Genomic DNA, 47373 nt, shown 5'->3' with positions numbered 1-47373 from the left:
GGCATCGTCGCCTGGGCGCAGACCCGTCAGACCAACGGCTTCCTTGAAGCCATCAATGGCCTGTTCCAGTCCGCCAAGCGCAGAGCTCGCGGCTTCAAACGCCTGTCCACCATCAAGACCGTCATCTTCCTGATTGCCGGCAAGCTGGACTTCCAAACGTTCAACCCGCATGCCCGGCAACCCACTTGAAATTCAAGAGAGCCGCTTTTACCAATCCCACATCGCAAATCAGCTCTGCGAAGCACCGAGCCGCAGCTCCGCTTTTACGAATCCCAAATCCCGAATCACGCCTCCCCGCCCCATTGCTTAAACGGATGCGAGGCCAGCGCCAGGTTGTAATAACGCACGTCGTCGGTGACCTCGGTCCCGATCCACTCGGGCATAGCAAACGTTTCGTCAGCGTGTTCGAGTTCGATCTCAGCGACCACCAGCCCGGCGTTGTCACCGAGGAATTCATCCACTTCCCATACGTGGCCTTGGTAGGCAACCAGGTGCCGGCGTTTGTCGATCAAACCGCCTACGCACAGCGCCAGCAATGCGCGGGCATCGGCAAGCGGAATCGGATATTCGAACTCCTGCCGCGTACGTCCTATCTCGCGCGATTTCAGATTGAGAAATGCGCTTTCGCCCTGAATCCGCACCCGCACCGATGCATTCTGCGTGCCATTGCGCAGTGCCGCCTGGTCATTGATGTAGCCTTGCGCCATCGGCACCACTGCATGCGCGGCGTTGCGCCAACCGTCGCCGGCGACCAGGAATTTGCGTTCGATTTCTGTGGGCATGGGATTCGCGATTCGGCGTGGGGATTTGTTGAAGCGGAGCTACTGGCGGATGACGTCAACACGTCTCAATCCACGGAGCGCGTTTTGAAGTCGGATTCAAGAACGCGCGTCGCGACAGCGGCGATTGGAAGGCAACGGGTGCGCTCTTGCGAATCCCCAATACCGAAACCCCAATCACCGCCTCTCGAACACCGCAATGCTTTCCACGTGGGCGGTATGCGGGAACATGTCCATCGCGCCAGCCGAGACCAGCGTGAAGCCTTGCTCGTTGACCAGGTAGCCGGCGTCGCGCGCGAGCGAGCCTGGATGGCAGCTTACGTAGACGATGCGCTCGAACGTCTTCAGCGGTAACTGCTGCAGCACTTCCAGGGCGCCGGAGCGTGGCGGGTCCAGCAACAGCTTGTCGAAGCCCTGGCGCATCCAGGCGGCGTTGCGCTGATCCTGGGTCAGGTCGGCGGCGTAGAACTGCGCATTGTCCAGACCATTGCGCTGGGCATTGTCTTTGGCCCGCGCCACCAGCCCGGCATCGCCTTCCACGCCCACGACCTCGCGCACCACGCGCGCCAACGGCAGGGTGAAATTGCCCAGGCCACAGAACAGGTCAAGCACACGGTCGTCGGGCTTGGCATCCAGCAGCGCCAGCGCGTGCACGATCATCTTTTGATTGAGCGAGGCGTTGACCTGGATGAAGTCCAGCGGCCGGAACGCCAGGTCCACATCCCATTGCGGCAAACGGAACGACAAAGGCACTTCCTGCGGCCACAGCGGATGCACGCTGTCCACGCCGCCAGGCTGCAGGAAGATCGCAAACCCGTGCTCCTGCGCAAATGCGATCCAGGCCTGTTGGTCGCGCGCGCTGAGCGGCTGCATATGCCGAATGGTCAATGCCACCGCATCGTCGCCGGCAATGAATTCGATCTGCGGAATGTCGCGCTTGCCGTCCATGCCTTCGACCAGCGCGGCCAGCAACGGGATATTCTCGCCGATCTGCGGGATCACCGTGTAGCAGACGGACAAATCGGCCACGAACCGCGGGTCGAGCTCGCGAAAGCCAACCAGGGTCTTGGCCTTCTTCTCCACGCGGCGCACCGAGAACCGGCCCTTGCGCCGATAGCCCCAGTTGTCGCCGCTCAGCGCAGGCAGCACGGCCTGCGGGGTGACATGACCGATGCGCTCAAGGTTATCCATCAGCACGCGCTGCTTGGCCACGATCTGCTGCGATTCCTCAAGATGCTGCAACACGCAACCGGCGCAAACGCCGAAATGCGGACAGCGCGGGGCGACGCGCTGCGGGGATGCCTCCAGCACCTCCACTGTCTTGGCCTCATCGAAATGGCGACTGCGGGCGGTGGGTTCGGCACGCACCAACTCGCCCGGCAAGGCGCCGCTGATGAAGGTGACCTTGCCGCCCTCGCCGTCGCGACGCGCCACTCCGCGGCCGTCATGGCTCAGGTCGGTGATCGCGGTCTGGAAGGGGGTACGGTCGAAACGGTTTCTGGTTCTGGCCACGTGGCGACAAGCTGCGGGCAAAAAGGGGGGGTATTGTCGCAGATGCGATCGACGGAGGCCGCGCTGGGCAGCGCAACAATTGTCGCGCCTAGCAAACCCAGGCAAACTGCCGCTGGAGGCGGCGAATCAGGACGCGGCATCGCTGACAAGGAGGCAGCATGAACATGGCCACATGCCCGGAATCCCATCCACGTCTATTGCTGGTGGAAGACGACCCGATCAGCCGCGGATTCTTGCAGGCTGTGTTGGAAGGTCTCCCGGCCACGGTGGACTGTGCTGACTCCCTTTCTTCTGCCCTCGACTGCGCACGCGAACGTCGCCACGATCTCTGGTTGATCGACGTCAATCTTCCCGATGGCACCGGCAGCGGGCTGCTGTGTGCGTTGCGCCTGCTGCACCCGGACGTGCCGGCACTGGCGCACACCGCCGACACCAGCACGGCGATGCAGAGCGGCCTGCAGTCCGACGGGTTTCTGGAAATGCTGATCAAACCGCTGACCTCCGAACGCCTGTTGCAGGCCGTGCGACGTGGCCTGGCCCGCGGCCGCTACGGCGTGGCCCCGGTGGGCGTGCTGGACATCGCCGCCAGCGACTGGGACGAAGCGGCGGCGCTCAGTGCGCTCAACGGCCAGCAACATCATCTCAATGCCCTGCGCGAGCTATTCCTGGCCGAATTGCCGGGCACTCGGGATGCGGTGGATTCGGCCCTGCAGATCAGCGACGAACAGGCATTACGCAACCATCTGCATCGGCTACAGGCCAGCTGCGGTTTTGTCGGCGCAGCGCGGCTTGCCGGTGCTGTGCGCCTGCTAAGCGGCGACCCGCAATCGCGGAGCGCGCGGACCCAATTCCATGCGGCGGTGGCTGCGTTGCTGCATTGAGAGCGCGTGCGAGGCCGATCTGCTTTCAAGCTCGGCGCAGCGTTCGATGTAGTGCAGCCTTCCGGATTGAGATGCGCGCGGCTAGTAGCGCTGAAAGCACTGCCGCACTGACTGCTGCAGGAGCGCGCACACACCAGGGCTGGCCCGATCAACGACGCCGTGCCAGATCCTCAAGCATTTCCCAGGATTTCAAGCCGCGCCCACCCAGATGATGCAGCAGCACACTGCGCATGCTGCGCCGCAGACCAGGCATATCCTCTGCGGCTGGCATGACGTCCTCACCCAGTGCCAGCAGCGCCGCACCGGTGACGGTTTCGCGGCGATCCTGCGCCAGCCGCTCGCTTAACACACGCAAGGCGCCTTCCTCCGGATCCAGCCGATACCGCGCTGCCGGGTCGATCGGTTGCCCGTCGCTGTCGTGCTGCAGATCGAAGGCAAACCCCAGCCCTTCCAGCACGTCGCGCTCGAACCGACGCAACCCCCATGCCAATGGAAGATCGGCTGCCAGGTGCGTCCGCGCCTGCGTATAACAGGCATAGAGTTCGGGCACCGGATCGTTGCGCGGTGCCAAGCGCAGCAACAATTCGCTGATATAGAAACCGGCCAGCATGGTGTCGCCGACTAGCCGAGGCGCAGTATCCAGCGCTTCAGCCTGACGCAGTTGTGCCAGCTCGCCGCGCTGCACGGCGCTGAACTGAATCAACTGCAATGGCTGCAAGGCAGCACGCAAGGCCTGCTTGCGCGGCCCATGGACTCCGCGCGCCAACAGCCCCACCCGCCCGTGCTGCTCGGTCAATACCTCCACCAGCAGGCTGGTCTCGCGCCAGGCCCGCACGTGCAGGACGAACCCGCGTTCGTGCTCGATCAGCATGCGCGGAGAAGGTGAGATTGGGGATCAGAGACCGGAAACCCTTGAAAATAGAAGGATCGGCCGCCAAATGGCGACGCGGCACGGCAACGGGGAGCCGAGCCGATACCGTCATCGCAACATGCAGATGGGGCGAATGCAGGAAAACGCCTCTTCGGCAGCGCACCGGTCGAATGCTTGACCTGGCTTTTCCCGGGTCCCGGGTCCCCGGTTCCCGATCCTGGCGTCATTCGTAGCCGAACGCCTTCAGCGCAGCCTCGTCGTCCGACCAGCCCTCGCGCACGCGTACCCAGGTTTCGAGGAAGACCTTGGCACCGAACAGGCGCTCCATTTGCAGACGCGCCTTGCCGCCGATTTCCTTCAGGCGGGTGCCGCCCTTGCCAATCACGATCGCCTTCTGGCCTTCGCGTTCGACCCAGATGACCGCTCCGATCCGCAGCAGCGCGCCATCTTCGGCGAAGCGCTCGATCTCAACGGTGGTGGCATACGGCAGTTCTTCGCCGAGCTGACGCATCAGCTGCTCGCGCACCAACTCGCCGGCCAGGAAGCGCTGGCTGCGATCGGTGATCTCGTCTTCGCCAAACATGGCCTCGGCTTCGGGTACCAGCTTGAGCAGATCGCCGACCAACGCTTCCAGGCCCTTGCGCTTGAGGGCGGATACCGGATGCACGGCCGCGAAGGTACGTCCCTCGCTGACCTGGGCCAGGAACGGCAACAGCGCGGTCTTGTCCTTGAGGCGGTCAACCTTGTTGACCACCAGCACCACCGGCACCTCGGCGTCGCTGAGCACGCGAAACGCCAGGGTATCTTCCTCGTCCCAGCGGCCGGCTTCGATCACCAGCACTGCCGCGTCCACGCCTTCGAGCGAGCCACGCGCAGCGCGATTCATCACCCGGTTCATTGCGCGCTTCTGCTCGCGGTGCAGGCCTGGGGTATCGACCAGCACCAATTGCCCTTCCGGGAAGGTCGCGATGCCCAGCAACCGATGGCGCGTGGTCTGGGGCCGGTTGGAGACGATGCTGACCTTCGCGCCGACCAGGGCATTGGTCAGGGTGGACTTGCCGACGTTGGGCCGGCCGATCACGGCAACGCTACCGCTGCGGTGGGGGGACGAGGTTACGCTCACATTCTTGAATCCAGTTGTGCGATGACAAGAGTCGCCGCCTGTTGCTCGGCAAGACGACGCGAGGTGCCCTGGCCCTCGGCGCGGGCGACGGGCTGCTCCAGAATGCAGGCGACATGGAACTGCTTGGCATGCTCATCGCCGCTCTCACTGATCAGAGCGTAATTGGGCAGCGGCAGCTGGCGCGCCTGCAGCCATTCCTGCAGCCGGGTCTTGGGATCTTTTTCTGCCTTGCCAACCGGCAATGCCGCCAGCGAGGCTTCGAACCACGGCAGCACCACCGCACGGCAACGCTCGAAACCGCAGTCCAGGTAGATGGCCGCGACAATCGCTTCGACAGCATCGGCCAGGATCGAATCGCGCCGATGACCACCGGACTTCAACTCACCTGGACCCAGCGTGAGGCGCTCGCCGAGGTTCAACGTACGTCCGATCACTGCCAGCGCGCCTTCGCGTACGAGTTCGGCCCGCGCGCGGGTCAATGCGCCTTCATCGGCCTTGGGCCAACGTTGATACAGCGCCTCGGCGACCAGCAGATTGACGATGCCGTCGCCGAGAAATTCCAGCCGCTCGTTGTGCGGCGTCCCGGCGCTGCGATGCCGCAGCGCCTGGGCGAGCAGATCCGGATCGGCAAATGCATGCCCGATCGGATCACCGCGTTGGAAGATTCTATTCGACACCGCGCTTCGTCAAATCCTGTGCCGTATCGAACTTGCCAACCACATCCAGATTGCCAACCAGCTCGCGGCGGACTTCGTAGTTGACTTTCATCCGCCAGCCGCTTTCGATCCGCTCGAACTTGACGTCTCCTTTTTTGACGTTTTCTGAGTAGTTAATGTACAGGCGACGAAAGAACAGGTCCTGCAACTTGGACGGATCCATGTTGGCACTCCCCGGCTCATTGGCTAGGCCCTTCATCGCCGCGCGCACGGAGTAATACTCCTGATACATCGGAAACAGCTTCATCCCGATGTACAGACCGAACCCCACCACCGCCACCACCACCACGAACGACATCAACGTCATACCGCTTTGCTTGCGCTTCATTGTGCTTCCCCTGGCACGCCGTGCCTACATTTACTGGATTCCAGTCCCGATCCGCGATGGATCGAAACTCCCCTTGCAGAACCACCCTTCGCAATTGAGCCAGATCAGGAACGCCTTGCCGCGCAGATTGGCTTCCGGCAGAAAGTGCGTCTGGGTCCAAAACCGACTGTCCTCGCTGTTGTCGCGATTATCCCCCATCACGAAATAGCTGTCCGCCGGCACGGTCCAGTCGCCCTGCCCGGCCGGCATATTGCGGTCCAGCCACTCCAGCACGGTATGCGTGCGGCCCGGTAGATACTCGACCAGCAGCGTGGTGCCGGTCATTTCAGCGCCCTTGCCATTGCCGATGTACTCGCCTTTGACCGTGTAATGCATCGGCTTGTCGTTGATGTACAGGGTATCGCCATGGAAGCCGATCTTGTCGCCCGGCAGGCCCACCACGCGCTTGATCCAGTTCTGGTCCGGCGCATGCGGCGGCTTGAACACCACCACATCGCCACGCTTTGGCTCGCCGGTGGGAATGAACTTGGTATTGGTGATCGGCAGACGGAAACCGTAGGCGAACTTGTTGACCAGGATGAAATCGCCGATCAATAGATTGGGCATCATCGAACTGGACGGAATCTTGTACGGCTCGGCCACGAAGCTGCGCAGGATCAGCACCACCGCCAGCACGGGAAAAAAGGCGCGCGAGTAATCGATGATCGCCGGCTCGCTGTCCAGCAGACCAGCACGCGCGGCACGGTGCTTGGCCAAAAACAGCTTGTCCAGCAGCCAGATGAAGCCACTGCCGAGCGTTAGGACAACCAGGATGATTTCAAACCATTTCATTGATGCTCCTTCGGAACGGGATTCGAAATTTGAGATTCGGGATTAGTTAAGAGCAAGAGGATGGGCAAGCCGTTGCCAATCACGAATGACGAATCCCGAATCCCTGCTACTTGTCCATCTGCAAGACAGCCAGGAAGGCTTCCTGCGGAATCTCCACGCGACCGACCTGCTTCATGCGCTTCTTGCCTTCTTTCTGCTTTTCCAGCAGCTTTTTCTTGCGCGAAACGTCGCCACCATAGCACTTGGCCAACACGTTCTTGCGCATCGCCTTGACCGTGGAGCGCGAGATGATTTGCGAGCCGACCGCGGCCTGGATCGCCACGTCGAACATCTGCCGTGGAATCAGGTCTTTCATCTTTTCGCACAACTCGCGGCCACGGCGGTCGGCGTAGCTGCGGTGCACGATGATGCTCAGCGCATCGACCTTGTCGCCGTTGATCAGCGTGTCCACGCGCACGAACGGGCCCGGGTCGAAACGCAGGAAGTGATAGTCCAGCGAGGCGTAACCGCGCGAGACCGACTTGAGCTTGTCGAAGAAATCCAGCACTACTTCGGCCATCGGCAATTCGTAGCTGATCTGCACCTGACTGCCCAGGTAGTTGATGCCGATCTGGCTGCCGCGCTTTTCTTCGCACAAGGTGATGATGTTGCCGACGTAATCGGGCGGCGTGAGGATATTGGCGCGAATGATCGGTTCGCGGATTTCTTCGACGTTGTTGAGCGGCGGCAGCTTGGACGGGTTGTCCATCGGGATCACGCTGCCGTCGGTCTTGAGCACCTCGTAAACCACCGTGGGCGCGGTCGAGATCAGGTTGAGGTTGTACTCGCGCTCCAGGCGTTCCTGCACGATTTCCATGTGCAGCATGCCGAGGAAGCCGCAGCGGAAGCCGAAACCCATCGCTTCGGAGCTTTCCGGCTCGAAGCGCAGTGCGGCATCGTTCAAACGCAGCTTGTCCAGCGCTTCGCGCAGGTCCGGGTAATCCTCGGCATCGACCGGAAACAGGCCGGCGAACACACGCGGCTGCATTTCCTGGAAACCGGGCAATGCGTGCGGCGCCGGGTCGGCCGCCAGGGTCAGCGTGTCGCCGACCGGTGCGCCGTGCACGTCCTTGATCGAGGCGTTGATCCAGCCCACCTCGCCAGCGCCCAGCGCAGACAGCTCCTTGCGCTTGGGCGTGAACACGCCGACCTTGTCGACCAGATGCGTGCGGCCGGTGGACATCACCAGGATTTTGCTGCCCGGCTTGATCTCGCCTTGCATCACGCGTACCAGCGAGACCACGCCCAGGTAGTTGTCGAACCAGGAATCGATGATCAGCGCCTGCAGCTTGTCGGTGTCGCGCGGGGCCGGCGGCGGGATGCGATGCACGATCGCCTCCAGCACCAGATCGATGTTCAACCCGGTCTTGGCGCTCACCGCCACCGCATCTTCGGCATCGATGCCGATCACCGCTTCGATCTCGGCCTTGGCGCGGTCGACATCGGCGGTGGGCAGGTCGATCTTGTTGAGCACCGGCACCACTTCCAGGCCCTGCTCCACTGCCGTGTAGCAGTTGGCCACCGACTGCGCTTCCACGCCCTGCGCCGCATCCACCACCAGCAGCGCGCCCTCGCAGGCGGCCAGCGAGCGGCTGACTTCGTAGGAGAAGTCGACGTGCCCGGGGGTGTCGATGAAGTTCAGATGGTAGACCTGCCCATCCTTTGCCGTGTAAGGCAAGGACACCGACTGCGCCTTGATGGTGATGCCGCGTTCGCGCTCGATCGGGTTGGAGTCGAGCACCTGGGCCTCCATCTCGCGCGCCTGCAGGCCGCCGCACAGCTGGATGATCCGGTCGGCAAGGGTGGATTTGCCGTGGTCGACGTGGGCAATGATGGAAAAATTGCGGATATTCCGCATTGAATCAGAGGACATTGAGGTGGGCGCCGGCGGTGCCGTCGTCAGGGTAACGCAGCATTATCGCATGCTGACGCAGGGGTCAGGGAGTCGGGATTGGGGATTCGAAACGGCAGCGCAAAGGCAGACACCCGCGAGCGGAGCCTGCCCTTGCCAATCCCGAATCACCAATCCCGGCTTTCCTCAGCCGCCGGCCTTCAAGGCCACGTAGCTGGTTGCCTTGCCGTCGGTGACCAGCAGCATGACCACATCTCCCTTTTTGTAGCTGGACAGGGCGCGGTTGAGCTCGGCGACGCTACCGACCTTGGTGCGGCCGACGCGGGCGATGATCAGGCCCGGCGACAGCGGCGGCTGGGTGCTGCGCGCCGCCGCGCCAGTGACCGAGGCGATGCGCACGCCCTCCCCCGCCTCCAGACCCAGACGACTGCGTTCGGCAGCGGTCAGATCGGCGACCTGCAGGCCGAGCAATTCCACGCTGGCCGGGGCGCTGGGCTTGGCCTCATCGGCCGCGGTGCGCGGCGCGGCGTTCTCGCTGCCACCCTGGAGCGGTGCGAGGGTGACCGTCACCTTGCGCGGTTTGCCGTCGCGCAAGACATCAAGAGTGACCTTGGAACCCGGCGCCATCAGCCCGATCATCGGCGGCAGATCGCTGGCGACGTCGATCGGCTTGCCGTTGACCGCGCGGATCACATCGCCCACTTCGACACCGGCCTTGCCCGCCGGGCTGCCGGCCGGAATATCGTTCACCAAGGCACCACGGCTGTCCGGCAAGCCCAGGCCCTGGGCCTTGAGCGAGTCGATCGGGCCGACCTGCACACCCAGCATGCCGCGACTCACATGGCCAGTGGCCTTGATCTGCTCGGCGGCACTGAAGGCCAGGTCGATCGGGATCGCAAAGCTAATGCCCATGTAGCCGCCCGACGCGGAGAAGATCTGCGAGTTGATGCCGACCACTTCGCCGCGCGTATTGAGCAGCGGGCCGCCGGAATTACCCTGGTTGATCGCCACGTCGGTCTGGATGAAGGGCACGTAGCGCTGATCCGCATACGGATTGCTGCGGCCGGTGGCACTGACGATGCCGGCGGTGACCGAGTGGTCCAGGCCGAACGGCGAGCCGATCGCCACCACCCACTGGCCCGGCTTGAGCGTATTGGAATCGCCCAGGCGCACGGTCGGCAGGCCCTTGGCCTCGATCTTCAGCAGCGCCACGTCGTATTGCTCATCGCTCCCCACCACCTTGGCCTTGAACTCGCGGCGGTCGGTGAGCTTGACGGTGACTTCGCTGGCGCCATCGACCACGTGATGATTGGTCAGCACATAGCCATCGGCGGAAATGATGAAGCCTGAGCCCATCGACTTGCCGGCAATACCGCCGTCGTCATCGCCCTGCCCCGGACCACCCGGCCCCTGGCGTGGCCCACCCGGCATCTGGAAATCCGGACCGAAGAAGCGGCGGAAGAATTCCGGCATCTGATCGTCATCGGGCATTGCGCCACCGCCGCGACCACCCGGGCCACTGCGCTGCTGACGCGCCATGGCGTCCTTGCGGGTGATGGTGGTTTCGACATTGACCACGCCCGGGCCGACCTGCTCGACCAGATTGGTGAAGTCCGGCAGCCCCGCCACCAGCTGTGGCGCTGGCGTGGCACTGCGGTTGGCGGCAATCGGTGCGACGTCCTTGGCAGCGGGCGCGGGCTGCTGCGCGCAGGCGGCCAGCGGCAGGGTCATGGCGATCAGGCCGAACATCTGGGTGCGGATGCGATGGTTCATCAGGTTGCCTCCGATGGCAGGGCGACAAGGGGCCAAACCCGCGTAGCAACACGGGTCCAGCACGATAACGGGAAAGGAGAAGGCCGACAGATGAAGGCCGACGACCGAATCAGTTCTGCGGGAGCTGCACCGGCAATGGCCGGTTCGGCGCTGGGCTGGCGACCGTCTGTGGCGCCGGCTCAAACGGATAGAACGCCGTGCCGGGGCTGCTCTGGCGAAAACTGGCATTCAGCGGACTCTCGCTCGCCCCGGACAAGGCCGCGCGCGGCCACGGGCGTGCCTGCAGCGTAGCGTCCGGATGCGTGAACGGGTTGGACGGCGCAGCCGCAACGGCGGATGACGCGGCCACTGGTGCCGGTACCGGTGCTGCCGCAGCCACCATGCGCGTCGGCACCTGCTGCTGACGCGCAGCCGCACTGCGTGCGACCTGCTGATTGCGCGTGGCTGCACCGCGGCGAGTGGATGCCAGCGCAGCGGCAGGCACGGCCGCAGCGAGCGCACCCACTTCGTCGGGCGTTTCCGGAACCGACGCCGCCGGCGCCTTCGGTGCCACGGGTACCTGCGGCGTCCGCGATGCGGGCGGAAGCTGCGCCGCGCTGGCGTACACAGGTGTTTGGGCTCCGCGCGCTGCCGTTTCGGGCAGGCGCTCGCGCGCCATGAACAAGGCAATCGCCGCGACCGATGCCGCAATCGCCGCGCCGCCCCTCCACCGCCAGCGTGCGCCCGAGCGGGCCGCAGGCTGCGCTCGCGGTGCCGGCTCCTCCGCAATGGCACTGCGCACACGCGCCGCGAAATCCAGCGGTGCCGGCGCACTGGCAGCACCGCGCAGCACATCGCCGCACAACTGCCAGCGTTCGTGGCAGCCGGCTAATTCTTCGTCGTGGGCCAGACGGCGCAGCAGGAAGCGCGACGCGTCGGCACTCAATTCGCCGTCGACCAACGCAGACAGCTGCTGGCGATAGTGAAGCTCGAACTTGTCGGTGGTGGACATGTCGGTGTTATGGCTCATACACGGTATCGCTCACGGGTAGCGCTCTCGGTCTCCAGCAGAGGCCGCAGCTTGATGTCGATGGCCTCACGCGCCCGGAAGATGCGCGAGCGCACCGTTCCGATCGGGCAATCCATCTTTCGCGCGATGTCCTCATAGCTCAGCCCTTCCACCTCGCGCAGGGTGATGGCCGATCGAAGTTCTTCCGGCAGTGCTTGGACCGCGCGCATCACCGTTTGTTCCAGCTCCTGTCGCATCAATTCGCGCTCCGGGGTGTCGGTGTCGCGCAACCGGGTCGCTCCATCGAAGTGTTCGGCATCGCTGATCTCGATGTCGTCGCTGGGCGGGCGGTGGTTATGCGCAACCAGATGGTTCTTGGCAGTGTTGACGGCAATGCGGTGCAGCCACGTATAGAACTGGGCGTCGCCACGAAAACTGTTGATCGCGCGGTACGCCCGCACAAACGTGTCCTGGGCAACGTCCTGGCATTCGCTCCAGTCGGCGATGTAGCGCCCGATCAACGCAACGATCCGATGCTGGTATTTGCGCACCAGCACATCGAACGCCGCGCTTTCGCCGCGCTGCACGCGCCGGACCAGTTCCAGGTCCAGCTCCTGAGGTGTATCGACTTCGGCCATGTCGGGCCGCACTCCTGTCAGCCCACCGAAGTCGGGCAATGAGACCGCCATTGAAAAGAAAAGTTCATACCGATCCGTACGACCGTCACGCATCAGGGTAGCGGCCCCGATGCACCGCTGGCGACGCTGCACGCAAAGCCCGCATCTGCCCGGTCGACAGATATAGGTATTTGACGTGAAGGAAACAGCCTCTGGATGATAACGATTTTTCCATCTATTGCCGGACGGCCAGACGCATGCTTCCAGGTTTCGACGGGCTCCGATTCAGCCATTGGCAGGCCGAGCTGCGCGAGGACGGCGTGGTCGTGCTCAGCCTCGATCGCCAGGACGCACCGGTCAACGCATTTTCCCAGGAGGTGCTGCTGGAGTTGGGCGCACTGGTCGAGCGCCTGGCACTGGAGCCGCCCAAGGGCGTGGTGCTGCGCTCGGGCAAAGCCAACGGTTTCATCGCCGGTGCCGATCTGAAAGAATTTCAGCAATTCGACCACAAGGGCACGGTCAACGATGCGATTCATCGCGGGCAGCAGGTCTTTCAGAAGCTGGCCGAACTGCCCTGCCCGACCGTTGCGGCGATTCATGGCTTCTGCATGGGCGGCGGCACCGAAATCGCGCTGGCATGCCGCTACCGCGTGGCCTCCGACGATGGCAGTACGCGCGTCGGGTTGCCGGAAACCAAGCTCGGCATCTTCCCCGGCTGGGGCGGCAGCGCCCGCTTGCCGCGCCTGATCGGTGCGCCGGCGGCGATGGACCTGATGCTCAGCGGCCGCACCGTGTCGGCCAAGGCTGCGCGCGCAATCGGTCTGGTCGACAAGGTCGCCGCACCTGCGGTGCTGGTCGATGCGGCTGCGGCACTGGCGCTCGCGGGTACGACGCGTCCGTTCCAGCAGCGCGCCACTGCGTGGGCCACCAACACCTTGCTGGCGCGCAAAATACTGGCGCCGCAGATGCGCAAGCAAGTGGCCCGCAAGGCGCGCAAGGAGCATTACCCTGCGCCATACGCGTTGATCACGGTGTGGGAGCGGGCTGGCGGCAGCGGCATCCAGGCCCGCCTGGCGGCCGAGCGCAAGGCAGTGGTCAAGCTCGCCAGCACGCCGACCGCACGCAACCTGATCCGCATCTTCTTCCTGACCGAGCGTTTGAAGGCGCTGGGCGGCAAGGATGCAGCCGGCGCGGCAGCGACGCCGATCCGCCATGTGCACGTCATCGGCGCTGGCGTGATGGGCGGCGACATCGCGGCGTGGGCGGCCTACAAGGGCTTCGACGTCACATTGCAGGACCGCGAGCAGCGTTTTATCGAGACGGCGCTGACGCGCGGCGGCGAACTGTTCGCCAAGCGCGTCAAAGACGACGCCAAGCGGCCGGCCGTGGCCGCGCGTCTGCGCGGTGACCTGGCCGGTGCGGGTGTGACGCAGGCCGATCTGGTGATCGAGGCGATCATCGAAAACCCGCAGGCCAAGCGCGATCTGTATCAATTGATCGAGCCGCAGCTCAAGCCGGATGCATTGCTGACCACCAATACATCTTCGATTCCGCTGACCGAACTGCGTGGCCACATCCAGCGCCCGGCGCAGTTCGCCGGCCTGCACTATTTCAACCCGGTGGCGATGATGCCGCTGGTGGAAATCGTGCAGCACGATGGCCTGGATCCCGCCAACGCGGCGCGCCTGGCTGCATTCTGCAAGGCACTGGACAAGTTCCCGGTGCCGGTGGCCGGCACGCCGGGGTTCCTGGTCAACCGGGTGCTGTTCCCGTACCTGCTTGAAGCGGCCACCGCGTATGCGGAAGGCATACCCGGCCCGGTGCTGGACAAGACGGCGGTGAAATTCGGCATGCCGATGGGGCCGATCGAGTTGATCGACACCGTGGGTCTGGACGTCGCCGCCGGCGTGGGCGCGGAGTTGGCGCCGTTCCTGCACCTACCGATTCCGGCAGCGCTGATCACGGTGGAAGCCGGCAAGCGCGGCAAGAAGGACGGCCAGGGCTTGTACACGTGGGAGAATGGGCGTGCGGTCAAACCGGAGGTTGCCAGTGGCCACACCGCACCGGCAGATCTGGAAGACAGGCTGATTCTGCCGCTGCTCAACGAAGCGGTGGCGTGTCTGCACGACGGCGTGGTGGCCGACGCAGACCTGCTCGATGCCGGCGTCATCTTCGGCACCGGCTTTGCGCCCTTCCGCGGTGGCCCGATCCAGCACATCCGCAGCGTCGGCGCAGATGCGCTGCTGGAACGTTTGCAGGCGCTGCACGCACGTTATGGCGAACGTTTCGCACCGCGCCCGGGTTGGGACTCGCCGGTGTTGCGGGAGGCGGTGGTGTAAGGCCAGCCGCCAGCTATCGACAGCGTTTGATATGCAAGAAGGCTGCCGTTGGCGGCCTTCTTTTTGCGGCAGGGCGGCATCTTTTAGATGCTGGCAACCATTACTGCGCAGTCGACATCGATCTGGATATGTCGCGCCAGGGCCTCCCGCTTCCTGTTGATGGTGCAGGTCGAAACGCGCTAATTCGATGCCCCGCCGACCTGCTCCCACCAGAGGTTAATGATGGGAGTGCCCATGCGCATGACTGTGCCCATGATGCGCGTCATGGCCAGCGTCTGCAGCGGGCTTTGGTGTGCCGCAAGGCTCGGTGCCGCAGTCGCCGCTTTCCACCTGCAGGGTGACATGGACGATGTCGAAGCGGTCGTGCAGCAGGGTGGCGAGCGCGTCGCGCAGGCGGTCGCGGTCGGTTGCCTCGTTGACGACAATGTGCGCGGTGAGCGCAGGGGTGCTGGAGGCCAGCGCCCAGACGTGTAGGTCGTGCACGTCTTCGACGCCGGGATGGCTGGTGAGTGCCTGCTGCACCTGGGCCAGATCGATACCCTTGGGCACGCCCTCGAGCAACACGTTGATCGCCTCGCGCAGCAGCACCCAGGTGCGCGGCAATACCCACAGGCCGATCAGCACGGCCAGCACCGGGTCGATCCACTGCCAGCTGGTCCAGTGGATCAGCAAGGCACCGATGATCACCGCCATCGATCCGAGCATGTCGCTCCAGACCTCCAGATAGGCGCCTTTGACGTTGAGGCTTTCGCCGCTGCCGGCATGCAGCAGCTTCATTGCGATCAGATTGATCACCAGGCCGAAGCCGGCGATCAGCAGCATGCCGCCATACGCAATGTCCTGCGGGGCGCGAACGCGCTGCGCGGCCTCCCACAGGATGTAGCCGCCCACTGCGAACAGCAGCGCGCCATTGGCCAACGCGCCGAGCGCTTCGAGCCGCACATAGCCATACGTGCGACGCGCGTCAGCCGGGCGACGGCTCAAGCGCACCGCGACCAACGCGATCATCAGGCCGACGGTGTCGGTGGCCATATGGGCGGCGTCGGACAACAGCGCCAGGCTGTTGGTCACGAACGCGCCGATGATCTCTGCCAACAGGAACGTGGCGGTCAGGCCCAGCGCCCACCACAAGGGTGTTTCATGGCGAATTTCGCTGGGTGCGTGGTTGTGGTCGTGTCCCATGGAGGTCGTCGTCTCGTGCGATGCGCGCACCTTAGCCGCACGCGATGGCGGAGACTATTACACCTGCATGTGATGACATCACATCACACGCGTCATGCGGTTGGCCGGCAAAGCGCAGCAGCAGCGCTTCGGTGCGGGCGCGGTGGGTGCAGTTGATGAAGCGCACGCAAAGGTTTCAGCGCTTCTCCACCATCCGCACCGCTCAACGATGGATGCGCGACGCGACCCAGTTCGCGACTCAGACCTTGGCGACCAGCTTGACCACGCTGGAAAAATCCAGCGCCCCGTTGCCAGCCTGGCTGTTCATTGCGTACAGGTTGCGCGCCAGCTCACCGAGCGGAATCGAGACACCGGCCTGTACCGCCGACTCGGCGACCAACCCCAGATCCTTGAGCATCAAGTCGTTGCCGAAGCCACCGCTGTAGCCGCGCGATGCCGGGGCATTGGGCAGCACGCCGGGCCAGGGATTGCACACTTCGGTGGCCCAACTGCGCCCGGTGCTGACCGCCATCATCTGCGACAGCACTGCAGGGTCCAAGCCTTGCGCGACGCCGAGCGCCAGCGCTTCGCCGGTGGCGGCCATGATCACGCCCAGGGCCATGTTGTTGCAGAGCTTGGCGACCTGCCCTGCCCCGTTGTCGCCGACGTGGAAAATGTTCTTGCCCATGGCCTGCAGCACCGGACGCGCGCGCTCCAGCACCTCGGCAGCGCCGCCGACGATGAAGGTCAGGGTGCCGGCTGCAGCACCGGCGGTGCCGCCGGAGACCGGGGCGTCCAACATTGTCAGGCCACGCGCCGTGGCCGCATCGGCCACCTTGCGCGCAGACAGGGGTGCGATGGTGCTGCAGTCGATGACCAGCGCACCGTGCGGAATCTGCGCCAGGATGCCGGAGTCGCCCAGGTACAAGCCTTCGACGTGGCGGCTCGCAGGCAGCATCGAGATCACGATTTCGGCATCGGCCAGCGTGTCCTGCGCGGAGCTGGCGGCATGCGCACCGGCCGCTGTTGCAGCGTCCAGGGCAGCCGGTGCCAGATCGAATGCCCGCAGCTGATGCCCGGCCTTGATCAGATTGGCAGCCATTGGCCCGCCCATATTGCCCAGGCCGATAAACGCGATATTGCTCATGGTGTCGGTTTCCAGATCAGGACGATCTTCAACAGATTGTTTGGTTGTCACGCGCTGGCGGAGCGATCCACGCGCAGCTTCCAGTGCGACTGCAGTGTTCGGACAGAGCGAGCGCCGCGCTTATACGCACTTGCAGTGCCCATCACATTGCCAGCCACTCGGCGCGCACCGGCCTCAACTGCTGCCCAGATCGGCAAGCGGATGCTGTGCAGCCGACCAGGGCACAACGAAGAAATCGGCGGCCCACTGCGCATCGGCTGCTTCCAGCGACGCCGGTTGCCAGTGCGGTTGACGATCCTTGTCGATCAACAGCGCGCGGATGCCTTCGGCAAAATCGCCGTGTGCCGCCGCATGCAATGCGACCACGTATTCGGTACGGAAGGTGTCGGCCAGCGTCGTGGTGCCCGCATGGCGATGCAGCTCCCAGGCCAGGCGCGCAGACCCCGGAGCACCCGCGGCCAAGGTGGCACGTGCAGCCTGCAACCAGCTGTCTTCGCTTTGCAGCGCCAGAATTGCAGCGACAACGTGTTCCAGCGATTCGCCAGCCACCCACTGTTCGATCAACGGTGCGTGGATTTGTAGCGGGCCCGGCTCGGTGGGTTGCGCGATGCCATGCAGGAATGCACTGAGTTGGGTGCGGTCGTCGTCGGCATTGCCTGCCCAGGCGTGCGCACTTAGCGCATCCAGCACCGCTGCGTACTGCGCATGCTCCAGGCGCACGTCGGCGAGCCCTGCATAAACCGCATCGCTGGTATCCAGCGGCGCGCCAGTCAGCGCCAGAAACAGGCCGGCGCCCCGCGGCACACGGCGCAACAACCAACTTCCCCCCACATCCGGGAACAAGCCGACGCTGATTTCCGGCATGGCCAGGCGCGAGCGCTCGGTGACCACACGATGGCTGGCACCGGACATCAAGCCGATGCCACCGCCCATCACGATGCCGTGGCCCCAGCACAGCAGGGGCTTCGGATACGTGTGGATGCGATGGTCGAGCCGGTATTCCTCTTCGAAGAACGCCGCGGCATGCGCATTGGCCTGCGGCGCTGCGCGGCGCGCTGCACTGTCGGGCACCGCATCGCGATGCGCATGCATGCTCTGGTACAGGCCATGCAGATCGCCGCCAGCGCAGAACGCCTTTTCACCGCCGCCGCGCAACACCACACACGCGATCTGCGCATCCTCGGCCCAAGCGCGCAATTGCGCATCCAGTAGCCGCGTCATCTGCAACGACAGGCCATTGAGCGTCTTGGGCGCATTCAAGGTGGCGATACCGATGCGATGTCCATCGGCACAGGTGCGCTGCTCGAACAGCACCGGTGCGTCGCCGGTTGCGCTGACGTGCGCCATCAGTGGTTACTCCACTGCGGCGCGCGCTTCTCCAGAAATGCGGCCACGCCTTCGGCCTGATCGACGTGTTCGAATAGATCCACAAATGCTTCGCGCTCGGCAATCAGCGCGGCTGCGTGCGTGCCATGGCGCGTGGACTGCACCAGCTGCTTGCACGCCGACACGCTGATTGGGCTCTGTTTACCGGCGCGCTGCGCCCAGGCAATCGCCAAGGCGCGCGACTCGCCCTTGCCAACCACCTCTTCCACCAACCCGATGCGCTGCGCGGTGGCAGCATCAACACGCTCACCGAGCAGGATCATGCGCTTGGCCCAACCTTCGCCGACCACGCGCGGCAGATTCTGGGTACCGCCTGCACATGGCAGCAGACCAACACTGGCTTCGGGCAACGCAAGATGTGCTTGCTGCTCGGCGATGCGTAGATCGCAGGCCAATGCGCACTCCAGCCCGCCCCCCATCGCATAGCCGTTGATTGCAGCGATCGACACGCCGCGAAACGCACTCAAGGCTTCGAAAGCTTCGCCAAACCGGCGCGCGGCCTCGCGTGCGTTGGCCTTGTCGCCATCGGCGAACTGCTTGAGATCGGCACCGGCGCTGAAGAATTTCTCGCCCTCGCCGCTGATCACCAAGGCGTAGATGCTGCGATCTGCATCCAGTGCGCGCACCAAATCGCGCAGAGCCGCCAGGCTGTGCACGGTCCAGGTGTTGGCCGGTGGGTTGCTCAAGGTCACGATGGCCACGTGACCATCGCGCTCGACCTGCAGACCGGTATGGACGCCCTGTTCCCAATCGCTCATCGCAGTTCCTCCTCGCCATTGAGCAGATGACGCGCCACGATCATGCGCATCACCTCGTTGGTACCTTCCAGAATGCGGTGCACGCGGCTGTCGCGCAGCAAGCGCTCGATTGGATACTCGCGGATATAGCCGTAGCCGCCGTGGATCTGCAAGGCATCGTCGCAGATGGCAAAGCCTGCATCGGTGGCGAAGCGCTTGGCCATCGCACACCACACGGTGGCATCGTGGCTGCCGGCATCGAGCTTGCGTGCAGCGGTGTGCACCATCTGCCGCGCGGCCACCAGTTGCGTGGCCATATCGGCCAGCTTGAACTGCAGGGCCTGGAAATCGGCCAGCGTCTTACCGAACTGGCGGCGCTCGCCCATGTAGCGCCGCGCGGCATCCAGCGCGCCTTGCGCTGCGCCCAACGAACACGCGGCGATATTGATGCGTCCACCATCCAGCGCCTTCATCGCCATCTTGAAACCTTCGCCTTCCTTGCCAAGCAGGTTCTCGGCAGGAATGCGCACGTTTTCTAAGGTCACACCGCGCGTGGGCTGGCTGTTCCAGCCCATCTTTTCTTCCTTGCGGCCATAGCTGATGCCGGGGGCATCGGCCGGCACCGCGAACGCGCTGATGCCGCGTGCGCCGTCTTCGCCGGTGCGTGCCATCACCACCAGCACATCGGTCGCGCCGGCACCGGAGATGAAGGCCTTGCTGCCGTTGAGCACGTAGCTGTCGCCATCGCGCTGCGCACGGGATTTCAACGATGCTGCGTCCGAGCCGCTGCCCGGTTCGGTCAGGCAGTAGGAGCCGAGTTTGGCACCGCTGGTCATCGCCTCGCCCCACTGCGCGCGCACCGCATCGGTGCCGTAGCTGGCAATAAACCAGGTGACCATGTTGTGGATGCTGATGAAGGCCGAGGTGGATGGATCCACCGTGGCAAGCTCTTCGAACACCACCGCCGCATCGAGCCGGCGCATGCCCAGGCCGCCCACGCCGTGGTCGGTGTAAAGCCCGCAAAAGCCCAACGCTGCGGCCTTGGCGATCGCCTCGCGCGGGAAGTGACCTTCTGCGTCCCACTGCGCCGCGTGCGGGGCGAGTTCCTTATCGGCAAAATCGCGGGCGGCGGCGCGAAAGGCTTGCTGCTCTTCGTTCAAATCGGCCGCGTTGGGATAGAGCTGGATGGCTGCGTTCATGGCGATCGGGTCACTTGAGGGAGATGGTGGTGTTGACGCCATGGCCCAGCGTCTCGTCGTCGAACCAGCGCGCGGTCACGGTCTTGGTCTGGGTGTAGAACATCACCACCTGCTTGCCGTACGGACCCAGGTCGCCGAGCTTGGAGGCACGCGAACCAGTGAAGGAGAACAGCGGCACCGGCACTGGAATCGGCACGTTGATGCCGACCTGGCCCACATCGATGTCTTCCTGGAAACGCCGCGCAGCCGCACCGGATTGGGTAAACAACGCCGTGCCATTGCCATTGGGATTGGCGTTGATCAAGGCGATGGCCTCGTCCAGCGTGGCGGCTTCCAGAATCACCAGCACCGGCCCGAAGATTTCTTCGTCGTAGATCCGCATGCCGGGTGTGACGCCGGAAAAAATGGTCGGCCCGACGAAGTTGCCTTGCTCGAACCCCGGCACCTGGGGCGCGCGGCCATCCAGTTCCAACATGGCGCCCTGCTCCACACCGGAGGCGATCAAGGCTTCCACCCGCGCGCGTGCGGCGCAGGAAATCAGCGGACCCACTTCGGTGCCGGGCGCATTGCCGGCGCCGATCTTCAAACGTTTGGCCTTGGCCACCAGCTCCGGAATCCACGCGCGCGCGTCACCGACCAGCACCAGCGTGGAGGCCGCCATGCAGCGCTGCCCGGCGGCACCGAACGCGGCGCCGACCATCGCATTGAGGGTCTGCCCGCGATTGGCATCCGGCAGCACCACGGCGTGATTCTTGGCGCCCATCATGCATTGCACGCGCTTGCCGGCCAGCGAGGCGCGTTGATACACGTGCGTGCCGACCTTGGTGGAGCCCACGAACGACAGCGCCTTGATATCGGGGTGATCGCACAGTGCGTTGACCACGTCCTCGCCGCCGTGCACGACGTTGAGTACGCCCTTGGGAATGCCGGCTTCCAGGGCGAGTTCGACCAAGCGCATGGTCACCATCGGGTCTTGCTCGGAGGGCTTGAGCACGAAGGTGTTGCCGGTGGCGATCGCCATCGGAAACATCCACAGCGGAATCATCGCCGGGAAGTTGAACGGGGTAATGCCGGCGCACACACCCAGCGGCTGCAGCAGGCTGTAGGTGTCCACGCCGTTGGCGACGTTGTTGGCCAGCTCGCCCAGCTGCAGATTGCCGATCGCCGCGGCGTGCTCCACCACTTCCAGACCGCGGAACACATCGCCTTCGGCATCGGCCAGGGTCTTGCCTTGCTCGGCGCTGAGCAGCGCGGCCAGTTCGGGCATGTGTTCGCGGATCAGCTGCTGGTACTTGAGAAAAATGCGCGCACGCGTGCCGATCGGCGTCTTGCGCCACGTGACGAAAGCGCGGCTGGCTGCGGCCACTGCCGCGGCCACTTCGTCGGCGGTGGCAAATGGCACCTGGGCCAGCACCGATTGATCGGCCGGGTTGACCACGTCCTGCCAGTGCGTGCCGGCGGACACCACCAACTCGCCATCGATCAACAAGGACACGCGGGGGACGGATTCGCGCATTGCAGGGCTCGCTATTCAAGAAGGACTTGTGGCCGTTTCGGGCCATCGCTTCGCATTGTTCGCATCCCGCCCGGGCATTCCCAGCCTCCGCTTGCTTAATCGCGCTAAGCTGGCGCCACAATTTTGCGAATCTTGCGAATGCCTCAGTCGCACGCTCAACTCCGCCACCAGCTCGGGCTGCGCCTGCAGCGGCTGCGCCAGCGCCACGGCCTGACCCAAGCCGAGCTGGCGCGCCGACTCGAACTGTCGCCGAGCTATCTCAACCAGATCGAGCGCAATCAGCGCCCGCTCACGCTGGCCATCCAGCAGCGGCTCAAAGCCACGCTGGGCGACCTGGACGGCCTGCTGGATCTGGACGACCCGGCCGCATTGGTCGAGCCGCTGGACCAATCGCTGCGCAGCCTGGGCCACACGCTGCTACCCGCCGAACTGCGCGCACTCACCGGCAACCTGCCGCAGGTGGCGCAGGCGCTGCTGGACCTGCACCGCGCGCATCAGCATCTGCTCGAACGCAACGCTGCGCTGGAATTGCAGATCGGGGTCGAGCACGTGGCGGTGCCATCGCTGTCGCCCGGCGAACAGGTGCGCGACTACTTCAACCGCGCGCACAACTATCTGCCCGAACTGGACGAGCGCGCCGAAGCGCTCTACGCCGAACTTGGATTGACCCCGGAAAATCTACCGCTACGGCTGCGCCAACGCCTTGCCGATCGTCATGGCCTGCTGGTGCAGGACGCCGCCGACCTGCACCGCGACAAGCGCAGCATGGATGCGCAAGCGCGTGTGCTATGGCTGGCGGCACACTTGCGGCCGGGCCAGCAGGCGTTCCAGATGGCCGCACAGCTGGCATTGCTGGAATGCGCGCCGCTGCTGGACGCGCGGATTGCCGACGCCGGTTTCGAAGACGCCGAGCGCATCGCGCTGTCGCGGATTGGCCTGTCGAACTATTTCGCCGGCGCGCTGGTAATGCCCTACAGCGCGTTCCTGCACAGCGCGCAGACCTCACGCTACGACATCGAATGGTTGGCCGATCGCTTCGATGTGGGTTTCGAAGCGGTGTGTCACCGGCTCAGCACCTTGCAGCGGCGTGGAGCAGCCGGCTTGCCGATCTTTTTCATGCGGGTGGACCGCGCCGGCAACGTGTCCAAGCGTCATTCGGCAACCGATTTCCATTTCTCGCATGTCGGCGGCGCCTGCCCGTTGTGGATCGTGTACGAAGCGTTCAACCAGCCTGATCGCATCCTCACCCAGATCGCGCGCATGCCCGATGGCCGGCGCTATTTCTGGCTGGCCCGCCAGGTCAGCAGCGGCCCTCCCGGATATGGCCGCCCGCGCAAGACGTTTGCCCTGGCAATGGGCTGCGACCTGCGTCACGCCGATCAACTGGTGTATGCGCGCGGTTGGGATCTCAACGCGGTCGACGATGCGGTACCGATCGGTCCGGGCTGCCTGACGTGCGCGCGCAGCACCTGCGTGCAGCGCGCGTTTCCTGCGCTGCCGCGCCTGCCGACGAGCGCGCGCTAGCGTCTTGCCAGGCAGTGGGGAGGGAGGCGTCGGGATTGACGTGCCACACCACTGTGCGCAGCCCGCGTCATTGCCGCAGCGCGGCATTCCAAGCCGGGATAGCTGCCGCAAAATGCTTCATTGGAATGGAATGACTTGTGCTTCTACCCTGAAGCGGACACATCGACGCCAGCGCCGTGCATCGCGCTTGCGGCGCCACGCAGACGAACACACAACGCCCATCGCGCAGCACCGCATCACTCGCCACACCCACGCAGGCGCGCAAGACCCTTTCTCCATGCGGCTGGCCGCACCATCAGCCACCATCTGGTCAGTTGTCCTGGGAGCGATCAACCGATGCCTGTTCACCACACCGGCCGCTCGGCCAGCCGGCCTGCGCGCCGTACGCCCGTGCGCGAGGTTCTCTGCACCACCATCGCCTGCATGCTGGCCACTGCGTTCAGCGCGCACGCGCAGGACACTGCACCCGCCGCACCGCCGGCCAACGACACCAGCAGCGCCGCCAGCCACAGCCAGGCGCCGGTCACGTTGGACAACATCGCCGTGATCGGCCAGCGCGCCAGCCTCCATCAGGCCGTGCAAGCCAAGCAGATGTCCGACCAGGTCATGGAAGTGATCTCAGCGGACAACATGGGTCAGATGCCCAACGTCACCGTAGCCGCGGCACTGGTGCGCCTGCCCGGCGTCAACGGCACCCGAGATCGCGGCAACGAGAGCCTGGTCACCGTGCGCGGCCTGGGCCCGCGCATGACCATGGGTACCGTCAACGGGCGCGAAATCGCCTCGTCCGAGCCCAATCGCGCGGTGCGCTGGGAGGTGTTCCCCACCGAGCGTGCGCGAAGCCTTCGCCAAGGCAGTCTTCAGCTCGCAGCTGTTCGGCACCGATGCCACGGGTAATGTCGGCGTACGTCTGGTCAACACCAAGACCAGCAGCAACGGCTTCGATTCGGTCGGCGGCACCGTGCCGCCCAGCAGCGACAGCAAGGCATACACCGACGTACTGCCCAGCGCCACGCTCAACTTCCTGACCGACGACCAGCGCATCCTGCGCGTTGCAGTGGCCAAGGTCACCGCGCGTCCGCCGCTGGACGAACTGCGCACCGGCCGTCGCCTGGACGACCCCACCGTCACCGTCGGCCAGCTCACTGGCAGCGGCGGCAACCCGCAGTTGGATCCGTTCAAGGCCACCCAGGTCGCTGTCTCGTACGAGTGGTATTTCCACACCGAAGCGCTCGCCGCACTGGCCGTGTATCGCAAGGAAGTGGATTCGAGCATCGGCTACCGCACCGACCGCGAAGTGATCAACGGCCTGGATTATCTGGTCAGCGCGCCGTTCAATGGCGGCGGCGACATCAACGGCGTGGAACTCACCTTGCAGACGCCGTTCTACTTCATCGCGCACATGGAAAATTTCGGCGTCTACTCGAACTATTCGCTGGTAAATTCCAACCTCAAGAAATTCTCGCCGGAAGACAACCCGCTACCGTTGAGCGGGCTGGCACGCAAGACCGGCACTTTCGAAGCGCGCGTGGGCCACAAGTACCACAGCCCCTACACGGTGGTGTACGGCTGGAATGCCGCACGGCTGGCGCGCCTGCAGAGCGAAGGCACGGTGGATCTGAGCTTGACCTGGCAGTACAGCAAGCAGCTCGGCTTCCGCTTTCAGGCCAGCAATCTCACCAACGATCCGCTGCGCGCCTACACCGACAACACGCCCAACCGTCTGGCCAATCAGGACGATGGCGGCTACCAGGTGTTCGGCCGCCGTTACCAGTTGGAGGCGACGTACAAGTTTTAAGCGCAGCGCGCACGAGCACTGCGCGCGACGGATTGCTTAGCCCTCCACGTGTTCGATCGGCTGCGCAGGTTTCTGCGCGGCCAACCTGATCGCAACACACCTGCATCACACCGCAGCCGTGGCGTGGCATCCAATGTGCAAGCCACGTTTGGATTCTGCACAGCGGCCGCGCAGCAGCGCCGCCGCCTGCGGCATGCCGTCCCCCGCTCCACGTTGTCTCTGTCGAGGAATTGCATGCGTTCACCACGCCGTCTCTGGACGCCCACGCTACTGGCGTTGGCCATTTTCACCTTCGCACACGCCACCCCGGCCCTGGCCACGCTGTATCTCGGCGCGGACCTGCCCTACGTCAACGAGATGGAAAAATGCGGCGTGCAGTACTGCGAGAACGGTGTGGTCAAAGATCCATTCGAACTCTTCCACGCACACCGCGCCAATCTGGTGCGCGTGCGCTTGTGGAACGATGCGCGCTGGACCAAGTACAGCGACCTGTCCGATGTCAAAAAAACCATTGCGCATGCACGCGCGCACGGCATGCAGGTGCTGCTGGATCTGCACTATTGCGAGGATTGGGCCGATGGCGAACAACAGCTGATTCCCAAGGCCTGGCCCAGCATCACCGACCCCGATGCGATGGGCGAGCTGGAAACCATGGTGCGGCGCGGCCGCAATCATCCCTGCGTCATCCTGTGGTCGCTCGGCAACGAAGAGCCGCAGCAGGTGACCGAGCGCGGTGCACGCATCGTTACCCGCATGCAACAACGCGTGCGCCAACTCGACCCCACCCGCCCCACGCCCTTCGCCATGGACAAGGGCTTCGGCGATGGCGTCGGTCAGGTGGCGCATGTGGTCGGTTTCAACTACCGCACCGGCCAGATGGATGGCTTCCACGCGCAATACCCCAACATCCCGATCTACGGCAGCGAAACCGGCAGCACCGTGTCGGTGCGCGGCAACTATCAGCGCGACGACAAACGCGGCGACACCCGCGCCTACGACCTGGACCACCCCTGGTGGGCCGGCACCGCCGAAGCCTGGTGAAGCCATGTTGCGCAGCGCCCGTACATCGCCGGCGGCTTCATCTGGACCGGCTTCGACTATCGCGGCGAACCCACGCCCTACAACCGCTGGCCGAATGTGGCGTCGCAATTCGGCGTGCTCGATCGCTGCGGGTTTCCGAAAGACAACTACTGCTGCTACCGCGCGCAATGGAACAGCGAACCGGTCACTGGAACTGGGACGGCCTGCTGCAGCCGGACGACAACGGCCGGATCGACGTCTGGTGCCACAGCAATCTCAAAGCGGTAGAACTGCTGGTCAACGGCGTCAGCCAAGGCATGCAGCAAGTGCCGGCTTACGGCCATGTCGCATGGCGTGTGGTCTACGCACCCAGCGCAATCGAAGCACGCGGCTATCGCGGCGGCAAGCTGGTGCTCAGCGAGCGCCGCGAAACCACAGGCAAGCCGGCCGCGATCCACCTCAGCTGCGACCGCACCACCCTGCGCGCCAATGCCGAAGATGTCGCAGTGGCGAAGGTGGCAATCGTCGACGCACAAGGCCGTCTGGTACCAACGGCCGACAACCAGGTGCAGTTCGCGTCGCGCGGCCCTGCCCGGCTGATCGGCGTCGGCAACGGCGACCCCAGCAGCCACGAAGACGACAAGGCACCACAGCGCAAGGCATTCAACGGCCTGTGTGCGGCGCTGTTGCAGACCACGCGCAACAGCGGCGATATCGTGCTGCAGGCGACCGCACCTAGGCTGACCTCGGCCAAGCTACGCCTGCCTGCAGCGTCCGTTAAAGCGCGCGCATCGGTGGGTTGAAGTGTGGCAGTCGCTACGTGTTGCGATGGAGACTGCGGCGCTGCCGGGGCCGGTTCGGCCTTGGCAGCGTACCGATGGCACAGTCAGCCGCAGGCAATCCGTCGGCATGTTCCGGGAAAACTAAAGAGCACGGCGCAGCGCATGCTTGTTGGACGATCGCGGCCAGGGCTTCAGCTAGGACATGGTCGGCAGGTCTTTATCAGCCAACAACTCCCTGCCGCTGGCGTGATGGCCAGCCTCACGTCTCGCGATTTCCCGCAGCCGGATCGCGCGGAAAATAGCGGTGGAGCTTTTCATCCCACGCGCGGAATTGCTCCAACGTCTGCGCATCCATCGGGCGCGGGTCGTCGGCCAGCGCTTTGTTCTGCGCCACATAGGCGATGCGCTGGGACGACAGTTCATCCCACGCCTTCCTGAGCATCACCGGATCCGGATGCGAAACCAGCATCGCCTCCAGCAGCGTCGCCTGTGCCACACGCGCGGCCAGCAGATCGCTGAGCGCCTCGGTCACGGCCTGCATCCACTCGTGTTGTTTCTGTTCCATATCCAACCCAGTCGCCTGCGCAATGCGCCGCGCACCATAGCGCCTCATCTGCAACGGCGGCGTGCAGGGGAGTGGAAGATTCGGGCTCACCACGTGATGCGACTGCGGCGATTTCCCTCCTCATCCCTTCGCAAGACGCATCCCAGCGCGCGAAACTACATCCACTCAGCGCGGCGCTCCCACGCAGCGCATGGCTGCGCGGGAGCGCAAGCGCTCATCGCAGGCGCGAGAACGCACCGATACCCGCAATCGCCAGCCGCTCGGCGGGCACCGCCGTTTCCGCGAACGACAGCCGCAGATAGCGGATCTGGCGGACCTCGGGGAAATTCAGCCGCTGGGTCGAGAGCGCATAGGCGATGTTGGACAGCTCGCCGGCACCGGCCGGTTGCCAGTGCTGACCATCTTCGCTGGTCTCGGCGCGATAGCCCTTCGGCGGTGCCGCACCGGTCATCACCGCGCGCGAGGGCGTAAGGCTGAACCCGGCCACCTTGCGCAGCGCACCGAGGTCGATGGTCGCCTGCACGGGATGGCCCGGCGTCGGTGCCGGCGTGATCCAGAGCGTGCTGGCATCGTCGTCGAGCAACGTTTCCGCCCCTGGCGCGCTCGCCTCGACGATGCGCCAGCCGGCGGTGGACAGCACGTCCGGCGCATTCGCCGTCGGCCGCGCGACCAGCACCGGCGCAACGGCGCGGAACAGCGCGAACTCGGTGATCGCCGGGCAGACCGGCGCCTCAAGCACCACCAGGCGCACCCGGCGTGCGGCAATCGGGCGATCCAGCCGCACGATACGCTGCGCGCCGATGCATTGCGCTTCGGCCAATCGCCGCCATTGCCCATCGACCTCGGCTTCGACCGCGAAGCGGGTGACGCGCACGCCCAGCGGCAGATATTCGCGCAATCGAATCAGATCGAAGCTGTGCGCCGTCGGCAGTTCCAGCGTCAGCGTCGGCGTGGTGACATCGTCCGGCGTGGACCAGTAGCTGTCCGGCTGGCGGTCGAGTACGCGCGACGGCTCGAACCCAGGGCCACGCGATGCGCTGGCAGTGGCCTTGGCACCCTTGGCCAGATCGATGGCGAAGCTGGCGCGGATCGCGTCGCCGAAACTCTGCAGCACCGCCACGTCGTGGTCGGGAATGCGGCCGCGCCGGTCAGGCGGAAGATTGAGATTCATGTTGGTGCCGCGCGCCACCGAGGTGTCGAAATAGCGCACCAGATTCTCCGGGCTCCGCACCTTGCCGTCTTCATCGGCGTGGTAGAACCAGCCCGGGCGGATCGACGTATTGGTTTCGGCAGGCCACCACAGCGCCCCGCCGCGCACGCCCGAATTGCCGTTTTCCTGGGTGTACGGGGCATTGGGCATGGTCGGCCAGGACGGATCGCCGGCGATGCCATCTTCATTGCCGCCCCAGCGGATATCAGCGCCCAGCGGATCGAAGGTACATGCCATCGGCTGATGCTGGTGCACCAGCCCGATCATCCGCGGCCAGTTGTAGTACGCAGGCGCATCGATCTTGCGCGATTCGTCAGATCGTCCCTCCGACTGAGCCTGACTGAGGCAATAGCTCCATCAACCATGCGAGCTCCTCTTCGTTGAATGCCGGGAAATCATCCGCTGCCCCTGCGAAGGGGGCCGCATCTTGTTCCCACATCACGGTGCTGGACGCTGCCAGGTCGGCAGCGATGGGCGTACCAGGATCCGGGAGGCCGCCCCCGATCCTGGTACGCTGGCGTTTTACCCTCCAGCTGAGGGGCAAATGCAGCGCATCGCGCTGTTCGGGAACGCGCACCTCGAAAGATTGCTGTGCGGAGGGGCCGGTGACAGCACGATCCGATCGGGACCGTTTACGGCTGCTTGCCCGCGTCTGATCTCCCTCGTGCATTGGGCTGGGCGCATCAAGGTCACGCTCCAGCGAATCGGCGAATGCATGCAAAGACGCCTGATCCGGCGTTTGAGCTGAAGTAGGGGACGGTTTGGCCCTTTTCATCCCTGATGCCTGGAGGATACGGTCCCAACGCTGCGAGGCTGGGGGGAGCGTTCCGCAGCGGGCTTCGAGTTCGGTGACGCCCACTCTGCGAAAGAGCTGTACCAACCCGTTCCTGCTCATCCCGAACTGCGTCATGGCGTCATCGAATGCTTGCGCTGGGTGGGAGTGGCTCTGGAAAAAACCAAGCACGCGCACCACGTGCGCGAGGTCGGCAACGCGATGGGACGTGCGTTCGGGAATACGGCGATTGATTCTTCTGATCAATTCCGGCGCGTGCGGCAATCCCTTTTTCACTGCATCCAGGGCAGGACGTCCGCCGAGGCAGGCCAAGGCGACGAGGTGATCGTTGGTCAACGCGGCCAACGCCGGATCAGGGCGAGATAACTGGGCAACAATGCTCTCCAGCGCCTGCTTGCCGCCGCCATTGCTGGCGATGGCCACGACCTGGTCCGGGGTCAGGCCATGGTCCTGGCACAGCACCGGCAACAGCCGTTGCACCGTCTCCAGCGCCTGCTTGCCGCCGCCATGGCTGGCGATGGCCACGACCTGGTCCGGGGTCAGGCCATGGTCCTGGCACAGCACCGGCAACAGCCGCTGCACCGTCTCCAGCGCCTGCTTGCCGCCATCGTGGCTGGCGATGGCCACGACCTGGGCCGGGGTCAGGCCATGGTCCTGGCACAGCACCAGCAACAGCCGCTGCACCGTCTCCAGCGCCTGCTTGCCGCCAATATTGCTGGCGATGGCCACCACTTGGTTCGGGGTCAGGCCATGGTCCTGGCACAGCACCGGCAACAGCCGCTGCACCGTCTCCAGCGCCTGCTTGCCGCCATCGTGGCTGGCGATGGCCACGACCTGGTCCGGGGTCAGGCCATGGTCCTGGCACAGCACCGGCAACAGCCGCTGCACCGTCTCCAGCGCCTGCTTGCTGCCGTCATTGCTGGCAATGGCCACCACCTGGTCCAGGGTCAGGCCATGGTCCTGGCACAGCACCGGCAACAGCCGCTGCAGCGTCTCCAGCGCCTGCTTGCCGCCGTTATTGCTGGCGATGGCCACGACCTGGTCCGGGGTCAGGCCATGGTCCTGGCACAGCACCGGCAACAGCCGCTGCACCGTCTCCAGCGCCTGCTTGCCGCCATCGTGGCTGGCGATGGCCACGACCTGGTCCGGGGTCAGGCCATGGTCCTGGCACAGCACCGGCAACAGCCGCTGCAGCGTCTCCAGCGCCTGCTTGCCGCCGTTATTGCTGGCGATGGCCACGACCTGGTCCGGGGTCAGGCCATGGTCCTGGCACAGCACCGGCAACAGCCGCTGCACCGTCTCCAGCGCCTGCTTGCCGCCAATATTACTGGCGATGGCCATCACCTGCGCCGGGGTCAGGCCATGGGCCTGGCACAGCACCGGCAACAGCCGCTGCACCGTCTCCAGCGCCTGCTTGCCGCCAATATTGCTGGCGATGGCCACCACCTGCGCCAGGGTCAGGCCATGGGCCTGGCACAGCACCGGCAACAGCCGCTGCACCGTCTCCAGCGCCTGCTTGCTGCCGCCATGGCTGGCGATGGCCACCACCTGGTCCGGGGTCAGGCCATGGTCCTGGCACAGCACCGGCAACAGCCGCTGCACCGTCTCCAGCGCCTGCTTGCCGCCACTGCTGGCGATGGCCACCACCTGCGCCGGGGTCAGGCCATGGGCCTGGCACAGCACCGGCAACAGCCGCTGCACCGTCTCCAGCGCCTGCTTGCCGCCATCGTGGCTGGCGATGGCCACCACCTGGTCCGGGGTCAGGCCATGGGCCTGGCACAGCACCGGCAACAGCCGCTGCACCGTCTCCAGCGCCTGCTTGCCGCCGCCATTGCTGGCGATGGCCACGACCTGGTCCGGGGTCAGGCCATGGGCCTGGCACAGCACCGGCAACAGCCGCTGCACCGTCTCCAGCGCCTGCTTGCCGCCATTGCTGGCGATGGCCACCACCTGGTCCGGGGTCAGGCCATGGTCCTGGCACAGCACCGGCAACAGCCGTTGCACCGTCTCCAGCGCCTGCTTGCCGCCGCCATTGCTGGCGATGGCCACCGCCTGCGCCGGGGTCAGGCCATGGTCCTGGCACAGCACCGGCAACAGCCGCTGCACCGTCTCCAGCGCCTGCTTGCCGCCATCGTGGCTGGCGATGGCCACGACCTGGTCCGGGGTCAGGCCATGGTCCTGGCACAGCACCGGCAACAGCCGCTGCACCGTCTCCAGCGCCTGCTTGCCGCCATCGTGGCTGGCGATGGCCACGACCTGGTCCGGGGTCAGGCCATGGTCCTGGCACAGCACCGGCAACAGCCGCTGCACCGTCTCCAGCGCCTGATTGCCGCCATCGTGGCTGGCGATGGCCACCACTTGTGCCGGGGTCAGGTTCAGGGGGGCACCCGTCAGTGCATTGCGCCATGCATGCACTGCCTTCACTGCGGTCACGCCGCCACGTTTTGCAATCTTGAGAAGTTGGCCTGTGTCCAACTGTAACGGCGGACCTCTCAACTCCCCCGCCTCCGTGAGCAAGGCCTCCAGGGCGCGTGCGCCGGACCACTGTTTGCCGACGCCAACGATGTCTTCGTGTGTCGCCTCTGGCAACGCCCTGATTATGTCCTGATACGTGACAGCAACGGTCCCTAACGCTGCCGGGTGTTGGCTGAGCGCAACGATGTGCGCGTGTGTAAACCCATGACCCACCAGTGCCTCGTGGTGCCGCGCCACTGTCGAACGCACCTTCGGTTTGATCTTCTCTTGCTGCTGCTGACTGTAGCCGAGCGTGCGTAGATCCACCTGCGCGGCCGGCGAAGCGTCGGAGGGTTGCGCCGCACGCCGTCGCGGGGCCGGCTTGGCGCGCGGCGGCCGCGCGGCAGTGACAGCGACACGCACGGTGGGTGGCGGGTCATCGGCTGCACGCAGACCCGATTGCGCCTCATCCCATTCTGCTGGGGCAGCCGCTGTATGCGGCGTGCCGACGGCAGGCATCGAATCAAGAAGCGATGTATCAAGAAGCGACGGATCGAACTGACGGAGCAGATCGCTGAAGCTGCCCGCCGAGAACGCAGGCGAGGGCGCAGGGGGAGATGGCAGCCGGGTCCGGGACATCGTCCGCCGAGCGGGCAAGCCATCCAGGGGGCCGCCAGCAGGCGGAGCCCCCCCCCGATCTGCAGTCGGCTGAACCCTATCCGGTTGGGGTCCGGGCAGAAGCTCGCGGGCAGGACTTGGCGTGCGCGAACGAATGGGATCCATCGCGCCCCGCCGTAATAGCCGTCGCCGCCATTGGCACCGTCGAACCAGAACTCGAACAGGTCGCCGTAGCCGGTGCAGAGCTCGACGATCTGCTTGCGGAAATAGTCGATATAACCGGGGCGACCATACTCGGCATGGTTGCGATCCCAGGGCGAGAGGTACAGGCCGAACGCGAGACCCGCGCGGCGACATGCCGCGGCCATCTCCCCGACAATGTCACCCTTGCCGTTCTTGTACGGCGAGTTGCGGATGCAGTGCTCGGTCAAGCGTGTCGGCCACAGACAGAACCCATCATGGTGCTTGGCCGTGAAAATCAGCCCCTTGAGATTGCCTGCTTTTGCCGCAGCGACGATCTGGTCGGCCGAAAAATCGCTGGGATCGAATTTGCGCGGATCTTCGTCGCCGTAGCCCCATTCCTTGTCGATGAAGGTGTTCATCGCAAAATGCACGAAGGCGTATTGCTCCCACCGATGCCAGCGCAGCTGGCGCGCGCTAGGCACTGCCCCCCACGGTGCCGGCCCGTTGGCGCGCGGCGTCTGCGCGATGCGAGCCGCCGATGCACTGACGCTGGCAGCAGCGGCCGCCGCCACGCCCGTGGCAAGAAAGGTACGACGATCGATCATTGGCTACTTCCGACTTTACACAAGTTTCGATCTTAGCTTTTCCAACGACGGAAGGGTTCTCCGCCGAGGCAACAAACGATTGTGCACGGTGTTGATACGCCCAGCTTTCATAGACATCTCAAGGCCATGGAAAATGGGGAATTCGGAGATGTCCATAAGCAGCAAGCGGTAGACGGGTGCGTTCAAGATCGAAGCGGTCCGGCAAGTGACCGATCATGGCTTCAAGGTGGCAGAAGTCGCCGAGCGGCTGGGGGTCACCACGTACAGCCTGGACGCCTGGCTGCGCACGTTCGGCAAGCCCGGCGTGGTGCAGCGCGCCAAGGTGGACCAGCGCGCCGAGGTTCGGCGCCTGAAGGCCGGGTTGCGCCGCGTCACCGAGGAGCGCGACATCCTAAAACAGGCCGCCGCGTACGTTGCCAGGGGGTAAAGGCAAAGTGCGCCTTCATGCACGCCAATCGCGGGGAATTCAGGCTGTGCGCGATGTGCCGGGTGTTGCGGGTGAATCGTTCGGGTTATTACGCTTGGCGAAAGACGCCCAAGAGCGAACGCGCCAAGGAAGATGAACCGCCCCGTGAACCGCCCCGGTTTTGTCGGAGGCCGTTTGGTTTGAGTCAGGCCGCCTCAGCCTGACGGATTTGCTGCCGATCATAAGCCGCTTCGGCTTCCGCTGGCGGGACGTATCCGATCGGCCCCAGCAGGCGTTTGTCGTTGTACCAGTGCACCCAATCCAGCGTGGCCAGTTCCATCTGCTCGCGATTGCGCCACGATCTGCGGTGGATCACGTCGGCCTTGTACAGGCCGTTGATCGTCTCAGCCAGTGCGTTGTCATACCAGTCGCCAACGCTGCCGACAGACGGTTCGATCCTGGCCTCGACCAGCCGTTCGCTGTAACGGATGCTGACGTATTGCACGCCACGGTCGCTGTGGTGGATACGCTGATGCCTTGCGCAGGATCTCGTTGGCCTGCCGCAACTCCCGCACCTCGCGCTCCAGCGACTTCATCTTCTCGCGCTCGGACGTGCTCAGCCCCTCACGCCGACCCTGGTCGCACTCGGCCTGCCGTACCTCGTTGCAGAGTGTCTGCGCCGTGCAACCGATCTTCCCGGCGATCGATGCGATCGTCGCCCACTGCAAGGTGTGATCCTTCTGGTGCTCAAACACCATCCGCACCGCTCGCTCACGAACCTCTGGCGAATACGTCATTGCTTTGCTCATGACTCCATCCTCTCAAGAGTTGGAGCCTCCGGGAATCCCGGGGCGGTTCAACTTGCTAATGGCCCTGCTATCGGGGATGGGTCAGTCATCGGTTTCGGCACAGCAGCAGCGCGTAGCTTGCTGGCCGCTTTCAATACGCATCTGGGCGACACGCATGGAGCCATCGCAGCGCGGCATGCCACCTCCTTGTACGTAGGCGGCATCACCTTATCGTCGACGTTGATCTTCTGGCAGCTGGCCAAGACGCGGCCGCATCCCAAGGAAGTCGAGGCGGTTGCCGAGTGGCGGTAGCGCAACGTCACGTCTCCATGGCGGCTAGATAGCGTTGCGTGGGCGTGCACGCCGCAACGCCTCGGCGATGGTGTCGGCCAGCATATCGCCGGTGAGTGGCTTGCGCAGAAAACTGTCGAAGCCGGCGTCCTGTGCATTCGGCTCGGCGACCTCATCGGAGCGTGCGGTCACGGCGATCAACGGCATCTCATAGCCGAAGGCGCGCAGTTGCCGCGCCAGCGCGAAACCATCCAGCCCGGGCAGATCCAGATCCAGCAACGCCAGATCGAAGGTGTTGTCGGCCGCCTCGGTCAACGCCGCCAGGCCATGCGGGGCATGCACCACAGAGTGACCCTGCGCGCGCAGCAGGCCAACGATGACTTCGGCAATGGTCGGATCATCTTCCACCAACAGGATGCGCTGCGGTTCGACCGCCGTATCGGCAACCACTGGCTCGCCGTCGAGTGGGGCATTGGAGGCGACCCAGTGCAGCGGCAGATCCACTACAAAGCGCGTCCCCTCACCAAGCCGGCTGATCACTTCGATATGCCCGCCCATTGCCATTGCCAGCTCCTGGCAGATCGCCAACCCCAGCCCACTGCCGCCGTAGCGTGAGTTGGTCCTGGCACCATCGCCCTGCTCGAAGCGCTGGAACAATCGCGCTTTCTGTTCGGCGTTGATGCCAGGGCCTGTATCGGCAACCTCGAAGCGCAGGCCTTGATAGGAACCGAGCGTGGTCAACTTCAAACCCACCACACCGCGCTCGGTGAATTTGATCGCGTTATTGAGCAGATTGAGCAAAATCTGCCGGATGCGGGTGGAATCACCGCTGGCGGTGATGTCGCCGAGCAGCCCGATTTCCAGGCTGAAACGCAGGCCGCGCTCTTGCGCCAACGGTGCCATCAGCGCTTCGACTTCGGCCACGAGTTGACGCACCGAAAATGGCTGCAGATCCAGTTCCAACCGGCCGGACTCGATGCGGGCCAGATCCAACGCATCGTTGACCAGCCGCAGCAGATGCGCACCCGCGCGGCGGATAGACTCGGTGTAACTGCGCTGCGTGATATCCAACGACGTCTTGAGCAGCAGCTCGCTCATACCTAGGACGCCGGTCATCGGCGTGCGCACTTCGTGGCCGAGTGTTGCCAGGAACCGCGTCTTTGCCAACGACGCCTGCTCGGCTACTTCCTGTTTGTGCACCGCCAGCTGCCAGGCAGTCAAGCGACGCAGCCGACGGCGGTACAACAAGGTGGCCGCAGCGATCAGGCACACCGTCAGCAAGGCGAGCAGGCTTAAACCCCACGGCGACAGCCACCATGCCGGCAACAGCTGAAAACGCAAGGTCTGACTTGCCGACCAGATACCGTCTGCAGTGCGCCCCTGCACTTCCAGCGTGTAACGACCGGCCGGCAGGCGCGAGAACAAGCGCTCACCACTGGGCCCGACGTCGATCCAGTCCGGGTCGTAGCCGCTGAGACGAAAGCGATAGCTGGTTGACTCCGAATGCGTAAAGGTCGGCATGCGCGCGACGATATGCAGATCGCGATCGCCGTCCTGCAGTCGCAGCGGCTCCACGCCGGTCACATCCAGTCCGCGCTCGCCGCGCCGCACCCCCACCCGCTCAATCAACAGGGGTGGCTGGCGCGTACTTGGACGCATTTTGGCCGGATCAAACAGCACAACACCATCAGGCGTTCCGCCTAGAATCTGCCCACCCCTTGCTTGGACAAGCGTGTCTCCCAGAAATTCTTGATTGGGAAGCCCGTCATGCACACCGTAGATCCGGACCATTTTGCTAGCGGGGTCCACTCTGATCAGACCGCGCGCACTCGACACCCAGGCCACGCCCGCGGCATCGACTACAAGCCCGTTCGGTGCCACCATGGGGAAATCCTGCGCTCCGCCAATGGTGTCCAGATGCGTAAGTCGCGTGCCATCCCAGAGATAGCGCCGCAGCTCGCCCATCAGTCCGATCCAAACCACACCTGAGTCGGTGAAACGGACCACATAATTCGTTGAGGAAGGCGCGCCTTGCACCATGACGAAAGCATCTGCTTTTGGATCCCAGTGCTGTAGGCCAGTCGTGCTGGCAAGCCACATCTGACCATCGGGACCCAGCCTTAAATCGTAAGCGCTGGAGTTATCCAGCCCATGCTTACCCTGCTCCATTTCACGAATAAGCCGACCTTCCTCATCACGAATCTGGAAGCCCATCTTATTCAAGAAAATCCAAAGCTGACTGCGTGCATCCAAGGCCATGAGGTCAGGTGTCACCATGTCAGCCTCGACATAGTGCTCTGTGGACAGCGGCCAGCGCTTGCTTTGTCGGGTACGCGGGTCATAACGCACCAGAGATTCTGGCAATCCAATCCAGACGTAGCCACGTCCGCTCTCCAGGAGACGCTTGGGCCAACGCGTCCCTGAGATAGGACGAAGGTGACGTTCCAACTTGCCGGTAACCGGATCCAGGCGTTCTAGCGCGCCGCGCGTGCCAGCAATCCATAATCCACCGGATGCCGATACTGCCGCTGCTCGTACAAGAGGATTGGCCATCGATTGTGGATCGTCAACGTGGTACGACAACACCGAAAAAGTACTCCAATTGGGCGGCAGATGCCAAAGCCCACCACTGAGACTGGCAAACCACAGGCCACCTTCGCGATCCTCGTAGGCAATTGCCCAACTCGGCTTGACCAGTCCATGTGCCGACAAGCTGTAGATCGGCACATTCTGGACCTGCGTGCCTTCCGAGATGCCCAGACCGGACATCGTATCCAGCCAATAGTGCCCGCTTCGATCATGCAACAACATGCCTATGACGTTCTGGCCGTCGTTTGCATGCTGCCAAGGATGCGGAGCAAAATTCCCGCCAGAGTCCAGTCGATACAGCTGATTATTGCTGTCGGTAACCCATAAGCCACCGTTGGGATCAACGCGTAGCCCATTGGAAGACTGACTGTCTCCTGGCAACGCCTTACGATCAAAAGACCTTCCATTCCATCGTGCGAGGCCTCCATTGCTTCCAATCCAAAGTGCCCCTTCAGCTGTAACCCGTAATTCATTCACTCGGTCAGACGGCAAACTATGCGCATCATCTGCCACAAACATAAAATGCTGCATGCTGCCATCCGGGCGCAACCGATAAAGCCCACTTCTAGATGTTCCAAACCATAGATCGCCATCGGGCGTCTGCGCGATCGCCCACACTGTGAGGTGACTGAGCTCAGGAAACTGCGCGCTCTCCAGTGGTTTGAATGCGCGCCGTTTAGGATCCATAACACCTACACCGCCATCATTTAAACCAACCCATAGCCTGTTTTCGGCATCGACTCCTACCGCCCATGCATAGTTATCTGTCAGCCCGTCCTCCATTCGCCAGATGCGGTAACTACGACCATCGAACCTGGCCAGACCATCGGTAGTTGCTAGCCAGAGGTAGCCGTTTTTGTCCTCGGCAAAGTCGTTCACTGTATTGGACGGAAGACCGTCGGCCACAGTGAGTTGGACCGGCACCGGAGTGGTTGGTACCGCCGCGGAGGCAAACACGGGCACCGCGGTGATCAATAGAACCAACAACCGTGCAGCAAGGTTGCGACCGAAAGCGGGACAAAAACGTAGGCGTGACATAAAAATTTCACTGCAGGTCGCCGCATAGTGCAGGCCGCGCCGTGCATGAGCAAGCACGCATCGCCTCACTCACGTACGCCCGATGCAGTGCCATCAGCGACTACCGCTCGTGTATTTGCCGCCTCGCGCGCAGCCGCGATTGCTTCTACCAGCAAATCCGCGGTCACCGGCTTGCGCAGGAATCCGTCGAAGCCTGCTGCCAGCGCCTGGGCTTCGGCGGCGCTGTCGGCGCGTGCCGTGACTGCCAGCAGCGGGAAGCGGTGACCGAGCTGGCGTAGTTGCGATGCCAGGGCGAAGCCGTCCAGACAGGGGAGATCCAGATCCAGTAGCGCGACGTCGAAACCACCGTCCACCGCCTCCGCCAACGCTGCTAGCCCATGCGCGGCATGCACCACACGATGGCCTCGGTTGATCAGCAGGCCGCTGATCACCTCAGCCACGGTCGGGTCATCTTCCACCAGCAAGATGCGCAGCGGCTCGCCTGCAAGCGCCTGCACCTGGCCGGTGGCGATACGTGTGCCGGAGCGATCGATCGGCAAAGGCAAATCGACGGTGAACTGAGTGCCGACACCGAGCCGGCTACGCACGCGGATCCGGCCCTTCATCGCCACGGTAAGCTCCTGACAGATCGCCAATCCCAGTCCGCTGCCGCCGTAACGCGAGCTGGTGCGCGCGCCCTCGCCCTGCTCGAAGCGCTGAAACAAGCGCTTCTGCTGTTCCAATCCGATGCCCGGCCCCGCATCGCGCACCTTGAAGCGCAGCGTTTCGCCGTGCTGGCTCAAGGTTAGCGACACGTCGCCGCGCTCGGCAAACTTGATCGCGTTGCCCAGCAGGTTGATCAGGATCTGACGCACCCGCGTGGCGTCGCCCAGCACGACCAGCTGCGTGGGAAACCGATTGCGATACAGAAAACGCAAGCCGCGCGCATCTGCGATGGGATGCATGAAATCGGCCAGCTCCTGCGCGAGCTGCGCGGGATCGAAGGCCTGTTGCATCAGCTCCAGCTTGCCTGCTTCGATACGCGCCAGATCCAGTGCATCGTTGACCAATCGCAGCAGATGCGTGCCGGCATTGCGGATCGCATCGACATGGCTGCGCTGCTTGGCATTCAAGGGCGTGGCCAGCAGCAGCTCGCTCATGCCCAGCACGCCGGTCATGGGTGTGCGCACTTCGTGACCGAGCGTTGCCAGGAAATGCGATTTGGCAATCGATGCCTGCTCGGCAAGCCGTTGCCGTTGCTGCGCCAGCACCCATTCCTGTCGTCGCCGCACGCGTTTTTTCCTGGCCCAAATGCCCAGGCACAGCAGCAGCATGCATAGCACTGACGCCGCCAGTTGCGCGGCCATGCTCAACCACCAGGGCGGCCGGACTTCCACTTGCAGCGCTGGTGCGGCCACCCAGTCGCCATCGCCGGCACGCGCCTGCACGTCGATGCGGTAATCCCCCGGTGGCAGCCGCGAGATCACGCGCTCGCCGCTGGCGCCCTCCTCCACCCAGCGCTCATCGTAGCCATTTACACGGTAGCGGTAATGCGCAGAGGCGGGATCGACGAACGACAACAGCCGCGCACTGATGCGCAGATCGCGATCGCGCGCTTGCAGGATCACCGGCCCCCTGTGCGCAATCGTCTGCGGACGCTCCGCATCGTTACGCCGCACCTGCACCGACTCGATCACTAGACGCGCCAGCGGCGCCGGTGCAAACGGCCGCGATGGATCGAATAACACGATGCCGCTGGTCGTCAACGCCAGCACCTGGCCATTGGGACCAATGGCCGGCGGACGCATCGAGAACTCACTATCTGGCAAGCCGTCGCGTTGACTGAAGCGATGCACCTGCGGCTGACCGCACTTGTAAGCGAACAGACCACGGGAGGTTATGACCCATACCGTGTCGGTGCCGCCTAATGCCAGGCCACGTATCTCGGTGGATGGCAGACCCTGCTCGTGCCCTATCCGCTCCAGCAGACGCGCCTGCTGCCCGTCCCACCCATAGCGCTCCAACGCACCGGAACGCCCAACCCAGAACTCATGCGGCGAAACGAAGGCCAGCGCATAGACTTCATGACGGGCGTCATCGATCACTGCGCGAAAACGTTTGCCCTGCCAGACCCACAAACCGTCACCGGCTGCGACCCAGACGGTGCCATCTGGCCGCACCGTCAATTGCTGCACCATGCCGCCGACTTCGCTCAGGTCGGTACCGAAGTGGAACGTGGCCAGCAGTCGTCCATCCGCAGCACGGCGCTGTACGCCACCTCCCACGATCGAAATCCAGAACTCGCCATTGATGCCTGGCGTCATCAGCTCCACCCGATGCGTGGCGGAATTACCAATCTGCATCGCAAGCTTGCGTTTGTGCCCAGTCGCTGGGGTATACCGTGTGATGCCATCGCGCAGCGCGATCCACAGACCACCGTCCCCAGCGGGCAGCACCGACTGCACGGTACCGCCCCCCAATATGTCGCTGTGCAGTACCGGCACCAGCTCACCGTCATTGCCCAGCCGGTACACACCTTCGCCGGTCGTTACCAAAAAGCTGTCGCCATCGGCGGCGGTATTGAACAGATACAAGCTCTCCAGCGGCTTGCCTTGGCTTTCAAAAATGGTGGAGAACCGCCGCCAATCCGGCGGGAGATACGCGATGCCTTGCGAAATCAGCCCGAGCCATAGGCCGCCCTGGCGGTCCTGCATCACATCGAGCACACCACTATGGGCGGTGAGAAAGCCGCTGCCACGATCGCCGTCCATCACGCGCAGCGCAGTTTCCCCGGGCGCCACCCGAAAGAACCCGTCGGCGGCACCCATCCAGTAGCCGCCGTGCACATCGTGCACCACGGTCGCGGCGCGTACGGTATCGGCCCCTGTCCAAGGCGCACGCTCCAGCACACCAGCCGGTGTCACCCTATACAAGCCCGTGCTGGTCCCTACCCACAACGTACCGTCGGCATCCTTGCTCAGCTTGAAAACAGTGGTGCCCAATCGGTCTGGCGCGATGCGCACGAAGCGCTCGCCGTCGCGCATCACCAACCCGCTATCGGTGCCGATCCATAGCCGGCCGCGTGCATCTGTCACCATGCTCATGATGGTGTTGCTGGGCAGTCCATCAGCCGCATCGGGGGTAGCACGGAACGTCGTCACCCGGCCATTTTCTTCGCGCCGGCAAAGTCCGCCGCTACTGGTTCCTATCCAGATCGCACCTTGTGCCTGCGCCAGCGCCCAGACCTGCCCATCGCATGCTGCACCGACGTTGGGAAACCTCGTAAATGCCGTGCGCGTCGCATCCAGCATGCTCGGTGGCGAGCCATTGACGCCAACCCACACCCGGTCGCGATCATCGACGAACAGCGTTTCCACTTCGTTGCCCGGGATCGAACTGGCGACATGCGGGTCGTGCTGCCATACCTGCAGCCCGATGCCGTCGTAGCGTGCCAGGCCATCGCCGGTCGCCGCCCAGATAAAGCCCTGCCGGTCCTGCGCCAATGCCAGCACCATGCGTGAGGGCAGGCCTTCGGGCGCACCGAACCGGCGCATGCGCGGGGTCTCGATCTGATTCACTGCCGCCGCATCCAGGCCGATCGATAGCAGTAGCACCGCCAGCACCGACAACAGCACGTTCTTCATCGTCATCCTTGTCCACATCGCCGCGTGTGCACGCGCGCGCCTGTCGGGACTGCACTGTACCCGGTAAATAGCACGCATTGGTTGCAGACAGTGGCCGGCAGCGTGTTGGTGCGCCTGGTGTTGGCCGCAGCCGATCCGGTGTTCGGCCACCCTCTTGACCGAACTATGCCGCAACTGCATGCGCGCGTGCCACAGGTTGCGTTGGCGGCCCCGCTTCTTTTCCTGTCTTCCCTACCGGGCAGAAAGTACCAGCGCATGGCGCCTGGTGCGCAGTTGCATCGTCTTTCATGTCGGCCTACGCGCCGCTGGCCTTACCGTCGTTCTCTCCATCATCGACGTCGGTAAGCACCCGCGCCAAGGCCTGCGCCAGCAAATCGCCAGTGACCGGCTTGCGCAGAAAACCGTTGCAACCCGCAGCCATCGCCTGTGGTTCGGCATCGGCATCGGCACGCGCAGTCACCGCCACGATCGGGAAGCGCACACCGCGCGCGCGTAGCTGCGCCACCAGTGCTACGCCGTCGAGACCGGGCAGATCCAGGTCGCACAAACCTGCATCGAAACGGCGCGTACTGACTTCGGCCAGCGCCGCAAGACCGTGCACTACATGGGTGACGTGATGCCCCCGCGTTTGCAGCAGGCCAACGATCACCTGTGCCACGGTCGCATCGTCTTCCACCAGCAACAATCGCAACGGCGCCTGCTCGTGCAGCGGGCGCGCGCGCACTGCAGATGGCGTGACAGCGGGGAACGTGGACACCCAGCGCAGCGGCAGCTCGACCACGAAACACGCGCCCTGCCCCAACTCACTGCTAACCGTCACCGAGCCGCCCATCGCCGCCGCAAGTTCGCGGCAGATGGCCAGCCCAAGGCCACTGCCGCCGTGTCGCGCAAGCGTAAGCGCGCCTTCGGCCTGCTCGAAACGCTGGAACAGCCGCCCGCGCTGCTCGGCGCTCATGCCCGGCCCGGTGTCGCGCACTTCCACACGAATGCCCTGCTGGGTGTGCTGCGGCAGTGCCGCAATGCGTAGGTGCACGCTCCCGCGCTCGGTGAACTTGACCGCGTTGAACAGCAGATTCAGCAGGATCTGCTGTACGCGGCTGGCATCGCCACGCAAGGCCGGCGGCAATGCATCGTCGAGCGCGCAGTGGAAGGCCAGCTGCTTCTGCTCGGCACTCGGGCGCACCAGTTCCGCCACTTGCCCGACTAACTGACGCAGGTCGAAATCGCGGTAATCCAGTGGCAGTTTGCCGGCTTCGATCCGGGCCAAATCCAGCGCATCGTTGACCAGACGCAGCAGATGCTTACCGGCCAGCTGGATCGCGCTCGCATAGCCTTGCTGACGCCCGTCCAACGGTGTCTGCAGCAGCAACTCGCTCATGCCCAATACACCGGTCATGGGCGTGCGTACCTCGTGGCCCAACGTTGCCAAAAAGCGCGTCTTGGCCAGCGACGCCTGCTCGGCCAACTCGCGTTTGTGTTGCGCCAGCTGCCATTGCGCGCGCATGCGAATACGCCGGCGATAAGCCGCAGCCAGTAAGGCGCTCAACAGCAATCCCGAAAAGCAGATCAGCGCAATACCGATATCGCTACGCCACCAAGGCGGCCTGACTGAAAACTGCAGCGAACGTACCTGCGAGCGATTTCCCAGCGGATCGATGCCCTGCAGCGCGAGCTCATAGTTGCCAGAAGGCAGGCTGGCGAATTCGCGGATGCCCGAGTTGCCTGTGGTTTGCCAGTCCGTGTCGAAGCCTTTCAGGAAGCTGCGATACCGATTGGAGAGCGGGTCGCTGTACGACAACAAGCGGCTGACGACCTGCAACTGACGATCCTCCGGGCCCAGCTGGAACGGGCGATCCATCGGCAGGGCGATACGTGCGCCATTGCGCAGCACGCTGACATGTTCCAGCTGCAATGCCGGGACGAACGCTGCAACATCCGGCATTGCGGTATCCAGCAGCACGGTAGAGCCATCGCTGGTTGCGCCGATCAAGGTATCGCCGGACATCAACAGGCAATGCTGGATGAACTCCTGACTGGTCAAGCCGTCGCGCGTGCCGATATTGCGGACCCGCGCCGGATGCGCCGAGGGGTCAATCCGCCACAGCCCGCGCAAACTGGAAATCCAGACACGGCCATGGGGGTCGATCTGCATGGCAGAGGCATCGAAGCCGCTCAGCCCATCCGCCTCGCCGACCTGGCGCACCCGCTTCCAGCGGTCTGCAACCTTTTGCCATTGCTCTGCACCGGAGGCCCGATACACCCAGACTGTCTCCGCAGACGGGCTGGCAAATGCCTGGATTTGCGCTCCTGCCATACCTGGCACCGGCACGAAGCGGCCTGACGCATCGTCCCACGCGAACATGCCGCCCTCGCCGGCCACCCATACGCGTCCGTCGGGGCCTTGCTCCAGCTGTTGAATATCGATCGCGCGCAGGCCATGCAGGTCTTGCTGGGTAATGCGCTGCAAGACCTTGCCAGTGCGCAGATCGCGCTGCTGCACCATGTCGATGAAGGCCATCCACACGGTGTCGCCATGCTCGGTGATCCATTCCGGCGCCGACAAGGCCGAGGCCGGCTCGGGCCCATCGGATGGCCAATGAATGAACTCACCGGTGCGCAGATCCATCCGCGACAGGCCAAAACTCAAATTTCCCAGCCACACGCGTTGCAGGCCATCTTCCAGCGCAGAGACCAACTCCATTCCTTTGAGCTGCGGCGATTGCAGGCCTGTCTGAAACGCTTCGCCGGTGCTCGGATCCACGCGTAACAGACGCCCCTGCGCATCGACCTGCCATAAGCCCCCTGAGCGCTTGGCAGGCGCCAGGTTGCAATAAATCGCATCGCCCATCGGCGCCGCGGGCTTGAGCACGGCGGTGCGTTTCCAGTCTGCCGGCAGATATCCCAGCCCGGTGCCATGCATGGGCACCCACAGCCCGCCATCAGCCGCGGCCATCAAACCGATGACGTTGCGGCGCGATAAGGGCCCCTCGCCGCTCAAAGCGGGCACCGGTGGACGTTCACCGCGCGTACGCCACAGACCACGTCCGCTGCCCAGCCAGAATTCGCCATCCGGCGCAGCCACCGCCCCCCAAAATTCATTCCCGTTGCCGAACATCGTCGCCCAGGCAAACGGCTGCCAGCGACCGTCTGCCCGCAGCACGTGCAATCCCGATTCGCTTCCCAGCCATAAACGGTCGCCGGTCCACTGCAAACCGAAGATGGCCGACTGCCGGTTTGGTTCGTCCGGTATGTATTCGCGGTGCAGTCGCTTGCCGTCGTAATAGGCCAGGCCATTGCTGGTACCGATCCACAGGCGGTGCCGATCATCCACCGCCAGGTTCATGACCATGGCCTGATCCAGCGCGCCTTCGAGCTCGCCCAGATCCACCGACGACATCCGTCCGCTGGCATCGATGCGCACAAGCGCACCGGTGGTGGTGCCGGCCCAGATGGCGCCATCGAACGTGGCGATGCTGAAGATCTCGCCGTTCTTCAGCAATGGGTAGTCGATAGCGCGATAGTGACGAAAGCGACTGCGGCCGGCATCCAAGACACTCAACGTCCTGCCGCACCCCACCCAGACCCGGTCCTGCGCATCGACATGCAATGCCTGCACCCCGTTGCAGGGCAACGATGCAGGGTCGGCCGGATCGTGACGCCAGGTCCTGAATCCTGCGCCGTCGTACCGCACCAGACCGTCCAGCGTTCCAAGCCATAGATAGCCGGCGCGGTCCTGGCCGATGGCAACCACCATCGTCGAAGGCAATCCCTCGCTGGGTCCGACGATCCGAAAGCGCGGCACTTCCGGAATCTTTGCCACGCACGGCGATATGGCCAACAGCACAGCCAACACCACGATCAGTAAGCGCATGTGGGAATCCGTTCCACGTCCAGCCAGCATGCTCGCAACGGAACGTTGCGAGCGCAAGCCGAACGCGCGTTGCCGGGATGTGTCTAGAATCCGCCTATGACGCCCCTCGCCCGCCTGTTGCTCCTTCCCGCTCTGGCCTTGACCAGCCTGGTCGCTACCGCCGCACCGGAACGCTACGCGCTAGATCCGGTCCACACACGGGTGCTGTTCGCGGTGGAACATGCCGGCTTTTCCAAGGCATTGGGCACTGTTTCCGGAACGAGCGGCACGCTGATCTTCGACCCGGACGACTGGGCCGCCGCCCGGCTGGACGTCACCGTGCCGCTGCACCGCGCCGACCTGGGCGATGCCAAGTGGAACGAGGCCACCCTGGCACGCAACCTACTCGACGCCGAGCGCTTTCCCGACGCACATTTCGTCTCCACGCGCGTGGAGGCCAGCGGCGAAAACCACGCCAAGGTCACCGGCAATCTGACCCTGCACGGGGTCACCCGCCCGGTCACCCTGGACGTCACCCTCAACGCGCTTAAACGCCATCCGCTCCCGCCGTTCCGCCGCACCGCCGGCTTCTCGGCCACCGCCACGCTGCGCCGTTCGGAGTTCGGGATCGATGCGTGGAAATCGGTGATCGGCGACAGCGTGGAGTTGCGCATCGAGGCCGAAGCCGTGCGCCAAGGCCGCGCAGACGACGAAACACCCGAGCCGCAAGCCGCGCCCACGACGCCGGACACAGCCGCCAGCAAGGAGTCGGGAACATGAGCCTGAAAAACCTCGAACGCTGGGGCAGCGTGAGCCAGATCCTGCACTGGTTGATCGCACTGCTGATCCTGGTCCTGGGCATCGTCGGCCTGACCATGGGCGAGCTGCCCAAGACGCCGAAATATTTCTGGGTCTACACCGCGCACAAGTCAGTGGGGCTGACCGTCCTGGCATTGGTGATCATGCGGCTGGGTTGGCGCATTTACGCGGGCACACCGCCGCCGGTCGCCGGCACGCCGCGCTGGCAAGAACGTATCGCCGGGCTCACCCACTGGCTGCTATACGGCATGATTTTCGCCATGCCGCTGTCGGGCTGGTTATACGACTCCACCAGCGGCCTGCGGCCGTTCCGTTGGTTCGGCCTGTTCAATGTGCCCAAGCTCAGCCCGTCGGACGAACACCTGCGCGCCACCGCGCACACCATCCACGAGTGGGGCTTCTGGCTGCTGATTGCCGTGGTGCTGGCACATGCCGGCGCCGCGTTCTACCACCACCTGTTCCAGCGTGATGCCACCCTGGCGCGGATGTTGCCGCGCGGCTGGCTCTCTCCCAAACCATAAGGATTTCCCATGTCGTCCAAATTGTTTGTTTCTCCGATGCTGGTCGCGGCCTCGCTGGTTGCCACGTTCGCCGCCGCGCCGGTAATCGCCGCCGATTACGT

29 protein-coding genes and 8 pseudogenes (1 of these 37 cut by a window edge) are annotated in these 47373 nt (G+C 64.3%); 12 read left to right on the top strand and 25 right to left on the bottom strand.

The features are described from left to right. A partial coding sequence (locus WJW29_RS07575) for a transposase (RefSeq protein ID WP_143685130.1) occupies nucleotides 1-189 on the top strand: 189 nt, incomplete at its 5' end. 95 nt (nucleotides 190-284) lie between these two features. Here WJW29_RS07575 and WJW29_RS07570 read toward each other — a convergent pair. Then, nucleotides 285-782 carry a CYTH domain-containing protein gene (locus WJW29_RS07570; RefSeq protein WP_011258607.1) on the bottom strand — a complete coding sequence of 166 codons (498 nt, stop codon included), beginning with the start codon at nucleotides 780-782 and terminating at the stop codon, nucleotides 285-287. Between the two features lie 174 nt (nucleotides 783-956). Next, on the bottom strand, nucleotides 957-2291 hold the full coding sequence (gene rlmD / locus WJW29_RS07565) for a 23S rRNA (uracil(1939)-C(5))-methyltransferase RlmD (protein WP_041182079.1): 1335 nt from the start codon (nucleotides 2289-2291) through the stop codon (nucleotides 957-959). 158 nt (nucleotides 2292-2449) lie between these two features. Here rlmD and WJW29_RS07560 point away from each other — a divergent pair, with 158 nt between their 5' ends. Continuing rightward, nucleotides 2450-3172 carry a response regulator gene (locus WJW29_RS07560; protein ID WP_011258605.1) on the top strand — a complete coding sequence of 241 codons (723 nt, stop codon included), beginning with the start codon at nucleotides 2450-2452 and terminating at the stop codon, nucleotides 3170-3172. A 148-nt stretch (nucleotides 3173-3320) separates the two neighbouring features. On the opposite strand, the gene recO is transcribed toward WJW29_RS07560, so the two are convergent. The 9 genes from recO to rpoE all read right to left on the bottom strand — a co-directional run bounded on the left by recO (nucleotide 3321) and on the right by rpoE (nucleotide 12331). Then, nucleotides 3321-4043 (bottom strand): DNA repair protein RecO, encoded by a 723-nt coding sequence (gene recO, locus WJW29_RS07555; RefSeq protein WP_011258604.1) that lies wholly within the window; start codon nucleotides 4041-4043, stop codon nucleotides 3321-3323. A gap of 223 nt (nucleotides 4044-4266) precedes the next feature. After that, a complete protein-coding gene (gene era, locus WJW29_RS07550) occupies nucleotides 4267-5166 on the bottom strand; it encodes a GTPase Era (protein WP_011258603.1) in 900 nt (299 codons plus the stop codon). Next, nucleotides 5163-5843, bottom strand: a complete 681-nt coding sequence (gene rnc, locus WJW29_RS07545) for a ribonuclease III (protein WP_011258602.1) — start codon at nucleotides 5841-5843, stop codon at nucleotides 5163-5165. The genes era and rnc overlap by 4 nt, the downstream gene beginning before the upstream one ends. Next, nucleotides 5833-6210, bottom strand: a complete 378-nt coding sequence (locus tag WJW29_RS07540; protein ID WP_011258601.1) for a DUF4845 domain-containing protein — start codon at nucleotides 6208-6210, stop codon at nucleotides 5833-5835. Before WJW29_RS07540 ends, rnc begins: the two co-directional genes overlap by 11 nt. Before the next feature lie 30 nt (nucleotides 6211-6240). Beyond that, on the bottom strand, nucleotides 6241-7041 hold the full coding sequence (gene lepB / locus WJW29_RS07535; RefSeq protein ID WP_011258600.1) for a signal peptidase I: 801 nt from the start codon (nucleotides 7039-7041) through the stop codon (nucleotides 6241-6243). Nucleotides 7042-7147: 106 nt separating this feature from the next. Continuing rightward, a complete protein-coding gene (gene lepA, locus WJW29_RS07530; RefSeq protein ID WP_041182078.1) occupies nucleotides 7148-8938 on the bottom strand; it encodes a translation elongation factor 4 in 1791 nt (596 codons plus the stop codon). A gap of 180 nt (nucleotides 8939-9118) precedes the next feature. Beyond that, a complete protein-coding gene (locus WJW29_RS07525; RefSeq protein WP_011408249.1) occupies nucleotides 9119-10705 on the bottom strand; it encodes a DegQ family serine endoprotease in 1587 nt (528 codons plus the stop codon). Nucleotides 10706-10814: 109 nt separating this feature from the next. Beyond that, on the bottom strand, nucleotides 10815-11714 hold the full coding sequence (locus WJW29_RS07520; RefSeq protein ID WP_011258597.1) for a sigma-E factor negative regulatory protein: 900 nt from the start codon (nucleotides 11712-11714) through the stop codon (nucleotides 10815-10817). After that, on the bottom strand, nucleotides 11711-12331 hold the full coding sequence (gene rpoE / locus WJW29_RS07515) for an RNA polymerase sigma factor RpoE (RefSeq protein WP_041182077.1): 621 nt from the start codon (nucleotides 12329-12331) through the stop codon (nucleotides 11711-11713). The genes WJW29_RS07520 and rpoE overlap by 4 nt, the downstream gene beginning before the upstream one ends. A gap of 236 nt (nucleotides 12332-12567) precedes the next feature. Between rpoE and WJW29_RS07510 the strand changes: the two genes are divergently transcribed. Continuing rightward, complete coding sequence (locus WJW29_RS07510) at nucleotides 12568-14649, top strand: 3-hydroxyacyl-CoA dehydrogenase NAD-binding domain-containing protein (protein WP_011258595.1); 2082 nt, start codon at nucleotides 12568-12570, stop codon at nucleotides 14647-14649. A 216-nt stretch (nucleotides 14650-14865) separates the two neighbouring features. Here WJW29_RS07510 and WJW29_RS07505 read toward each other — a convergent pair whose 3' ends face one another. The 6 genes from WJW29_RS07505 to WJW29_RS07480 all read right to left on the bottom strand — a co-directional run bounded on the left by WJW29_RS07505 (nucleotide 14866) and on the right by WJW29_RS07480 (nucleotide 21795). Further along, nucleotides 14866-15831, bottom strand: a complete 966-nt coding sequence (locus tag WJW29_RS07505) for a cation diffusion facilitator family transporter (protein ID WP_011408247.1) — start codon at nucleotides 15829-15831, stop codon at nucleotides 14866-14868. 238 nt (nucleotides 15832-16069) lie between these two features. Next, on the bottom strand, nucleotides 16070-16972 hold the full coding sequence (gene mmsB / locus WJW29_RS07500; RefSeq protein ID WP_027703337.1) for a 3-hydroxyisobutyrate dehydrogenase: 903 nt from the start codon (nucleotides 16970-16972) through the stop codon (nucleotides 16070-16072). Nucleotides 16973-17131: 159 nt separating this feature from the next. Further along, on the bottom strand, nucleotides 17132-18304 hold the full coding sequence (locus WJW29_RS07495; protein ID WP_011258592.1) for an enoyl-CoA hydratase/isomerase family protein: 1173 nt from the start codon (nucleotides 18302-18304) through the stop codon (nucleotides 17132-17134). Then, on the bottom strand, nucleotides 18304-19101 hold the full coding sequence (locus WJW29_RS07490) for an enoyl-CoA hydratase (protein WP_011258591.1): 798 nt from the start codon (nucleotides 19099-19101) through the stop codon (nucleotides 18304-18306). Before WJW29_RS07490 ends, WJW29_RS07495 begins: the two co-directional genes overlap by 1 nt. Next, nucleotides 19098-20279 (bottom strand): acyl-CoA dehydrogenase family protein, encoded by a 1182-nt coding sequence (locus WJW29_RS07485; RefSeq protein ID WP_041182076.1) that lies wholly within the window; start codon nucleotides 20277-20279, stop codon nucleotides 19098-19100. Before WJW29_RS07485 ends, WJW29_RS07490 begins: the two co-directional genes overlap by 4 nt. 10 nt (nucleotides 20280-20289) lie before the next feature. Then, the gene (locus WJW29_RS07480; protein ID WP_011258589.1) at nucleotides 20290-21795 is read right to left on the bottom strand and encodes a CoA-acylating methylmalonate-semialdehyde dehydrogenase; all 1506 of its coding nucleotides are present in this window, start codon (nucleotides 21793-21795) and stop codon (nucleotides 20290-20292) included. 138 nt (nucleotides 21796-21933) lie between these two features. Between WJW29_RS07480 and WJW29_RS07475 the strand changes: the two genes are divergently transcribed. The 4 genes and pseudogenes from WJW29_RS07475 to WJW29_RS07460 form a co-directional block, all read left to right on the top strand. Then, nucleotides 21934-23319 carry a short-chain fatty acyl-CoA regulator family protein gene (locus tag WJW29_RS07475; RefSeq protein WP_011258588.1) on the top strand — a complete coding sequence of 462 codons (1386 nt, stop codon included), beginning with the start codon at nucleotides 21934-21936 and terminating at the stop codon, nucleotides 23317-23319. Between the two features lie 336 nt (nucleotides 23320-23655). Beyond that, a pseudogene (locus WJW29_RS07470) lies at nucleotides 23656-25117 on the top strand (TonB-dependent receptor). A gap of 234 nt (nucleotides 25118-25351) precedes the next feature. After that, nucleotides 25352-25741: pseudogene (locus WJW29_RS07465) on the top strand (glycosyl hydrolase 53 family protein); the annotation flags it as partial. Beyond that, nucleotides 25736-26940 (top strand): annotated as a pseudogene (locus tag WJW29_RS07460) (DUF4982 domain-containing protein); the annotation flags it as partial. The pseudogenes WJW29_RS07465 and WJW29_RS07460, both read left to right, overlap by 6 nt. A 238-nt stretch (nucleotides 26941-27178) precedes the next feature. Here the strand turns inward: WJW29_RS07460 and WJW29_RS07455 are convergent. The 4 genes and pseudogenes from WJW29_RS07455 to WJW29_RS07440 all read right to left on the bottom strand — a co-directional run. Next, on the bottom strand, nucleotides 27179-27532 hold the full coding sequence (locus WJW29_RS07455; protein ID WP_011408237.1) for a hypothetical protein: 354 nt from the start codon (nucleotides 27530-27532) through the stop codon (nucleotides 27179-27181). A gap of 166 nt (nucleotides 27533-27698) precedes the next feature. After that, nucleotides 27699-29006 (bottom strand): annotated as a pseudogene (locus WJW29_RS07450) (discoidin domain-containing protein); the annotation flags it as partial. Nucleotide 29007: 1 nt separating this feature from the next. Further along, a complete protein-coding gene (gene avrBs3 / locus WJW29_RS07445; protein WP_011407860.1) occupies nucleotides 29008-32724 on the bottom strand; it encodes a type III secretion system effector avirulence protein AvrBs3 in 3717 nt (1238 codons plus the stop codon). Then, nucleotides 32724-33347, bottom strand: a pseudogene (locus WJW29_RS07440) (alpha-L-fucosidase); the annotation flags it as partial. The gene avrBs3 and the pseudogene WJW29_RS07440, both read right to left, overlap by 1 nt. A 187-nt stretch (nucleotides 33348-33534) precedes the next feature. Here WJW29_RS07440 and WJW29_RS07435 point away from each other — a divergent pair. Beyond that, nucleotides 33535-33911, top strand: a pseudogene (locus tag WJW29_RS07435) (transposase); the annotation flags it as partial. Nucleotides 33912-33958: 47 nt separating this feature from the next. On the opposite strand, the pseudogene WJW29_RS07430 reads toward WJW29_RS07435, so the two are convergent. Further along, nucleotides 33959-34562 (bottom strand): annotated as a pseudogene (locus WJW29_RS07430) (integrase core domain-containing protein). Nucleotides 34563-34652: 90 nt separating this feature from the next. On the opposite strand from WJW29_RS07430, the pseudogene WJW29_RS07425 reads away from it, so the two are divergent. Beyond that, nucleotides 34653-34853 (top strand): annotated as a pseudogene (locus WJW29_RS07425) (MFS transporter); the annotation flags it as partial. A gap of 24 nt (nucleotides 34854-34877) precedes the next feature. Here the strand turns inward: WJW29_RS07425 and WJW29_RS07420 are convergent. The 3 genes from WJW29_RS07420 to WJW29_RS07410 form a co-directional block, all read right to left on the bottom strand. Continuing rightward, complete coding sequence (locus WJW29_RS07420; protein ID WP_094187730.1) at nucleotides 34878-38459, bottom strand: ATP-binding protein; 3582 nt, start codon at nucleotides 38457-38459, stop codon at nucleotides 34878-34880. A gap of 65 nt (nucleotides 38460-38524) precedes the next feature. Continuing rightward, nucleotides 38525-42082 carry an ATP-binding protein gene (locus WJW29_RS07415; protein WP_041182074.1) on the bottom strand — a complete coding sequence of 1186 codons (3558 nt, stop codon included), beginning with the start codon at nucleotides 42080-42082 and terminating at the stop codon, nucleotides 38525-38527. Between the two features lie 295 nt (nucleotides 42083-42377). Then, nucleotides 42378-45953 carry a hybrid sensor histidine kinase/response regulator gene (locus tag WJW29_RS07410; RefSeq protein ID WP_011408232.1) on the bottom strand — a complete coding sequence of 1192 codons (3576 nt, stop codon included), beginning with the start codon at nucleotides 45951-45953 and terminating at the stop codon, nucleotides 42378-42380. Nucleotides 45954-46049: 96 nt separating this feature from the next. Here WJW29_RS07410 and WJW29_RS07405 point away from each other — a divergent pair, with 96 nt between their 5' ends. The 3 genes in view from WJW29_RS07405 to WJW29_RS07395 are tightly spaced (at most 9 nt apart) and all read left to right on the top strand, a layout consistent with a single transcriptional unit that may run on beyond the window. Next, nucleotides 46050-46712 carry a YceI family protein gene (locus WJW29_RS07405; RefSeq protein ID WP_011258575.1) on the top strand — a complete coding sequence of 221 codons (663 nt, stop codon included), beginning with the start codon at nucleotides 46050-46052 and terminating at the stop codon, nucleotides 46710-46712. Continuing rightward, nucleotides 46709-47272: a cytochrome b gene (locus WJW29_RS07400; RefSeq protein WP_011258574.1), complete on the top strand. Its 564-nt coding sequence runs from the start codon at nucleotides 46709-46711 to the stop codon at nucleotides 47270-47272. Before WJW29_RS07405 ends, WJW29_RS07400 begins: the two co-directional genes overlap by 4 nt. Before the next feature lie 9 nt (nucleotides 47273-47281). After that, nucleotides 47282-47373 carry the beginning of a YceI family protein gene (locus WJW29_RS07395; protein WP_011258573.1) on the top strand. 478 nt of this gene lie beyond the right edge of the window, so only the first 92 of its 570 coding nucleotides appear in the window; it begins with the start codon at nucleotides 47282-47284; its stop codon lies off the right edge, out of view.

Source organism: Xanthomonas sp. JL1 (assembly GCF_038405005.1).
Note: the sequence above shows the minus strand (reverse complement) of the source record. Positions and strands in the feature narration are given on the sequence as shown.

What these genes read in the sequence shown, in the direction of transcription:
- WJW29_RS07405 (WP_011258575.1), top strand. Translation starts at nt 46,050, where the DNA reads ATGACGCCCCTCGCCCGCCTGTTGCTCCTTCCCGCTCTGGCCTTGACC.
- WJW29_RS07525 (WP_011408249.1), bottom strand. Translation starts at nt 10,705, where the DNA reads ATGAACCATCGCATCCGCACCCAGATGTTCGGCCTGATCGCCATGACC.
- lepB (WP_011258600.1), bottom strand. Translation starts at nt 7,041, where the DNA reads ATGAAATGGTTTGAAATCATCCTGGTTGTCCTAACGCTCGGCAGTGGC.
- avrBs3 (WP_011407860.1), bottom strand. Translation starts at nt 32,724, where the DNA reads ATGGATCCCATTCGTTCGCGCACGCCAAGTCCTGCCCGCGAGCTTCTG.
- WJW29_RS07560 (WP_011258605.1), top strand. Translation starts at nt 2,450, where the DNA reads ATGAACATGGCCACATGCCCGGAATCCCATCCACGTCTATTGCTGGTG.
- WJW29_RS07510 (WP_011258595.1), top strand. Translation starts at nt 12,568, where the DNA reads ATGCTTCCAGGTTTCGACGGGCTCCGATTCAGCCATTGGCAGGCCGAG.
- WJW29_RS07490 (WP_011258591.1), bottom strand. Translation starts at nt 19,101, where the DNA reads ATGAGCGATTGGGAACAGGGCGTCCATACCGGTCTGCAGGTCGAGCGC.
- rpoE (WP_041182077.1), bottom strand. Translation starts at nt 12,331, where the DNA reads ATGGCCGAAGTCGATACACCTCAGGAGCTGGACCTGGAACTGGTCCGG.
- WJW29_RS07485 (WP_041182076.1), bottom strand. Translation starts at nt 20,279, where the DNA reads ATGAACGCAGCCATCCAGCTCTATCCCAACGCGGCCGATTTGAACGAA.
- WJW29_RS07415 (WP_041182074.1), bottom strand. Translation starts at nt 42,082, where the DNA reads ATGAAGAACGTGCTGTTGTCGGTGCTGGCGGTGCTACTGCTATCGATC.
- WJW29_RS07570 (WP_011258607.1), bottom strand. Translation starts at nt 782, where the DNA reads ATGCCCACAGAAATCGAACGCAAATTCCTGGTCGCCGGCGACGGTTGG.
- WJW29_RS07495 (WP_011258592.1), bottom strand. Translation starts at nt 18,304, where the DNA reads ATGGCGCACGTCAGCGCAACCGGCGACGCACCGGTGCTGTTCGAGCAG.
- WJW29_RS07480 (WP_011258589.1), bottom strand. Translation starts at nt 21,795, where the DNA reads ATGCGCGAATCCGTCCCCCGCGTGTCCTTGTTGATCGATGGCGAGTTG.
- recO (WP_011258604.1), bottom strand. Translation starts at nt 4,043, where the DNA reads ATGCTGATCGAGCACGAACGCGGGTTCGTCCTGCACGTGCGGGCCTGG.
- WJW29_RS07475 (WP_011258588.1), top strand. Translation starts at nt 21,934, where the DNA reads ATGCCTCAGTCGCACGCTCAACTCCGCCACCAGCTCGGGCTGCGCCTG.
- WJW29_RS07540 (WP_011258601.1), bottom strand. Translation starts at nt 6,210, where the DNA reads ATGAAGCGCAAGCAAAGCGGTATGACGTTGATGTCGTTCGTGGTGGTG.
- WJW29_RS07410 (WP_011408232.1), bottom strand. Translation starts at nt 45,953, where the DNA reads ATGCGCTTACTGATCGTGGTGTTGGCTGTGCTGTTGGCCATATCGCCG.
- WJW29_RS07520 (WP_011258597.1), bottom strand. Translation starts at nt 11,714, where the DNA reads ATGAGCCATAACACCGACATGTCCACCACCGACAAGTTCGAGCTTCAC.
- lepA (WP_041182078.1), bottom strand. Translation starts at nt 8,938, where the DNA reads ATGCGGAATATCCGCAATTTTTCCATCATTGCCCACGTCGACCACGGC.
- WJW29_RS07400 (WP_011258574.1), top strand. Translation starts at nt 46,709, where the DNA reads ATGAGCCTGAAAAACCTCGAACGCTGGGGCAGCGTGAGCCAGATCCTG.
- WJW29_RS07420 (WP_094187730.1), bottom strand. Translation starts at nt 38,459, where the DNA reads ATGTCACGCCTACGTTTTTGTCCCGCTTTCGGTCGCAACCTTGCTGCA.
- WJW29_RS07505 (WP_011408247.1), bottom strand. Translation starts at nt 15,831, where the DNA reads ATGGGACACGACCACAACCACGCACCCAGCGAAATTCGCCATGAAACA.
- WJW29_RS07455 (WP_011408237.1), bottom strand. Translation starts at nt 27,532, where the DNA reads ATGAGGCGCTATGGTGCGCGGCGCATTGCGCAGGCGACTGGGTTGGAT.